The sequence below is a fragment of the Vibrio sp. YT-17 genome (genome assembly GCF_033337375.1).
GTDB classification, from domain to species: Bacteria; Pseudomonadota; Gammaproteobacteria; order Enterobacterales; family Vibrionaceae; genus Vibrio; species Vibrio alginolyticus.
This window is the reverse complement of record NZ_JAWOQP010000012.1, coordinates 1-57,671: the sequence shown is the minus strand read 5'-3', so window position 1 is coordinate 57,671 and position 57,671 is coordinate 1. Positions and strand designations below refer to the sequence as shown.

Sequence of the window (57,671 nt, the reverse complement as noted above, 5' to 3'; positions counted from 1 at the left end):
AATCCCTTGTGGCTTCTCTACTACAGGCGCGGCTTTAGCTTCCTGCAACTGACCATCAAGGTTTAAAAGGCGTCGCAAAATATCCGAGGCGCTTTCACCGATATGCTTAGTTTGACTAGCTATATAACGGTATAGATCCTCATCAACCTCAATTGTTTTCATTCGCTTTTCACATTCTCAATGTTTAAACTCTGGGGGATTATAACGAGATCCACGCGGATACTCCACGTTAAACCCATCACGAATAAGATAAAATGTCAGCATTACTCAACTATAAGCAGGAAGGCCAAGGCCAAACAGTTGTTTTGATTCACGGATTGTTTGGTAGTTTAAGTAATCTGGGTCTACTCGCCCGCGATCTTATTAAAGATCACACGGTGATCAGTATTGATCTGAGAAATCACGGCCTCTCTTTACACTCCGAAGTCCATAACTATACCGATATGGCAAAAGATGTGGCTCAGCTCCTTCAGCACTTAAACGTTGAGCCATCTATTGTTATTGGTCACTCCATGGGCGGAAAAGTCGCGATGGCTCTTGTGGACATTGCGCCAAATGTAGTCAAGCAGTTAGTCGTTCTCGACATGGCGCCTGTAGCCTACACTACGAACCGTCACGATAATGTTTTTAACGGCTTACATGCTGTTATTAATGAAAAACCAGCAAATCGACAGCAAGCCATGGATATCCTAGCTCAACATATTGAACTCGATGGTGTAAGACAATTTCTCTCTAAATCACTGTACAAAAATGGCGATAAGATGGATTGGCGGTTTAACGTACCGAGCCTTTTTGAGAATTATGACCAAATTATTGGCTGGCAAGAAATCACACCAACAGATATCCCAACTTTATTTATCAAAGGCGGCGACTCTGACTACTTAATGCCAGAACATCAGCCGGCAGTGAAGCGACAATTTAACCATGCTAAAGCACACATTATCGCTGGCACTGGTCACTGGTTACACGCCGAGAAACCGACAGAAGTAATGAGAGTCATTCGAAAATACATTTCGAGTTAACAAATTCGAAAAGCAACACTAGATTATTGAAATAACCCTTCTTGTAGTGCATTAACTTTACCGTTTAACAGTGGTATAGTGCGCCCAAGATTTTTCGGCATGAAGGGCTAAAATGCTTTACGACTATATGGATATGCTCGAGTCTATTGGGCTCGATCTTCTTTTTGCTGCTATCTTTTTTTTCATCGGGATGGCGATAAAAGATGTGCTAAAGCAAGGCAATGTACCTGTTTTTGGTCGTCGTATTGTGTGGTTAGTCCTTTTCCTAGGCTGTGCTGGCTTTATTGCAAAAGGTGTAATTCAGCTAACTTGGGAAGGCTCAGGGTTAGGTTAAACCCTTAGTAACATCGCCAATAACAAACAATGTAAAGGTATAGACTCTATGGCAAGTGTAGGTATCTTCTTCGGTAGCGACACAGGTAATACTGAAGCCGTTGCAAAGATGATTCAAAAGCAACTAGGTAAACATCTAGTTCACGTTCAAGACATCGCGAAAAGCAGCAAAGAAGACATTGATAACTTCGATCTTCTTCTTCTAGGTATCCCAACTTGGTACTACGGCGAAGCACAATGTGATTGGGATGACTTCTTCCCTGAGCTTGAGCAAATCGACTTCTCTACTAAGCTAGTGGCTATCTTTGGCTGTGGCGACCAAGAAGACTACGCAGAATACTTCTGTGACGCGATGGGCACAGTCCGTGATATCGTTGAATCTAAAGGCGGCACAATTCTTGGCCATACCTCGACAGAAGGCTACGAATTTGAAGCGTCTAAAGCACTTGTTGAAGGTGACGAAAGCCAATTCGTAGGTCTATGTATTGATGAAGACCGCCAACCAGAATTGACTGACGAGCGTGTTGAAAGCTGGGTTAAACAGATCTATGAAGAGATGTGTTTAGCTGAGCTAGAAGGCTAATCAAATTGAATGATGCAAAGACCTCCACTTGGAGGTCTTTTTGTATGTATTGTCACACAGCATCGGTAAGTACTTCCTCTTCGCGATACTGAGGTTTCTTTCTTACATAAAGCTTGCGTTGAACCTCTGAAACCACATTCCCCTGTTTATCTTTTACATGAGTAATAAACTCAGGAAAACACTTTTCTCCATTCCGTGTCATTTGATAAATGTTTTCCAGCATCCCTTCAGTGACCTCAAATTCTGCAAACAAATCACTTTGCCCCGGCTTAATAAAGTTAATGCTTGCCTCTTTATCCCACACATAATATTCCTCTCGTAGAATCCCCATCAGCATCAACGAGTAAATAGGATCAGTTAAAGAGAAAATACTGCCGCCATATTGGGTGCGATTGGCATTTTTATTCCACCAGCGAAGCTTTAAACGTACCTTTACAGTACGGAAGTCTTGAGAAATATGTAAGATTTTAATACCCGCCCCCCAAAAAGGAGGCCAAATATTGAGTGCGAACTTTACAATTCCTGGTTTGTATATCTTCGCTAGTCGCCTATTCATCGCTATCCCTGCCCTCTCCAAGCTTAATGTTACACAATTGTAACTGGTCAGAGCTGTAATATAATGGACCTGTTTCTAATTTACAAAAAGATTCTATTAACCCTTTGAAGTTCGTGGTTTAATGTTCCGAACGCTTATCCTATAATGGTAGGAAGATTGAATTCTGTTAAATCGCTGCAGATGATCCAACGGGAAAGTATATGTCAGATAATAATCAGGCGCTGAAGGATGCGGGTTTAAAAGTAACCCTTCCGAGGCTAAAAATTCTAGAAGTACTTCAGCAGCCAGACTGCCAGCACATCAGTGCTGAAGATTTGTACAAAAAGTTGATTGATCTAGGTGAAGAAATTGGCCTAGCAACTGTTTACCGAGTTCTAAACCAGTTCGACGATGCTGGTATTGTAACTCGTCACCACTTTGAAGGTGGAAAGTCAGTCTTCGAATTATCGACTCAACATCACCACGACCACCTAGTGTGCCTAGACTGTGGTGAGGTAATTGAATTTTCTGACGATCTTATTGAAGAACGTCAAAAAGAGATTGCAGCTAAGTACAATGTCACACTAACAAACCACAGCTTATACTTGTACGGCAAGTGTAGCGATGGTGGTTGTAAAGACAATCCAGATGCACACAAACCGAAAAAATAAGGGTTTGTTAATTTAAAAAGTAAACGTCAGCACATGCTGGCGTTTTTTGTTTCTAGAAGTCAGTACCTTAGACGTCAGTACTTTGGTTACAGAACAAAAGCTACTAAACACCCATCTTTTTTCTCCACAGTTTTGCACATCTATATAGCACTCTGTGGGATTAGGTATAAAAAATGCCAGCGTTTGCTGGCATTTTTTCATCGTTCTCAGCATTAATTGAAATTATTGATTCTCAATTTTTGCCCAGGTATCACGTAGACCAACCGTGCGGTTGAATACTAGATTATCTGCTGAAGAGTCTTTCGAGTCTGCACAGAAGTAACCCATACGTTCAAACTGGTAACCTTTTTCTGCTTCTGCAGAAGCTAGGCTAGGCTCGACGAAGCCATTGATCACAACTAATGATTCAGGATTGATAGTAGAAGCAAAATCTTCCGCTGCGCCTGGGTTTGGCACCGTAAATAAACGATCGTACAGGCGAATTTCCGCTGGAAGAGCTTTATCAGCTGACACCCAATGAATAACGCCTTTCACTTTACGACCATCTGCTGGGTTTTTACCTAGCGTATCTGCATCGTAAGAACAGAAGATCGTTGTGATGTTGCCTTCGGCATCTTTCTCAACGCGCTCAGCTTTGATCACGTAAGCACCACGTAAACGAACTTCTTTACCTAGCACTAAACGCTTGTACTTTTTGTTCGCTTCTTCACGGAAGTCTTCACGCTCAATCCACAATTCACGCGTGAATGGCACTTCACGCACGCCCATTTCTGGTTTATTTGGGTGGTTGGCAACTGTCAAGTTTTCTACTGCGCCTGCTTCAAAGTTTTCGATAACAACTTTAACAGGATCCAGTACAGCCATTGCACGCGGAGCGTTCTCGTTTAGGTCATCACGAATACAAGATTCTAATGAACTAAACTCGATCATATTTTCTTGCTTCGTTACACCAATACGCTTACAAAACTCACGAATAGATGCAGGTGTGAAGCCACGACGACGCAGACCTGAGACAGTCGGCATACGTGGATCATCCCAACCATTAACCAGTTTTTCAGTAACTAGCTGGTTAAGCTTACGCTTAGACATCACTGTATATTCAAGGTTTAAACGACTGAACTCGTATTGATGTGGACGGCTTTCGATCGTGATGTTGTCTAGAACCCAATCGTACAGACGACGGTTATCCATGAATTCAAGCGTACAAATAGAGTGCGTAATGCCTTCTAATGCATCAGAAATACAGTGCGTAAAGTCGTACATTGGGTAAATGCACCACTTATCACCAGTTTGGTGGTGCGTAGCAAAACGCACACGGTATAAAACTGGATCGCGCATGACCATGAATGAAGAACCCATGTCGATTTTAGCACGAAGACACGCTTTACCTTCTTCAAATTCACCAGCGCGCATTTTTTCAAACAACGCCAAGTTCTCTTCAACAGAACGGTCACGGTATGGACTTGGTTTACCTGGCGCCTTTAGTGTGCCGCGGTATTCACGAATTTGCTCTGGACTTAGCTCATCTACGTACGCTAAGCCTTTGTTAATCAATTCAATTGCATATTCGTAAAGCTTATCGAAGTAGTTTGATGAGTAACATACTTCACCACTCCACTCAAAGCCCAACCAGTTTACATCTTTCTTGATAGACTCAACGTATTCGATGTCTTCTTTTTCAGGGTTTGTATCGTCGAAACGCAGATTACATTGACCCTGGTAGTCCTGAGCAATACCGAAGTTCAAACAGATAGACTTAGCATGACCGATATGCAGGTAGCCATTTGGCTCCGGCGGGAATCGAGTATGCACGCTAGTGTGTTTACCATCCGCTAGATCTTTATCAATGATCTGGCGAATAAAGTTTGATGGACGAGCATCAGCTTCACTCATCTATAGCACCTCAAAAATATTAGTATTGTCAGAGAAAACGGAACCCTGTATCCAAGTATGGTTTCACAGAGTACATTGTTCCTAATGATCCACAATTCTAAGCAATTAGACAACAAGAACTCGCTCTAAAACGACAATATTTATCGAGTTAGCGTGAAAGCAAAGCAGATTCAAAGGGCCTAAACGAAAAAAGGCCTCCTGCGGAGGCCTTTTGCGATGTTGTAGTATCAATTGTTTGCAATACCAATAACAAACAATCACACCACTATTAAACAGTTAAGCTGGTAGCTGAACACCACTTAAGTCTTCATCTTTAGATACATTCTTCATCTCACCAGCAACAATCTCTGCTAGTGGACCAAGAATAACTTGTAGGTTGTTTGTACCTAGCTTCACAACTCCCATAGCTCCAAGATCTTTCAGAGTTTTCTCATTGATAACGCTCATATCTTTCACAGAAAGGCGCAAACGAGTAATACAGGCATCGATAGAACTTAGGTTGTCATGACCGCCAAGTGCTTTCAAGTACTGACGAGCAAGCTCTGAAGAATTGCTTGATCCAGCCACGTTAGATGAAGCTTCTTCATCATCTTCACGTCCCGGTGTTTTAAGGCCAAACTTAACAATCACGGTACGGAACACGAAGTAGTAAACCGCAAAGAAACCAAGACCTTGTACAATGAGCATGTACCAGTTTACCGCTAGCGGGTTACGAGTCGACAATACTAAGTCGACTAAACCAGCAGAGAAACCGAAACCTGCAATCCACTGCATTGATGCCGCGATATAAACTGATAGACCAGTCAGCGCTGCGTGAAGAACGTACAGTCCTGGAGCAAGGAACATGAATGCAAATTCAAGTGGTTCTGTTACACCTGTAAAGAATGAAGCAAACGCAGCTGCAATCATGATAGATGCCACTTTCTCTTTATTCTTTGATTTCGCAGTATGGTACATCGCTAGAGCAGCGCCTGGTAAACCAAACATCATGATTGGGAAGAAGCCCGCTTGGTACATCCCCGTAACACCTACCGTTGCCGTGCCTTCAGCTAATGATTTCGCACCGCCAAGGAAGTTTGGAATGTCATTAATACCAGCGACATCAAACCAGAACACTGAGTTTAGTGCATGGTGCAGACCAACAGGAATTAGAAGACGGTTGAAGAATGCGTAAACACCTGCACCTGCTTCACCCATACCTTGAATGCTTTCACCAAAACTTACCAGACCGCCGTAAACTGATGGCCAAACGTACATCAGGATGAACGCAATAACGATACCAGCAAAAGACGTTAGGATAGGTACAAGACGCTTGCCAGAGAAAAACGCCAGTGCTTTGTGCAGCTCTACGTGAGAAAAACGGTTGTACAACTCAGCAGAAACAATACCAACCAAGATACCGACGAACTGGTTATTGATTTTACCAAATGCAGCAGGTACTTCACTTGGGTCAATGCCTTGAATTTGTGATACTGCACCAGGGGCCAAAAGCGTTGTGACAACTAAGAAGCCCACGAAGCCTGAAAGTGCAGCGGCGCCATCTTTGTCTTTAGACATTCCATAAGCAACACCAACAGCGAACAATACTGACATGTTGTCAATGATCGCTGCACCAGCTTTAATAAGAAATGCAGCAAGTGCACTGTTTGCGCCCCAGCCATTTGGGTCGATCCAGTAGCCAATACCCATGAGTATTGCTGCTGCAGGAAGTGTGGCAACCGGCACCATAAGCGCCTTACCCACCTTCTGGAAGTATCCGAGAATGTTCACCTTAAGTTCCCCCTATAGGATTAGATGTTATGTTGAATGACTTATTTCAGCCGTCCAATTTAGTCATCCTAAGTTTATGATATTAATTTTGCTCCGCAAATTAAAAGCTCACCGTTTGTGATCATAATCACCACAATTTGCCCTTTCGGAAGGTTTTTGCTAGCGAGATCATAAAACTTATTTTATTATACGAAAAAATGGCGTTTTAAAGATAATATTCTCGCACTTTATGCAAGGCAGAATCAGTGTTATTTTGGTATCTAGGCGGGTAAATCACTGTAACTTTGCTCTGAAAAAGAATCATAAAAAACCATACAATTATTACTTTTCAGTTAGTTACTATGACAATAACATCGATAAAACGCGACTTGCTGTATGTGACTCGTTATCTAATTCAGTGATACAAACTAAGTACCCATATGACTGAAGCAGTCTCTACTTAGATAACGATATAGAAATTGAATTCTCATCTATAAGGACTAGCTGACTATGTACGCGCTAAGTAACTGTAAAATTTATACCGGTAGTGATGTTCTTACCGATCATGCGGTCATCATCGAAAACGATCTTATTCAATCTATTGTGCCGGTTTCTGAGCTACCTCAAAGCATCGAAGTAAAAGACCTTGCAGGCGCTAATCTAAGTCCAGGCTTTATCGATCTGCAGTTGAACGGTTGTGGCGGTGTAATGCTAAACGATGCAATTACCCCTGAAACCATGCAAATCATGCACCAGGCAAACCTCAAATCTGGCTGTACTAGCTTCCTGCCAACACTCATTACATCATCTGATGAAGATATGCGAACTGCAATTGCCGCAGCTCGTGAGTACCACAACAAATATCAAAATCAATCGCTTGGTTTACACCTCGAAGGTCCTTACCTTAACGTCGCGAAAAAAGGCATCCATAACGTCGATTTTATTCGCCCATCAGACGAAAGCATGATCGACCTTATCTGCGCAAACGCCGATATCGTAGCGAAAGTAACACTAGCACCTGAGCATAACGACCCAGAGCATATTGCGCGATTAAAGGCTGCTGGCATCGTGGTTTCAATTGGCCACACAAATGCAACCTACGCCGAAGCACGTAAAAGCTTTGAAGCAGGCATTACTTTTGCTACACACCTCTTTAATGCAATGACACCAATGGTTGGTCGTGAACCAGGAGTTGTTGGTGCAATTTACGATACTCCTGACGTTTATGCTGGCATTATTGCTGATGGTTTTCACGTCGACTACGCAAACATCCGAATTGCTCATAAAATCAAAGGTGAAAAGCTTGTTTTGGTGACGGATGCCACAGCTCCAGCAGGTGCTAACATTGATCACTTTATTTTTGTCGGTAAGAAAGTATATTACCGAGATGGTAAGTGTGTTGATGAAAATGGCACGCTAGGCGGCTCAGCTTTGACAATGATTGAAGCAGTTCAGAATTCAGTTGAGCACGCGGGGATCGCTTTAGACGAAGCTCTACGAATGGCCACGTTATACCCAGCAACAGCAATTGGTGTTGAGGATCGCCTTGGCCGAGTTCGAAAAGGGATGGTTGCAAACCTGACTATTTTCGATCGTGACTTTAAAGTAAAAGCGACGGTTGTTAACGGACAATACGAGCAAAATTAAGCATGAATGGCGGACAGATTGGTAATGTAGATTTAGTAAAACAGCTTAACAGCGCTGCGGTATATAGGCTGATTGATCAGCAAGGTCCTATCTCCCGTATTCAAGTCGCGGACGTGAGTCAGCTCGCGCCTGCTAGTGTTACCAAAATAACCCGCCAACTTTTAGAGCGCGGCCTTATTAAGGAGGTCGCCCAACAAGCTTCAACTGGTGGTCGTCGTGCGATCTCTTTGACTACTGAAGTCAAACCTTTTCATTCGATTGCCGTTCGCTTAGGTCGAGATTACGTACAGTTCAGTTTATACGATTTAGGTGGTACCGCGCTGGCAGAAGATCAGCATGAACTGCACTACACTAACCAAGCAGACTTAATCGCAGGACTTATCGATTTATTAAAAGATTTCGTAAGCCGATGCGAAGACAAAATTGATCAACTCATCGCTATCGGCATCACTTTACCGGGCCTTGTTAACCCAACAACTGGCGTGGTCGAATACATGCCTAATACCGATATCGATAATCTTGCTCTCGGTGAAATTGTTGGAGAGAAGTTTAATACAGCATGCTTTGTTGGCAACGACGTACGTGGCATGGCGTTGGCTGAGCACTACTTTGGAGCAAGCCAAGACTGCCAGGATTCTATTTTGGTTAGCGTCCACCGCGGTACTGGCGCAGGTATTATCGTTAACGGCCAGGTTTTTCTTGGTTTTAACCGCAACGTCGGTGAAATTGGTCATATCCAAATTGACCCGCTTGGTGAGCAATGCCAATGTGGAAACTTTGGCTGTTTAGAAACCGTAGCTGCAAACCCAGCGATTATTCAACGAGTGAAGCAACTGATTACTCAAGGATACGAATCAAGCTTAACCGACCTTGAAAACATCACAATTGAAGCGGTATGTCAGCACGCAATGAATGGTGATGAACTTGCGAAACAGAGTTTAGTGCGAGTGGGCAACCAGCTAGGTAAAGCGATTGCGATTACGGTTAACTTATTTAATCCACAGAAAATTGTAATTGCTGGCGATATTACTGCAGCACAAGATATTGTTTTCCCTGCAATTCAACGCAACGTAGAGAATCAATCTCTTAAAACTTTCCATAACGACCTCCCTATCGTGGCTTCTCACATTGATAAGCAGCCAACGATGGGCGCATTTGCGATGATTAAACGCGCTATGCTAAACGGAGTTTTGTTACAAAAGTTACTGGAAGACTAAGTTTATACAACCAATTGAGTTACAATCTCGGGCTGTGTTTTCACAGCCCGTTTTTGTATATCAGGAATACAGCTCAACAGTATGGAAATTATTCTAATTACAGCCGCTTTTTTAGCTGGTTTTATTGCGCTTAAATGCAGCCTCCCTCCCCTCGTTGGTTTTCTACTAGCTGGATTTGGCTTGCATGCATTTGGTTACCAAAGCAATGACGTTATTGTCACTCTCGCAGATCTTGGTGTTACTCTTCTTCTGTTTACTATTGGACTCAAACTCGATGTAAAAACCCTGCTGTCCAAAGAAATATGGGGAGGGGCAACCGCCCACAACATACTCTCTACCGCTTTTTTTGCCCTAGCGTTATCCGGCTTAAAACTACTGGGCTTGACTTCGCTAGCCAGTATGGACGGCAGCCAAATCCTGCTTTTAGCTTTTGCACTATCGTTCTCTAGTACCGTTTTTGCCGTAAAAGCATTGCAAGAAAAAGGCGAAATGAACGCGACCTACGGCACACTCGCGATCGGTATCTTGGTTATGCAAGATATTTTTGCCGTAGTATTCCTGACTGCTTCAACCGGAAAAGTCCCAGAATGGTATGCCATCGGTTTGTTCGCACTGCCTTTCCTTCGTCCCCTATTCTATAAGCTGCTCGATAAAGTTGGCCACGGCGAAATGCTGGTGCTATTCGGTATTTTCTTCGCGCTTGTTGTCGGTGCTGGGCTATTCGAGTTGGTCGGGATGAAACCAGACTTGGGCGCGCTAATTTTAGGCATGCTACTCGCAGGTCACCCAAAAGCCTCAGAACTATCCAAGTCATTATTCAATATGAAGGAGCTCTTTTTAGTCTGCTTCTTTTTGAACATTGGTTTATCCGCCTCATTGAGCGTGAATGGCGTCGTTCTCGCCCTGCTATTTATCTTACTGCTACCAATCAAAGGACTCTTGTACTTCGTCACTATTAATCATTTTAAGTTTCGAGTACGTACCTCTTTGCTCGCCTCTTTATCACTATTTAACTACAGTGAGTTTGGTCTTATTGTTGCTGGGTTGGCCTATAAAATGGGCTGGATGCCAAGTGATATGCTTGCTGCGATTGCGGTTGCGGTGTCGGTATCCTTTGTAATTTCCGCGCCACTTAACCGCCTTAGCCATAAAATTTATCAACATTCAGGTAAGTGGCTGCAAGAGACAGCGGTAGAAAAGCTCAATCAACGCGACCAACTCATCAACCCAGGTCATGCCCAAGTATTGATCTTAGGTATGGGGCGTATTGGAACGGGCGCTTATGATGAGCTACGTTCACGCTATGGCAAAATTTCATTGGGTATAGAAATTCGTGAAGACGCTGCACATCATCATCGTTCAGAAGGAAGAAATGTGATTTCTGGTGATGCCACCGACCCGGATTTCTGGGAGCGAATTTTAGATACAGGTCATGTAAAACTGGTTCTGCTTGCAATGCCACATCATCAAGGTAACCAAACAGCACTTGAGCAGCTTAAACGCAGAAAATATAAGGGGCAAATTGCCGCTATCGCCGAATACCCAGATCAATTGGAAGGCTTACTTGAAAATGGCGTTGACGCAGCATTCAATATTTATAGTGAAGCTGGTAGCGGTTTTGCTCGACACGTCTGTAAACAACTTCAACCTAAATTCACACCAATTAAATAAGCAACAGCACTGATATTTTTCGGAAGGCTTTCTATTGATAGAAAGCCTTTTTTGTATAGTTTTTATACCAAACCTTGATCTCATTCACCAAAACAACGGTTGAGTTAAATATTTTCCATACAACAAGGCCTTTTATCATTTTTTTAATCACAAAACGTTGCTTTTTTTATTAGTAATGGCAAATTTAAACCATACCGATTAGAAATTGTTTAGTTTAGTAAGGATGTAGTATGTGTTCAGTATTTGGCATTTTAGACATTAAAAGCGATGCAGCCGCATTGCGCCCTATCGCATTAGAGATGTCGAAAAAACTTCGTCACCGTGGCCCAGACTGGTCTGGGATTTACTCTTCAGAGCGTGCTATTTTAGCGCACGAGCGCTTGGCGATTGTTGGTCTAAATAGTGGTGCACAGCCGCTATACAGCCCTGATAAGAAGCTCATCCTTGCCGTCAATGGTGAAATCTACAACCATAAAGAAATTCGTGCTCGTTACGAAGGAAAGTACGAATTTCAAACCGATTCAGACTGTGAAGTCATTCTTGCACTTTACCAAGATATGGGTGCAGATCTCCTTGAAGAACTAAACGGTATTTTCGCTTTTGTGCTCTACGACGAAGAAAAAGATGAGTATTTAGTCGGCCGTGACCATATTGGTATTATCCCTCTTTATCAAGGTCACGATGAGCATGGTAACTACTATGTGGCATCAGAGATGAAGGCTCTTGTTCCAGTATGTAAAACAGTAAGTGAATTCCCTCCTGGTAGCTACTACAGCTCTAAAGATACTCAGCCAACACGTTACTATGTTCGTGACTGGAACGAGTACGCAGCAGTACAAGGTAACAGCACTAGCAAAGAAGAATTGACGGAAGCGCTAGAAGCGGCTGTTAAACGCCAACTAATGACTGACGTGCCTTACGGTGTACTTCTTTCAGGCGGTCTAGATTCTTCTATTACATCTGCGGTAGCAAAACGCTTTGCAGCGATGCGTATTGAAGATGATGAAAAGTCTGAAGCTTGGTGGCCTCAACTGCACTCTTTTGCTGTTGGCCTAGAAGGCGCGCCTGACCTGAAAGCCGCTCGCGAAGTTGCCGACCAAATTGGTACCGTTCACCACGAAATGACGTACACGATTCAAGAAGGTTTGGACGCGATTCGTGACGTGATTTACCACATTGAAACGTATGACGTGACGACTATCCGCGCATCAACACCTATGTTCTTAATGGGTCGTAAGATCAAAGCGATGGGTATCAAGATGGTATTGTCTGGTGAGGGCGCTGACGAAATCTTTGGTGGCTACCTTTACTTCCACAAAGCGCCAAACGCGAAAGAGTTCCACGAGGAGACAGTGCGTAAACTGCTTGCTCTGAACATGTTCGACTGTGCTCGTGCTAACAAGTCGCTGGCAGCATGGGGAGTTGAAGGACGCGTACCTTTCCTAGATAAAGAGTTCATTGATGTAGCAATGCGCTTGAACCCAGCAGACAAGATGTGTGGCAACGGTAAAATGGAGAAACACATCCTTCGTGAGTGCTTCGAGCACTACCTGCCAGAATCGATCGCATGGCGTCAAAAAGAGCAGTTCTCTGATGGCGTTGGCTACAGTTGGATCGATACGCTGAAAGAAGTAGCAGAACAGAAAGTGACAGACCAGCAGATGGAAACAGCTCAATATCGATTCCCATACAACACGCCAACGACAAAAGAAGGCTACGCGTACCGTGAAATCTTTGAAGAGTTATTCCCACTTCCATCAGCAGCAGAGTGTGTACCAGGAGGCCCTTCAGTAGCGTGTTCTTCAGCGAAGGCGATTGAATGGGATGAATCGTTCCAAAACTGTGTTGACCCATCAGGTCGTGCAGTACAGACCGTTCACAACGACTCATACTAATTCTCTACGATAAAGATAAGGGTCGGTTCGTCCAATCCTTTTAAAACAGACAGAAAATTAGATACGATCAAAAAGAGGTGCTTTTGCACCTCTTTTTATGTTTGATGGAATTAGGCTATTTTAAATCTAAATCACTATTGTCTATGCTGACAGGCACACGCTTGGTGATCATCTGAACTAGCATAATTGAGCGTTTCTCACCATCTTGTTCTTGGAAGATGGCATCTATGCCCGCAAATTGACCGCTTTTAACTCTAATTTGATCGCCTGGTTTTGGCATACATTCAGAAACGGTATTGTCATTACAACACTTTTCTAGCTGCATCAATTCGAAGACCAAGTCACCTTGAACTTCTTTCGGTTGAGCACCAAAACGCACAAAGTCAACAACACCTCGAGTAGAGCGGACTGAGGTGAAGTTTGGCCCTTGCTCATAATCAAAGTAAGCGAATACGTAACAAGGAAACAGCGGTTCCTCGACTTTTTGTCTTTTACCGCGCAAAATCTTCTCAACTTCTACAGTTGGATAAAAGCACTCTACACCTTGATTTTCAAGGTGTTGTTTCGCCCTAACCTGCTCCCCACGTTTACAATAAAGTAGATACCAACGTTTCATCTTTTTACTAGCCAATTCTATTTTGTTTTTATCCTAGCATTAAGCCAAAGTTGAGTCATTGATATTCAGTTTATCTATAAAAGTATGATTATACATCGCTCGCATTAACGACATTTTTCAGCAACTTACGATAAAGAAGTCCATAGGCAAAAATGGAAATTAAGTTTGTAACACAACCAATACACCATCATATAATCTGCAAATCCAATCAAAAACAGCCACTTAACAAACAAAAATAGTTGAATGGCAAAATTTTATTATTTGTCACTCGTTGAATTGCATTGTATACGTAGAAGTCGTTAAAAAATGTAATAACTATTATTAGAAGAGCTTATGTCAAACCAACATCAATATTTTGGTCATCCACGTGGCCTGTTCTTATTGTTCGGTACAGAACTGTGGGAACGCTTTTCTTACTACGCAATGCGTGCCATTCTCGTGCTTTACCTTACTGATACAACAATGAATGGCGGCCTTGGCTGGTCAACCAAAGACGCATTAGACCTATACGGCATATACACAGGGCTTGTGTATATCACGCCTCTTATCGGTGGTTACCTAGCAGATAACTATTTAGGTCAACGTCGCTCAATTTTGCTTGGTGGCGCGTTAATGGCCATCGGCCAGTTTACTCTTGCACTTCCTGCTGATGCTTTAGGTATTGGTTCGCTACACAGTTTCTATTTAGGTCTTGGCCTACTTATCACTGGTAACGGTCTCTTTAAGCCAAATATCTCAACCATGGTTGGCGACCTTTATCAAGAAGGTGACAACCGTCGTGACGGCGCATTCACTATCTTTTATATGGGTATCAACTTAGGTGCATTACTTGCCGGCGTCGTTTCTGGCTCTGTGACAACCTCTTACGGTTGGAAAGCAGGCTTTGTTGCCGCTGGTGTGGGTATGCTGGTTAGCCTAGTGATGCAAATGGTACTGGCTCAATCATGGCTTGGTGATATTGGTCGCGAACCAGCGGCGAAACGAGATCTAAACAACAAAAACGCCACCACGAAGCAGCCACTCACCAAAGAAGAAGTGAATCGACTAAAAGTAATTCTGGTCATGAGCTTATTCACTATTGTCTTCTGGGCAGGCTTTGAACAAGCTGGTGGTCTGATGAACATCTACACTCAACAATATACTGATCGCATGATTGGTGGTTTCGAAGTTCCTGCTGCGTGGTTCCAATCACTAAACCCATTTTTCATTATTACTCTAGCGCCAGTTCTGGCTGTCCTTTGGGTAAAATTGGGTAAACGTGAACCTACTTCGCCAGTGAAATTTGCGATGGCACTATTTTTCTTGGCGATTGGTTTCCTTTGTATGGTTGGCGCAGTGCTAGAACAAGGTGGAGATACAACAGTAAAAACATCGATGTTATGGTTGGTCGGCGCTTTCTTCTTCCACACATTAGGCGAGCTGTGTTTATCTCCAATTGGTCTTTCATTGGTGACTAAATTAGCACCGCTTCGCTTAGCTTCACTTATGATGGGTGCATGGTTTGGCTGTAATGCGATTGCTAACTATGTTGCGGGCTATGTGGGTTCTCACGTAGGCGAGTTAGGCGCTATGGCTATCTTTAGTGGTATTGCGGTCAGCGCAACCGTAAGTGGCGTAATTTTGCTCCTATTCTCTAATACACTCGTTCGCTGGATGCATGGCGCTGAAAATACGCACAGCACGGCAGAGCAAGTAGAAGAGCAGCAAGTACAAGTCGCTTGATCGCTCAACTAAACGTAGAAAGGGTCGCTATTGCGACCCTTTTTTGTATCTAAAGTTTAGATTGAACTAACTCAACCATCATCTCGATATGAAGTTCACTATCGTTCAAACAAGGGATGTAGGTAAAGTTTTCACCATCTGCTTCAAGGAAAATCTCTTTACACTCTTCCGAGATCTCTTCCAACGTCTCTAAACAATCTGACGAAAATGCAGGGGTCACAACATTAATATTTTTCACACCCTTTGCAGGAAGTGCCTCTAGGGTCTTATCGGTATAAGGTTGAAGCCACTCTTCTCTCCCAAATCGGGACTGATACGTCATGCCAATTTGTTGTTCGCTTAAACCTAACGCTTCCCCAAGCAAGCGAGTCGTCTCTTCACAATGCTGTGGGTAAACATCACCATTGTCAGCATAGCGTTTTGGAATACCATGATAAGAACACAGCAGGTAATCTCCCTGACCATTCTTTTGCCAATGTTCACGAACTGAATGCGCTAACGCTTCAATATATTTCGGGTGATTGTAATAATCACGAATAAAGCTAAAGCCTGGCATCACCGGCAGGTTTTTAAATGCTTTAGTGATTCCGTCAGAAACCGCTGCCGTTGTTGTGCCCGAGTATTGCGGATACAAAGGTAAAACAATGACTTCATCAACGCCTTGCGCCAATAGAGCTTCAAAGCCTGATTGCAAACTTGGGTTACCATACGTCATACCAAGCTCTACAGGTATATCAAGCTTTTGTGCTAACTTTTCCGTTTGGCGTTTAGAGTACACCATCAACGGCGAGCCCTCTTCCATCCATACTGATTGATAGAGTTTGGCAACTTTAGGAGCTCGGATAGGAAGGATAACGCCGTGCAATAGTGGACACCAAAGCCATCGAGTCATGTCTACCACTCGGTGATCATGAAGAAACTGACTTAAAAAGCGCTTTACGGCAGGAGCGGTTGGTGCGTCAGGAGTTCCCAGGTTAACTAGGAGTACACCCTGTTTATTATTCTCTTTCATAACATCCTATTCATGGTAAACGGCTTGGTTCATATATTTAAGTAACCTCGAAGTAACGAATAGCCGAGCTGAAGTTAATTAGATATATGTTTACGAGTAAACTAAAAAAGCGACCACTTGGGCCGCTTTCAATATATCAAAATATTAAATTTTTGACTTCAGCAAATTAAGATAGTGCTTTCTCGATATCCGCACTAACTTCAGCTACTTGCTTAGTACCATCAAACTTAAGGTACTTAGTCTTGCCTGCTTCAGCTTCTTTGCCGTAGTAGTTGATTAGCGGTGCAGTTTGCTCGTGGTAAACACCTAGACGAGCACGTACTGTTTCTTCTTTGTCGTCATCACGAACAACAAGATCTTCACCAGTTACATCATCTTTACCTTCCACTTTAGGCGGGTTGTAAACCACGTGGTAAGTACGACCAGAAGGAAGGTGAGCACGACGACCAGCCATACGCTCAACAATTACATCGTCTGCAACGTCAAATTCGATAACGTAGTCTACGTCTACGCCCATTTCTTTTAGGCCGTCAGCTTGAGGGATAGTACGTGGGAAACCATCTAGTAGGAAACCGTTTGCACAGTCTTCTTGAGCGATGCGCTCTTTGATAAGACCAAGGATGATTTCATCAGAAACTAGCTGACCAGCGTCAATAACAGCTTTGGCTTGTTTACCAAGCTCTGTACCTGCTTTGATAGCAGCACGAAGCATATCACCAGTAGAGATTTGTGGAATACCGTATTTTTCCATGATGAAGTTTGCTTGTGTGCCTTTACCTGCACCTGGAGCACCTAGAAGAATGATGCGCATGATTTATCCTCTTTAATATTTAAGATTTATACCGAAGCTCACAATAGCTGACCTCTTAGACATCAAACCTGAGAAGCACCTGCAACGATAAGTTTCGGTATAACGTATATAGGCGAGCAAAAATACACGCCTTATTACTCACATTCAAGTCGCAGATTCTATCACAGGTTCTCTGAGCAAAGAGTGTATTAAGACTAAAGAATGTTAACAGTACCCTCTTTCACGCCCTATTGATTATTAACTCAGCACTTGAGATGCAAAATTTTGCGACAACAAACAAAAAGCTCGCGAAATGCGAGCTTTTTGATTTGCAGAGGTTATTACACCTTAGTCAAAAGTTGATTAACGGCTCCTAAGAACTCTGTTGGATCCTCAATAGAGCCTCGCTCCGCTAGCATTGCTTGACCAAGCAGAACTTCAACCCAGCGACCAAACGCTTCTTCATCGGCTTCGTCAGCCATACGCTTAACCAATTCGTGCTCAGGGTTTAGCTCAAAGATGTATTTCACTTCCGGCACAGCTTGACCAGCTGCCGCAAGAAGCTTCGCCATTTGAGTGCCCATTTCGTAATCGTCCGTTACCACAACAGCAGGCGTAGATGCGAGTTTGAAGGTCGTACGAACTTCTTTCACACGATCGCCTAGGTAAGACTTCGTGCGCTCTACAACCGACTTAAACTCTTCTTCGGTTTCTTTTTGCTTCTCTTTTTCTGCTTCATCTTCAAACTGACTTAGATCAAGCCCAGCTTTAGTGATTGACTGGAACTGTTTACCATCAAACTCAGTTAAGTAGTTCATCAGCCACTCATCAATGCGGTCGTACATCAAGATAACTTCAATGCCTTTCGCTTTGAACTGTTCTAAGTGAGGGCTGTTTTTCGCAGCTGCATAGCTGTCTGCCGTCAAGTAGTAGATCTTATCTTGACCTTCTTTCATGCGCTCAACGTAAGACGCCAAGCCCACAGTTTGCTCAGAAGAGTCCACTTCAGTTGAAGCAAAGCGCAATAAACCTGCAACTTTCTCTTTGTTTGCAAAGTCCTCCGCAGGGCCCTCTTTCATCACAAGACCAAACTCTTTCCAGAATGATTGGTATTTCTCTTCGTCATTCTTGGCCATACGCTCGAGCATCGTTAGCACGCGCTTAGTACAAGCATTACGTAGAGACTGAGTCACTTTATTGTCTTGTAAGATCTCACGTGATACGTTTAGCGGTAAATCGTTTGAGTCTATTAAACCACGTACGAAGCGTAAGTATGACGGCATAAATTGCTCTGCATCGTCCATAATGAATACGCGCTGTACGTATAGTTTCAAGCCTGATTTGTGGTCGCGGTTCATCATATCCCAAGGTGCTTTCGATGGGATGTATAGTAAGCTCGTGTAGTCGTTTTTACCTTCTACACGGTTATGACTCCAGACCAAGGGATCGGCAAAGTCATGTGATACGTGTTTGTAGAACTCTTGATACTCTTCTTCTGAAATATCAGATTTGTTACGCGTCCACAGTGCTTGGGCTTTGTTGATTTGCTCCCACTTCTTCTCGTCTGTTTCCTTGCCTTCGTCATCACGAACGACAGTTTGGATTGAAACAGGAATGCCGATGTTATCAGAGTACTTACTGATAACGTCACGTAGACGCCACTCATTCAAAAACTCTTTACCCTCTTCACGCATATGAAGAATGATGTCGGTACCACGTGACTCTTTGGTAATGTTTTCGATGGTGTACTCACCTTCACCCGCTGAGTGCCATTGTACCGCTTCATCAGCGGCTAGACCCGCAGCGCGAGTGCGCACGGTAACGGAGTCAGCAACGATAAATGCCGAGTAGAAACCAACACCAAACTGACCAATAAGCTGAGAGTCTTTGCTCTGCTCTTCAGATAGCTTTGAGAAAAACTCAGCTGTACCAGATTTTGCGATTGTTCCTAAGTGCTCAATCACATCATCACGGCTCATACCGATACCGTTATCAGAAATGGTTAAGGTATTTGCGCTTTCATCAAACGACAGTTTCACGCAAAGGTCTGCATTACCTTCGTATAGATCTGGGTTAGATAACGCCTGAAAGCGCAGTTTGTCTGATGCATCTGATGCGTTAGAGATCAGCTCGCGCAAAAAGATCTCTTTATTTGAATAAAGAGAATGGATCATTAAATGCAGTAGTTGTTTTACTTCTGATTGAAAACCACGAGTTTCTTTATTTTGAGATACGGTTTCGCTCATGTGTGCTCCATAACATCTAAACTAATTGGCTTTTTCATAGGGACAAGTTTGTGACTTTCCCCTTGAAATCACCTTACCGAGATGTCATTTAACATGTGGCTGACAAATGTAAATTCAAGGTCAATATTGCTAAAAACGGTGTTTTTTTAGAAAATTTTAATTATCCTACCCGTCTAAAAGCATCTAAAATGTCGTGCGCACTCCAAGCGCCCCGGTAATTTTGTGACATAAATCACCATAATTACAACATCATCCATCTAAGAAGAACTAAATGACTAACATTGGCACCAAATTTCTACTTGCTCAAAGGTTCACCTTTGATCCAAATAGTAATTCGCTCGCTGACCAACAAAACGGCAACGACGTTGTACGATTAGGAAGCAACGAAAGCCGTATACTTCTGATGTTGGCAGAGAGACCAAACGAAGTTTTAACCCGTAACGAGCTTCACGAGTTTGTTTGGCGTGAGCAAGGTTTTGAGGTGGATGACTCAAGCCTGACTCAAGCGATTTCTACTCTGCGTAAGATGTTGAAGGATTCAACAAAATCTCCAGAGTTTGTTAAAACGGTACCTAAGCGTGGCTACCAACTCATTTGTTCAGTGGAACGCTTGAGCCCATTTTCTACTGACTCTAACACTGACGTTGAAGAAAGCGCTTCTGAACACGAAGCGCCAGCAGTGGAGTTAGAAGCGAGCGATACACCACCAACAGAGATAGTGACCGATACTACTGCTGATCTTGAGCCTCAAGTAGAGCCGACTAAAACTCAGCCGAAGCCAGCATCTAACACGATTAACTGGCTACCGCGTGTCATTATCTTTTTATCTCTGCTGCTTCCTGTTTGCGTATTGTTATTCACGAACCCAGCGGAATCCCAATTCCGTCAGATTGGTGAGTATCAAAATGTACCGGTGATGACACCTGTAAATCACCCTCAAATCAACAACTGGTTGCCCTCAATAGAGCAATGCATTGAGCGCTACGTGAAGCACCATGCAGAAGACTCGTTGCCAGTGGAAGTGATTGCCACTGGCGGACAAAATAACCAGCTGATTCTGAACTACATTCATGACAGTAACCACTCTTACGAGAACGTAACACTGCGTATTTTCGCAGGTCAAAACGATCCAACAGACATCTGCAAATAAAGGAGGCCAATATGAAGATTAAATTAGCATCTGCGGTTTTGGCCGTATCCGTTCTTTTCAGTAGTTGGTTGTATTGGGGAAGTGACCTAAAAGTGGAACAGCTCCTCACAGCAAACGAATGGCAGTCGACCATGGTGACAGTCATTACAGACAGCTTGCCTGACGATACTGTCGGCCCACTACGCCGAGTTAATGTTGAATCAAACGTGAAATATCTCCCTAATGGTGACTATATTCGCGTAGCAAATATAAAACTATTCGCTCAAGGTTCAACCGCAGAATCAACGATAAATATCTCGGAAAAAGGCCGCTGGGAAGTAAGTGACAACTATTTGTTGGTCTCGCCTTCGGAGTTTAAAGATATTTCATCTTCTCAATCAAAAGACTTTTCCGAAGCACAGCTACGTTTAATTACTCAAATTTTTAAGCTAGATGCAGAGCAAAGTCGTCGTATTGACGTCGTGAACGAAAAAACACTATTGCTCACTAGCTTGAACCACGGTTCTTCGGTACTGTTTAAAAACTAATTTTGATTGGATGATAAGGGGGCAAGACGCCCCCTTTGTTTTGCTTATGGATTGGCTAGATACCACTACTCTCTTTTTCGGTTCACTAATCGCCAACACGATGGCTTCACTTTCTGGTGGCGGAGCAGGCTTGCTTCAATTCCCTTTACTCATCTTTCTCGGCTTACCGTTCTCCGTTGCGCTAGGCACACATAAGGTGGCTTCGGTTGCTTTAGGCTTAGGCGCAGCAAGCACGCATTTAAGATCAGGCACTATTAAATGGAAAATCGCGCTCTACCTTATCTTGTCCGGTAGTATTGGCGTGATTTTAGGGGCTAACTTAATTGTACAGATCCCTGATGGTATCGCGGAAAAGATGCTCGGCACGATGATCCTAGCGCTAGGTATCTACTCGCGATTTAAGACATCGCTAGGCCAAGCTGAAGTAATACGTAACCGTCATCCTATCGGTTGGGTTATCGGTGGAATTGGCTTACTGTTTATCGGCATCATTAACGGATCTCTTACCGCAGGTTCTGGTTTGCTCGTGACACTATTTTTGGTGCGCTGGTTTGGTTACGACTACAAACAAGCCGTTGCTTACACCATGATTTGTGTCGGCCTGTTTTGGAATGGCATTGGAGGCATTGCCGTCGTACAGGCAGGGGCGCCTATTCACTGGGCTTGGTTACCTGTTTTATTGTTAAGCTCTTTTCTAGGCGGCAGTTTAGGCGCATGGGCCGCGACTCGATACAGCAACAGAGTGATTAAAGTTGCATTCGAAATTCTCACGTTTGCGGTGGGCATCAAGTTGCTGGTTTAAAAAGATTAAAAGGAAAGTTTCATGGATAAAGCAATCATTGATATTTATTACTGCCGCCAGTGCAACTGGATGTTACGTTCAACTTGGCTATCGCAAGAATTACTGCATACTTTTAGTGAAGAAATAGAAACAATCAGCTTACACCCAGACACAGGTGGTCGCTTCGAAATTTTCTGTAATGGTCAGCAAATTTGGGAACGGAAAAAAGACAGCGGCTTTCCTGAAGCCAAGGTGCTAAAACAGCGCGTAAGAGACATTATCGACCCAGAACGCGATTTAGGACATTCAGACACAAAATAGGGAGCAATTCGCTCCCTATTTTTTACTTAGTAAAACCGTTAAATCATGGTTTGTGCTAATACTTCGCCTTCTGGCGTTTTTACCGTTAGCTTATTGCCTTCTAGAGTACCAAAGCTTCTCGGTAAGCCATTACGTGGGAATGTCATCGAGCCTGGGTTGAATATAATGGCTCCATCTTGCATCTCTGCGACGGGAACATGTGTATGACCGTGGGCGATGATATCACCTTCGCGCAGTGGCGGCCGTTTTTCAGAGTTGTACAAGTGACCATGAGTCAAAAAGATTCTCTTGCCAGATTCAAGTAGCACCCATGAGTAATCCATCATCATTGGAAACTTCAATAGCATTTGGTCTACTTCACTATCACAGTTGCCACGTACAGAAATAATTTGATCACTGTATTGGTTCAATAAGTCTGCTACCTGTGGAGGGTTGTAGCCTTCCGGAATAGGGTTTCGCGGCCCATGGTTTAGCGTATCTCCTAGCAAAATCAGGTGGTGCGCACCAGAAGCCAAAAATAGATCAATGGTTTCTTTAGTTGCTGGCAAAGAGCCATGCAGGTCTGAGGCAAAAAATAGTTTCACGACATCGTCTCCTCAAAAAGTATGAGGTCATTCTACGGCATTTTTTTAGCAGCTCAACCTACGACGGTTTGAATACTACTGATAGCGCAATGATTCAATGACCATAGGCAAAACATAGAACCATGCTGCATACGCTGTTCCAACCAACACCAGTATCCAAAACACCATCGACATAAATTTTGATTTGGCTAGATGGTGCAGCGGATCGGGCTCTCCGCATCCTGGACATGCATGAGCGCGTTTTGAGATTTGTTTCTCACACACGGGGCAAGAGACTAAAGGCATGATACAGATTCCTCGACATTAGGCTTAGGGCGCAAAGAATAATGGTGAATCAACACATATGCAACCTAACATATATTAAATATTTTAGTTCTTTGTAACAGTCGCTGACTTGAGAAAAAATCGTTGATTTTTCATTTATATCAACCTATTACACTTCTTCTCGCACCATACCATTGATGACAATATTGTTATAACTCACCATCCCAATGACCTCGCCACTTTCAATGACCGGCGCTCTGCTTATGCCAAATCGCTCAAACAAACGGGCACAATATTTTACGTTCATATCTGGTTCGACACACAAAGCGGGCTTGGTCATGATTTCATAAATATTTGTGCGCTGAGGAGAACGATTATTCGCCAGCACCTTTTTGGCGATATCATTCATCAACACGATGCCATATTCATCATTATCATCTCGCTTTTTCACCACCAGCGCTTTGACTTGGTATTTTTTCGCTAGCGTTATGCCTTCGTATACGGTCATCAGTCCATCAACCATCACATACGTTGCCGCCATAACATCTCGAACTCTAATTATCGTTTGATCACTCATAATTCATCCTCAACCACTTTGGTCAACGTTTCTACTTGATGCGCGACACCGACTGCATCTTCAATATCGATCTGAATAGCAATGCCCTGCCCCGACTCTCTGTCGAATTCACCAACCTCATTAATGGTTTCTAATATGTGTCGAGAGAGATGTTCCTCGACCACAAACAGCAGCACATCTTTTTGCACTTCTAGCGTTAAACCAAAAAACGTTCGCTTTTGATTTAAACCTTGCCCGCGAGCATTGTTAATCACTGTTGCACCGGTCGCACCAGCATCGCGTGCAGCGTCCAGCACCTTGTCTGTTTTGCTGTCTTCAACAAACGCAAGTATCAATTTAAAGCGCATTTTCTTCTTCCTCCGAGACGTTTTTATTCAGCCACTGGGTTATTTGCGCATAGCCCATCACAGAGATCATAGGAAATAGACTGGCAAACGCGATCAAGCCAAAGCCATCAATCATTGGGTTTCTTCCAGGGACGGTCGAAGCAAGCCCTAACCCTAATGCAGTTACAAGTGGGACAGTGACGGTAGAAGTTGTTACGCCTCCAGAATCGTAGGCGAGTGGAACAATAAGCTTAGGAGCGTAAAACGTTTGAATCACAACGACGATGTAACCCGCGATGATGTAATAATGAATGGGATCGCCCACGACAATCCGGTAACTCCCTAATGCAATACCAATTGCCACCCCAAACGCAACGGCTACGCGCAAGCCGTTAATACTGATACTGCCTCCAGAGACTTGGTTTGCTTTTATCGCTACAGCGATTAAAGAAGGCTCTGCAATCGTGGTACTAAAGCCTATAAAAAAGGCGAAGGTGTAAACCCAATAATAGTCGACCCACATTAAGGCTTTCCCTACCGATACTTTGAACTCTTGTAAAAACTCCGGCGCCGTTAATTGCACAGCCATCGTCTCCCCAAGTGGAAACAACGCCATTTCTAATCCAAGTAAAAAAAGAGCTAACCCGAAAATCACATAAACGAACCCAAGCAAAACTTTCTTAAGGTTGCTAACAGGACGCCTTAACACGGCTAACTGAAAACCAAAAATAATGCTGGCGATGGGAACGACGTCTCTAACGGTCGATAATAAAGTGTCTAGGAAATGATCAATTGAAATCATGTTACGACCATTCCGTAAACCATCACAAACATCATCGGTAACAGCGAGGCAAAAGCGATTAAACCAAAGCCATCCACCATAGGGTTGCGCCCTTTAATAGAAGACGCTAAACCGACGCCCAGTGCAGTGACCAAAGGTACTGTTATGGTGGACGTTGTTACACCTCCTGAATCGTAAGCGACGCCAATAATGGCTTCAGGTGCAAACCACGTCAGTATTACAACGCCTACATAGCCACCAATGATCATGTAATGAATCGGCCACCCTTTTAAGATACGCAAAACGCCGATAACGATGGCTATCCCCACAGAGAGAGCTACTGTTACTCGAAGTCCTTCTCCGTAATCCTGCATGGACTGCTCTGAGTTAGCGATCATTCCGCCCTCTGCCGCAACTTCTGAGGCTTCTTCCGCTACCGCGGTCAATGCAGGTTCAGCTATCGTGGTGCCAAACCCCAAACAAAACGCAAAGACTAATAACCAAAACACGCTGCCTTTTTTTGCAAAGGCTTGAGCCATACTCTCTCCGATAGGAAAAAGACCAAGTTCTAGGCCAAAGATAAAAAAGGTTAATCCTAAAACGACAAGCAACAAGCCAAAAAGAATGGAGACCAGGTTGGGCAGCGGCTCTTGCAAAACGACTAATTGGAAAAAAGTGATAACAATGATGATGGGTAATAAGTCACGAGCACTATTGAGGAGCGCTCGAAAAAGCGCAACAAATGCTTCCATGCCTATCCTCCTTGATTGTGCAAACTGATTACGCCATTCCAATGAGCGATAACTTCTAGTCTGGCATAGATTTCACTCTTCTACCGTGAATGCACTAGCGCCATCTATAACATTTAGTTACATATTTTCTAATATGTGAAGTTAATAGTATCTCTGCCAGCTTGTCACTATCCCAGAAATAATGGTGTTGAGATGATCAAGCTAAGCACAAAACGACTATAATGTTCTAATACGTGTACATTCAAAGAGATAACATGAAGATATTACTCACAGGTGGCACTGGGTTTATTGGCTCGGAGTTGCTCAAGCTGCTATCAACTCACCAGGTTATGCTACTTACACGCTCTCCAGAGCGAGCAAAACAATGCCTACAGCATGCTGATCTGGGTAATATCGAATACCTTGACTCGCTCGAGTCGTTCGCCGATCTCAATCACGTTGATGCCGTCATTAATCTTGCAGGTGAGCCTATTGCGGATAAAAGGTGGACCAGCGAGCAAAAAGAAAAAATCTGCAAAAGTCGTTGGAAAATTACCGAGCAAATTGTTGAGCTGATCCACGCAAGTACCGAACCTCCCTCTGTTTTTATTAGTGGCTCGGCAGTTGGCTACTATGGTGATCAACAAGATCATCCGTTTGATGAGTGCTTACATGTTAATAGCGACGGCTTTCCTCACGAGGTATGTGCAAAGTGGGAGCAAATAGCCAAGCGCGCAGAGTCGGAACAAACTCGGGTTTGTCTAATGAGAACTGGCGTGGTACTCGGCCTTAATGGTGGTGCGTTGGCAAAGATGCTATTACCTTACAAGCTTGGCGTAGGCGGCCCACTTGGGAACGGTAATCAGTACATGCCTTGGATTCACATCCTAGATATGGTCCGCGCCATCATGTACTTGCTTGAAACACCACATGCCCACGGTGCATTCAATATGTGCGCCCCCCACCCTGTGACTAATCGTATATTCAGCGGCACACTAGCTAAAACGCTAAAACGTCCGCATATCTTGTTCACGCCTAAATGGGCGATGGAGCTCCTAATGGGAGAATCTTCCTGCTTGTTGTTTGATAGCATGAGAGCCAAACCCAAAAAACTCACCGAACTGGGCTTTAAATTTAGCTACTCCAGAATAGAGCCAGCACTCAAGCACTTGCTTCATGAACGGAGCTGATGAATGATGGCTCTAATCAATGTTTCTGAGTCTTAAATTAAATTATGAAAAAATCGATTCTCATTACGGGTTGTTCAACCGGCATCGGTTACGTGTGCGCTCACGCCCTACAAAACAAGGGATTTAATGTCATTGCATCTTGTAGGAAAGAACAAGATGTCCAGCGCCTAATTAATGAAGGGCTAACCTGCATCAATCTAGACCTAAATAGCCCAGAAAGCATTTCTTCGGGCGTGAAGCAAGCGCTAGAGTTAGCAGAAGGTAAGCTTTACGCAGTGTTCAATAATGGTGCCTATGGTCAGCCCGGAGCACTGGAAGACTTACCCACCGAGGCTCTTCAAGATCAATTTCAGACCAACTTTTTTGGTTGGCACCAGTTGGTCAGAGAAGTGCTTCCCCATATGCGCCAGCAAGGCGAAGGACGCATCATACAAAACAGCTCTGTTCTTGGTTTTGCCGCAATGAAATACCGTGGTGCCTATAATGCATCAAAATTTGCCTTAGAAGGCTGGACAGATACGCTCAGGCTAGAGCTTGCGGATACGAATATCAAAGTAGCATTGATAGAACCAGGACCGATCGAAACTCAATTTAGAAACAATGCATTACGAGCCTTTGAGAAGTGGGTTGATATTGAATCTAGCCCCCATCGTGATGCTTATGAAGGACAAAGAGAGCGACTCAACAACGACAAGTCTAATAATCGATTTGTTTTGCCTGCAGAGTCTTGCATCGCACCAGTTCTTCATGCATTAACTAGCGTTTCACCGAAAATTCGTTATCGAATTACTACACCGACTAAATTATTCGCAGTCTTGAAAAGACTATTACCAACCCGTGCACTTGATAAAATTTTGCGACAGGCTGCATAAAAAAGTTTTGTCGAAATGTAATTTCACCGTAACAATGTGATGTCATTATGAACATGTAGGTTAAAAAAACCTCAACTAAACGAATCAATTTCTACGCAATTCAGCGGGGATTCTTTCGCCCAAAGTGATTGAGTTGCTTAGATTTGGTATCGCCACCCATTACGTTTTGTAGCAATGTTTATACTACTGCGAGGCAACAATGACATTAAATCAGCTTAACTGGCTTAGTGTGGGTGTAGTGTTGACCATGTTCATCCTATTTTGATACCGCACTAACAAATAGCATTAGAATTGCGCTGCTTCGGCAGCGTTTTCTTTTTATCTAACACCTGAGCAGCAATAACCTCACTCTATTACCTCACGTTTTCTCAAAATAGAATGATTCATTATTGATGGTGAATGTCGCTTGAATTTCACCTAAATCAACTCCATATCTAATATCAACGACAAGACACAAGGCAAGGATACTCTGATGCAATCCCCATTTATCGTTGAGATAACAGAACAGAACTTTCGCGAAACGCTTGAAGGATCAATGAACACGCCCGTTTTGATCCACTTTTGGGCCAACGCTCAGCCAGAAAGCGCACAGATACTCCCTGAGTTGCAATCTCTTGCTCAACAGTACAACGGTGCATTTACGCTTGCTCTACTAAATTGTGAAGATCAGCCCGCTTTAGCGTCTCAATTTGGCGTGCAAGTATTGCCAACTATCGCGCTGTTTATAAATGGTCAAGCCGTCGATGGTCTGGGAGGCCCCCAGCCAATTGATGCCATTGCTACCATGCTACAAAAGCATTTGCCAAGCCCAGATGAGCAACTATTAAAACAAGTCAGTGAACTTCTTCAGCAAGGTGAGCATGCTCAGGCTTTGAGCATCATCCACACTTTGCCGCCAGAGCTGCAAGAGCGTGGTGATGTGAAACTCGCGATGGCTGATTGTTTGCTAGAAACCAAACAATTTGATATTGCCCAAGAACTACTGAACGCTATCCCTCTCGAGTATCAAGATAACTACTACAAGAGCCTAATAGCCAAGCTCGAGCTGCATTTGCAGGCTGCAGATAGCCCTGAGTTACAGCGACTAGAACAAGCATACGCAGCAGACATGGCAAACTTCGAACTCGCTTGTGAATTGGCGGTACAATACAACCAAGTTGGTCGGGATGAAGAAGCGTTGGAACTGCTGTGGAATATTCTTAAAAAAGACTTGGGCGCCCAAGACGGTGACGTGAAGAAGACTTTTATGGATATTCTCAGTGCACTAGGTCAAGGTAACGCATTAGCAAGCAAATATCGTCGCCAGCTTTACTCAATTTTGTACTAAGCGCCGCATTCTTCTAAGAATAAGACAACAAAGGCCGGGATTTCCGGCCTTTGTTTTTTGTTAGAAGTCGCTATACAACGTTGGTGCTGCTGGCGGATACTCTATTGGTTGCCAACGATCATTAAAGGTGTACTTGGCATAAAGCATGAAATGGTTTGGTGTATAAAACTCAGAACGTTGTACATCGACTAACGCACCAAGATACCAACGTTTGCTGACTCGCTTTTCCACCGCCGCTTGCAACGACGTACCAAAACCACCACCTTTGTCTGACTCCGCTACTGTCGATAAGTATGGCGCGTCTTCCTTAGTCCAAGAGTTAGAGACGGATGCACTCAATTGATATGACCAAGAACTGTTGTATCGGCCATAAAAGTTGATAGGTAAAGACACCGAGAAGTAACTTTGCGGGCTGTAGTAGCCACCGTGACCTAGCGTGTACTCACCCAGATTTTTGTCGTAATCAAGGTACATTAAGTTCGTACCTATACTTAAACGCTGGTCATCCGTTGCAATTAACTTGTAGTACGCTCCACCTAGCACGCCTAAACGAGTGTTGTCCTCAACCTTTTCACCAGTCAAAACATGATACTGCAAGCTACTCCAAAAACCGTAAGGGCCACCAATGTCCCAACTTGAGCTCAACTTCACACCAGTACGAGCAACTCCGCCCCATTTAGTCCCTTGAGGGTCAGTCGTGCCGCTAGGGACAGACATTCCAGCATAAGAAAGCGCGCTACTGGTCTCTGGGCGACGCGAAGCTTCTGCCGTCCAACCGAACTCACCCAGGTCCCCATTGATGCGCACACCACCAACCCATGTGGTATGGTCGAAACCAATTGGTGTCGTGCCGATATCGACCAACCAATCTTCAGCCTGCCAGCCCACTCCAAATGCCATACCTGATGCGTCATTTTGGAACGAAGTGCTGTCAGAATCGGTGGTTTTTTCATAATAGTCCAACTGACCTGAATCGATAGAAACATAATCGGCTTTTAGCAATAGGTGCCCATCCCAGCTCTCTATCGGGATTCGGGCTTCTATGGGCACTTGATTCGAAGTATTACGGCCATCTCGTGCACTGTAATCCCAGCCAATCATGACATGCCCATCACTCCGATCATGCAGTTTATCGATGTCCGATTTGACGTTACGAGTCAACCAGTAGTCGTCAGCAGTATCATATAGCTCGCGTAAGCTTAGGGGTTCTTTTTTCGCCTCTTCAGGTTCACGATTTTTATCCATTCGGTCACGATTTAAGGCTTGATAGGCGCGTGTTTCAGCTAACGCCCACTGTTGATTTTCCATTGCTATAGACATGCTATTGCGAAATGCTAATGCGTCAGCATCAGGCATCGCATCCAACAACTGATTTAGCGCATTAGCGTCATTTCGATAGCCTTGTTGATTAAACACCGCGGCCACTGTCATCAACTGTGCCGCAGTTAAGCTATCGCGCTTTTTATTCAAAATGAGGTGCATGTCGTGATACGTCGCTTCATATCCAGTCAAAGCACTAGCTTGCAACATGCCAATTTCTGCTTGAGTTTTAAATGGCTCAGGCTTTAAAGAAACTTGTTCATACAAATCCAACGCAAGCTTAGGCTGTTGATTAACCAGCATCAGATCCGCTTGACTCAACAGTCGACGGGTTTTGAGTTCATCAAGCTGTAATGCTTCCGAAGCACTTAAATCTTGTGTTGCGGAATTTAATGCTAAGTCCGCGTACCAACGATCAAAATCTTCAAAGTGATTCAAGCTTACCATCATGCTGCCGTAAGCCAGTTTGTCATCGGTTGACCAATCTTCTGAAAGCGAAATGTTTTGGAAAATCCTCTCAGCTTCCTTAACTTCATCAATGTCTAACCACGCACTCACTAGACGAGCGAGCGGTTGAATTTGACCTTGATAATCCGACTCTAGCGCACGTAATGTCGCCATTACTGATTCGGGAGAAGCTAAGTAACGCGTTTGAATGTCTCTCAACTGAGCATCAAGCTTCAAGCGGGTTAAATTGCGCTGCATTGCGTCTGTCATATCATGTTGTGCGATACTCTCTAGCTCAGCGATGGCCTCATTCACGTTGAAGTCCTGCGCGAGATAAAGCGCGTAAGCAAATTTCATTTCAGGGTCATTACTAGATGTAGCCCAATCGGACATCAGCGTATCCGCGCGTACTTTGTCGCCCATTGAATGAACCACGTCAGCAATATCAAGCCTTAACCATGGGGAGGTTGGCTGTAGCGCAATCAATTCCTCTACGGACGCTTTCATCGTTGCCTGATCATTTTGAGCGATTGCGATCCGCAGACGAGTCAAAATAACTTCCGACTTGATGCTCGCTATTTTTTCAGCGACCACTTTCTGCTGTGGGGCTGAGTAACTGCGCGCGAGTGCTTCCGCGCCAGACCAATCTTGCTGCTGAATACGAACATCTAAGCGACCACGCAATGCAGAGCTATTGCTGCTATCCAGTTGCAAAGCTTGTTTGAAAACCTTCTCTGCCGCGGCATAATTTTCTTGTACCAGATACAAAGAGCCTAATGATGAATAAGCATAAGGTTGGGATTTATCTACTTGAATCGCTTTTTGATAAGCGCTTTCTGCTTGCTTAAACTGGCCTTTTTCGACCAAGGCATCACCTTGATCAAGATACGCCCAATATTGAGAAGTCTCGATTAGCGCTGCCCATTTTGAGGCCGAGTCAGGATTATGATCTAAGTGCTGAGCCTGTTTAAAGTATCCGAGCGCTTTTTGTTGCTGCCCTCTACGTAGATAAACCTTACCCATAGCACCAAGCAATTCAGGATCTTGCGGACGAGTCGTCAACGCATAACGCAGCTGAGCTTCTGCTTGGCCGGTTTTATCTTCCTCGAGCAACGCTAACCCTTTGAGCTTGGCGAGATAGGTGGGGTCTTTGCGTAGTTCCTTTTCCTTTTTCCAGCGATCTTTCGCGCTTTGATTCGCTCTTTGTATCTCCATGTCAGACGGGTAGTAGCTAGCTAAGATGGCATATTGCTGAACAACTTGATCTGAAATAGGCAATTGATCCAATGCACGCAACCACGACGTTGCCGCATTTGTTCCAACCGAAGGAGCAAGCGCTAACTTTTTATAGGTATCGAGAATCCATGGATCAGCAGGATTCTCTTTGCGAATATGGTTGGCTAACGCGAGTTGAAAAGACGGAACACTAGGATAATTTGCATTTAAACGTTCCAGTCCCTGTTTTACCGAGCTCCAACTGCCAGGCAAATTACTTTGCAACTGTAGGAATTCAAGTTGTAACGCTGGTGATGGCATTCCATTTGGAAAAAGAGCTTTGTAAGCTTGAATCGCTTCATCGTAACGACCAGATTTTGCAAGCAACTGAGCGCGCTGATAATCCGCTCTTTTCTCTCCCTGAATGGCCATAATCGATGACAAGTTTTTCGCTTGAGGCGAATGAGGCGCCTGTCTGATTAAGCGCTCAAATACCGGTTTTGCTAATTCTGGCTGCTTACGTTTCAGATACATATTCGCTTGATAGAAAAGCCCCGTTGGATTGCTTTCTTCAATCGCGAACAGCCTCTCCAGAGTACTCTCGACAATATCATCTCGGCCAATCGCGTCCGCCAGTTTTAGCTGCTCAACCAACCACTCAACCGAGTCAACTCGTGCTAATGATGTGGAAAATTGAACCAGCTCGATAGGCTTGTAGACCTGTGCGAGCTGCGACTTTGTCAGAGGTTTTGAACTAAAGCTTTCTGCATGCACAGTGCCGACGCCACCAGTCGCCAAAGCAACCAGTGGAATCCACCATAACGCGCGTCCTGTTACTGACATCTCTCGCTCCATGCAGGAAGCAATTCACCTTGCACACCAAAACGGTAACGTTCTTCATGCCAACCAAGCCCAAATAGACTTAATACGTTGTCGTAATAATGATCGTTTTTGTCTGCCACAAGTTCATTTTGAGCACGACGAAACTGCGTCTCCAACAGCGTAGGTTCACCAGAAGCCGCGAGTAACGGAAGAGCCGCAGCAGAAAAACCTGCGCTTCCTGCTTGGGTATATTTACCCGTTTCAGTATTTACTTCTCTCGCTGGCGCACCAACGGCTTTGGTTGCCGCGACAAACGGCTGCATTTTTTGCACTAATACTGCTTTTTCTGAAACTTGGTCATTTAGCATACCCGCCCAAAGATAAGTGCGGATCGCGTTGTAACTGCCCATCGGCCCTGTAACCACATCTGAGCTATAACGACCATTTCTCAATGTTGCCCAGTCTGGGCTAAAGCCTGCTGGCATCGTTTTCTCTAGCATGTGAACACTTGCCTTATACATTGAGTCCCAGTTGTATTGCGGGTACAGCGACTGCATACGAGCAATCAGTTGTAACGGAACATAACTCGGATTCACACGGTACTGGCCGTCGGCATCAAAGCCCGTTGGAGCTGGCAACAATACCGTTCCAACTCCCGCTATGTTGACGGTTTCTTCACGTAAAATACGACTCGCGATCAGATGTCCAAGGGTCTGATAGTAGTAGTTATTCCATAATCTCCCCGCCTCAACAAGGGAGTAAGCTATCCACAAATCAGAATCTGACGCTGGGTTAGAATCCAAGACTCCGAACTGACCATTTTCTTTTCTTCCCCACAACCAAGCAGGAAGCCTTGCCGTCAAATCCCCACCAGCCAAATGTGATTGAGTCCATTTTAAAACCTGATCGAAGGTTTTAGGGTCATTGGCAACCAAGGCAAAGAACAATGCGTAAGATTGGCCTTCCGAGGTTGTAATCATACGCTCGTCACTGCCATCAACGACTCGGCCTTGCTCCATGTATACCGACTTAAATGTTTCCCATTGTGGCCACTCGCAGGTGTTAGCCCACAAGTAAGGAGACACGAACAACATAAGGAACGAGATGAGTTTTTTCATTATTCCTCTTCCTCAGTTTTTTCTAAACGTCTAGACGCGACTTGACGTAATACGCGCCAAAGCACAATGGTTACGATCACCACTAGCAAGGCGGCAAAGCACGCAACGATGACTGGGTGATTAGAGAAGTGATACCAAACGAGCTGCCACACAGGAAGCTTACCGACATAGTAGTGCGAACCCACGTTGTAGCTTGCTACTTCGTTATTTCTCAACGTCACCACCGAGCCAAACATGTGCTCCACTTTACCGGAGTCAGCCAACGCGCGATCAACCGACGAAAAATCTGACGGGTGAGCCGCCATAATAGAAATGACGCTGCGTTTTTTCGTAAATGGCGATTCTGCACCATAAATAGCAGCAAAAGAGCCTTCTGCCTCGACAGAAACATAATCTGCGGCGGCTTGACGAGCATCACTTGGACTCATCCAGTTCATTCCGAGCTGCTTTTCATTTTTGCTTGGTAGGCGAATTTGTCTCTGACCCTCTTTAACCACTAAGTTAACTTGGTCAGGATTATTAGCGGCTTCTTCTAATGCATCCACAACACCAATCGTCAGGATATCTTTATTTTTTAGTTGCTCAGCATTCCATTTATCTGTCAAAAGCACCTGAATACCTGGGTACCCAGAGTCACGTCCCAATGACCCCATGACGTTTAAGAAGGTTTGCAACACTTCTTTTGGAGCACTCTCTGGAACAACAATAGCAGTTTCTGACAAATCAGCCATGCGAGTGTAAGGAAAACCGGATGTAGCAAAAGCGCGCATATTTGGCATTTCGATGTAGTGGGGGAAACCACTAAAATCAATAGTAGAATCACCATCAATAACCGCGTATTGCTTACTTGGCTGCGTTACCTGGCACTGCCCATCGGTCACCGAAGCAAAGCCAAATTCGAACTCGATTCGGTTTTGACTACCCACCTTAAAAGCCGGAATGCGAACAAACGTATCACCACTTAGAATGCCATCATCTAACAAAGGAACACGTATACGGTTAGATTCTCCACCTTGACCTTTTGTGGTTAGGTTGAACGCCTCAATGAATTGGTCATTAATACTCAAAGTCAGACGAGAGCCGGAATGATCCGCAGCAGGCGGTGAATAACGATAGTTAAGATCCATCGGTATACCACGGCTTTGCCAAGTAAAGAGATCGGGTGGTAAACGCAAACTTACGTTGATTGGTGGAGGCGTTCGGCCTTCCACTTGCAGCATGCTTTTTTGTTCGACTAACTCAGACAATGCAACAGGACGAGCCGTACTCACCCAGTTTGGCGCATCGTACGGGACTCGTGGTTTGATTTGTTTGACTTCATTAATCTTCGCGATTGGTCCAGTAAGAAGTTGGTTTCCCAACGCCAAACCTTGCACCGCAATGTTAAGATCCTTACTGTCACGGCCTGTCACCAGAAGAAACTTCACGTACGGGTCTGTTGGATGAGTGATGACTTGAAGACGAGGGCCATCCGTGTCTGGAAAATCTCTCAGAAACTCAGGTTTGTTGTCATTGGTAACAAAGACAATGGCGTTGCGCTTAGGTAACGTGTCGACACTAAAAGGGAATTGAGCACCACGCCAACCCGCAAGAGCACCAAAGTAAGAGCTCAAGACACCGGCAGCCTTGACATCATCTAAATCGTATTTGCTACCCATCACGACAGGCAGATTTAACTGGCTGAAATCACGGACATCAAAAAAAGGAGCCGGTAACAAACTCAAGTCACTTTCCAGCACTGTCTTTTGAGCAAGCATCTCAATTCGACTACTTTGGCTAATCTCAGCCCAAATGCTCGAGTCATTTGGATTGGCACACTCTTTCTGAGTATTCCCTATTAACTCAAAGCGAATTTGGTTGTAGTTACTGAAGTAACGAGTATCCAGCGGCATCGATAAGCTCAATTTTTTGCCTTGCTGACCATCGACGATTGACGCCACTCCCATAAGCTCGTTGTTCAAATACACTTTGACGTGAGAAACCAAAGAGAGCAACGCTGGTGAGGGTGTGATGTCAAAGTACAACGTTGCTTTAGACACCACCTCATCGAGTCGCGAACCGAAACCAATATAAGCACTGGCCTCACTACCTTGGATAGCAATTGAACCACTGTAACCTAATTGACTAAATGGGATGACGCGCTTAAACACGGTCGAATCTTCAGCATCTTGCTGTGCCAAAGGCGTTGCTTGTTGCTGACTTACTTCTTGTGCCGCGAGACTGCACGACATACACATGAGAGTGATAGCCGTTGTCAACGCTGTTAGTTTTTTATTATTTAGCATGACTTGAGGTCCTGATTGGGACATAACGAGGTCTTAGTGACCAAATAAATTCGATACAAAATAAAAGTGCATCCACACTGACCTGAACAAACTTAGGACAATGTTGCAGCAAGCGTTTGTATCCATTAAAGCCGACTTGCAGTACAGCCTGCATACTCGATAGAGGTTTATCTGATTGATAACCTTGTTGCCATTTCGCCCATGTATCTGCACGTGCAAATGTACATTGGACGTATTGGATTCGTTGTTGATGAGACAATTCGTTGAGTTGTAAACCAAATATCCCCTTATGAGCATAGGCAACCGTCATAGGGAACACGAATTCTTGGCCACCTCGATTGAGGATCACTTCTAAGGTTTGACCGAGTAAGTAAGCACAGGTTGGTTCATCGACCCCGTCAATTTCTATGCGCACGCCCCCCAAAGAGAAATCCTTCATCTGCGCTTGTATTAAATGCCCAGAATTAAGCCTAACCGCGACAGGAATCGCCACCTCTACTCGGTGATCTTTTCGCACTTGTTTAGCTTCTACTGCAACCGCAACGGCAGCACCTAAAATCAACAGGTTGTACATCGTCCATACGAGATTCACGATAACTGTACCGATTTCATTTTGAGGCCCCCACCCCATTCGGTAAATCCCTACAGCGAAGCCCAAAATGTTGAGTGCAACCAAAACCAAATATGGTCGAGAGATCACCCAATCGTAGTGAGACTTTTCAACCAAACCGCCTTTTGCCGTTACGTTGAATGTCCCTTTATGGGGCGCAAACAAAGCCACCGTTGTTGGCCTTGCGATATACCAAGCAAGCACGGTTTCGTATACCTCACCCCAAAACGAATAACGGTAGTCACCCTGCATACGAGAGTTGGTCATGCTGGCGTGAATCATGTGGGGTAATACGTACAAAATGATCGCCAGCGCTGGTGCATAAATCACGTAGGAATGCAGCAACAAATAAGCCAAGGGTGCGATCAGGAATACAATCCTCGGGATACCAGATAGAAAGTGCAGCATGGCATTGACGTAACAAAGCCGTTGAGAGAGCTTAAGCCCCTTTCCAGTCAATGGATTATCTACCCTAAATATCTGCGCCATCCCGCGAGCCCAACGAATGCGTTGCCCAACATGTGCAGACAATGTTTCTGTCGCCAAACCAGCAGAAATCGGCTGCTTAAGATATGCAGAACGATAGCCTAAACGGTGCATGCGCAGAGACGTGTGCGCATCTTCCGTCACGGTTTCGACTGCAATACCACCGACTTCCTCTAAAGGCTCTCGACGTAAAATAGCGCACGAGCCACAGAAGAAAGTCGCATCCCATAAGTCGTTACCATCTTGAATCAGGCCGTAAAACAAGTTGCCTTCGTTTGGCACGTTACGAAAGTTCGATAAGTTACGCTCAAAAGGATCCGGTGAGAAAAAATGGTGCGGTGTCTGAATAAGCGCCAACTTTGGATCTTTCAGGAACATCCCCATTGTGAGCTGAAAAAATGCTCGTGTAGGAATATGGTCACAGTCAAAAATCGCAACAAACTCACCGCTGGTCTGCTTCAACGCATAGTTAATGTTACCGGCTTTCGCATGTTCATTCGTTGGGCGGCGGATGTAGTTCACCCCTACACTTTTGGCGAAATCTCGGAAGCTACCACGCTTGCCGTCATCCAGAATGTGGATGTTAAGTTTGTCTTTCGGCCAATCGACACCTAACGAGGCATAAACCGTCGCTTTCACAACATCGAGATCTTCGTTGTAAGTAGGGATCATCAAGTCAATGGTTGGCCAAGTTGACTGATCCGGTGGCATCGATACTGGTTTGCGATTCAATGGCCAGATATTTTGGAAGTAGCCAAGCATCAGCACAATCCAAGAATACGTCTCAGCTAGAAGTAAAACGCCCCCTAGAAACAAAGCAACAGGATCGTCCCAGTTCAGGGTAGACGAATAACGCCACCACAAGTATCGACATGAGGCCGTAACCGACAAGATGATCAAAAGCATGGTAGGAAAACGACCCGGCATGCGACGGACCATCATCGCTAATGCCCAGAGTAACAGTACAAAGACAGTCTGAGCCTGATAACCAAATGGCACCGTAAAACAAAGCAAAGCGATTAACACCACGAAAAACAACAAGGTGTAGTTCAACGCCATCGCTGACTTACTTGCTTTAATACGCTCTCGAACTTGTGGATCTTTGATGTTGTTCGCTGTCTGTTCTAACCAGCGGACGCCTTTTGCAACCAATTCAAATGGCAAGTAGAACGCATTGCGAATTTGCTCGGCTAAAGTCATCGCTAAGCTGCTGGTTTTTTTGGACCATGCTGTATTTACGTTTTGCCTGAAGCAAAGCAACCACACGCTTTGGATAATAAAACGTACAGGATCAAACCATCTTGGCGCAGCAAAATTAACGTTTGGATAGTAAACCAAAGGCAGTTTCCATGAGGGAACACCCGAAATAACCGGCTTTAAAAATACAAAACTCAATGAAAACCAAAAAGACAAAGCACACTCACCAACCCAGTTTGTTTTACAATTCCAGGCTTGCTCGTAAGCGTTCTTCTGCAGTCTGAATTGGTCCACTACCCAACGTTGGAAAATCAGATTAAGACTTCGCATAAATTAGCTTTGGTCCTGAGCGCTTGATAACGCTGATACACACCAAAAAGCAAAAGACTGAAAATCTTTTGCGGCTTGGCTCGATGGCGAATAGTGTTGAACGGTCGTCAGGTTTGCCACACATTCAAGCAATGCCGTATCTCGATGAATCGAAACAGGAATCAAGGATTCGCTAAGTTCCTTTTTCAGCACCAACATGAAATCACGACCAATTTCGGTTTCTGGCTGATATTTATTCACCAAAAAACGTAATTTATCAGAGCGAAGCAATCTCGATAGCTCTTCATGTTGTAGCCAAGATTGAAGAGTGAGATAACTCAAGGCGTCTGCCGTTACCACCACCACAATCATATCCATTGAGTCGACAAAAGATCGCACTTCAGGATCAGTAAGCTCTGCTAAGTCGGCGTGAAAAAGCAGCCACTGTTCACCACGGTTTTCGCTCACTTGCAACGTCGTTTCACCTAACATTGATAGATAGTGAGAACGCTCATTAAAAAACGCTTTTAACTGCTCAGAATTCAGATGGCCAAACGGTAAAAAAAGTGCACCTTGTGGGCTTTCATAACCAGCCTGGGTCCAAGGCTTATCTAAAAGAAGTTGTTTCGCCCAGCCTCCTTGCTCTTCCCTCGGCAAGCCAAGATGAGCTTGCAGTAAACTATTAGGCACCACCTCAATGGCCAGTACCTGTTTATTTATCTTAACTAACGCTTGTGCCAAATTCGCAGCGACGGTCGTTGAGCCACAGCCGCCTTTTAAACTAACAAATAGAAGGCGCTTCATATTGCTTCCGTTTCTGAATTTTTCTGCGTATTACGTACCAAAGATAGAACATTACGAGCACCGTTGGCTTTGAAGACTTGCCACTTATTTTTAACTTGTACGTAAGACTCGTTTTCTGTTGTTTCAATATACGTGTATTGAGTTAAGTTATAAGAAGAGTAGATCGAATTAATATCTTTTGCAGACTCAGTCATAGAATTTTTCACAATGTAACGGAGCTTAAACTGAGATAACAGCAATCCCGCCACTATCATTTTCAGTATAAATTCCATTGTTAAAAAATTGACGCATCGACCTATGCGTCTCATATTTATAGAACGATGATGAATGTGAATAAGTTTATTTATAGCCCATATAAATAACAAAGGCCTAAATCATATTTAACTTCAGAAAAAGGATTACAATAATGAATTGTTACCATCCATTTAATACATATAAGAAATTTAAATATTTTAAATGATAATCATAGACTTAGAGACTATTGATTTTAAACTCATAAACATCATGTGAAGCACATGCTATAACTATTTTAATTTCTGATCAATTTCGTTTAATATCTTAGCGTCATTTTCTTGTCACTAAGAAAATCAAAATTGTAACGATTAGCATACAACGGATTGTGAGCTTCACAAAACACATTAAGTTATTGATTTAAGGCTCTTTATGTCATCACTCTCTGAATCATCTGCTATTAAAAACGAACGAGAGATAAACTCTGTTTATGTAAACTTATTTACTCATAAACAGATGCTTATTGATTATTTGTTCAGTACACTACCGGAAAATGACAACACTTCACTTACAAGCTTTACAGACAAAGAAACTTTTTTGTCCACATTGAATGATGAAGCCTTAATGAAATTCAATGACTTATCTAAAACCTACCTTGAACAGTGTTTTTTTCTTAGTCATAAATTCACAAAAAAAACGCCCAAAGCTATAAATCTTGCTAAAGACATTCACCAAACGAACATAAAGAAGTTTTCTACATGTCTATTAGTTGTTCCAGACTCGCTACTATCATCAACTAATGATGATTTTATAAGTGTCTTTCTACAAAGCTTAAATGAGCTGGCAAATAATAAAAAAATCACTATTAGTGTTTGTATATATGGGCATCTGACGACTTCACTATTAAAGCCCATTCTTATTTCTCACAATAGACACATTGCAGGTTTGGCGACCATGACATCATTAGATGACGCTCGCTACTGCTATCTTGTGGATTTTTGGTCCAATAAACACGGTGTAATTACCCAACACGAATACATTCTCACTAAAACTAAAGATAAAACACTAAAAGCAACGTCTTATGAAACGCATCAATCTCATGTCATGCCAGAAGACAAATCGGATAGCGATAGAATCTATGTCAGCAGAAGAGCTTTCAGAGAAAGCGTGAAAGCCCCAAAAGGGATGCGTGTGGCAGAGAGCAATCAAGGACTCATAGCGATGCTAGACAACCTTCGCTCTTCAACGATTATTTTCAGCTGCGATAACCAAAGCGAAGTTCAACAGATCGCGTTAGATTGCTACCGTTTAAGGTCCGCATATGGCCGTCGACTAAAGATTATTGTCAGGGAGACCCAACAATGTCTGAGATATGCAGATGAAAAGTTCTTGCTTCGCGCGGGGGCAAACTTCATTTCTCACGCGCAAATCCCCCACATGCGCTTTATGACTCAGGTTGAAGCAATTCAAGGCCAAATGCTTACACGCCCAATTCCTGAAAGTTTAGAGGCGCTCTTAAAATATGACTTTGAGTTTGGTAGCAAAGGCTACTTACAAAATCAGGACTTTAGTCAATACTGTATTGACGTCATTTCCCACTCAACACACTCAAGTGTGAACTTTGCACTTATAAAGCTGAACTTATTGCCAGGTATGACTGCAGAGGAATGTTTACGTCTTTGTCATATTCGAAGAGATGGCGACGTTGTGACAGCCTGCAACAAAGCTCTATATGTCGTGTTCAGTGCTATTCGACAAAGCGATATTGATATTGCGCTAAACAATATATTTGAGTTCCCAGTGAGAGACCTATTTCACTCGACCCACACGTTTGATACCCAACTAGATATCGAAACAGAGTTAAAATTCATCGTTCAAGATGCCGCTGTCATATCCGACGACGTTTCAGCTCTGGCGACAGAGAGGAAAATATTCCATACCGCCACTAACTCCATTACTGATGTTCCTCCTTTGTTTGCTGTGAAAAAAACCATTGATCTCAAGGAACGTTCATGAATATTAACGATTTTTTACTGACCGTGTGTATCAGTTCAGGTATTGGCCTACTCCTAGGATACTTTCTACGTGACCTAGTAAACGCTACCCGACGCTTTTACCACAAACACTTAAAACGCTCGCGCTATTTTGAGCTAGATACATCAGCCACTAACACCAAGAAGCTTAAGTAATGACATCGCATTCTCATGACTCTACCCCCCTCACTATAGGATTGGGCTGGTGGAACATTTACTTTATCGCAAAAACAGCGCTCTATTTTCAAGGAATCATCGATTTCCATCCAATGGAAAACTTTGCGCTGTTGATCTTCATCCTGCTTCCTATCTCGATGAAAAGCCTAAATGCGGTGCGCCATATCGTTTCATTTGTCGCCGCAGCGTGGCTCTTGCATTACGATTCTTACCTACCTCCTCTAAACCGTCTTTGGGCTCAAGCGGGACAGTTAATGCAGTTTGAATCGAGTTATCTGGTCGAGCTTTTGGGACGATTTTTATCATTCCAAGCAATACTCGGATTGCTCGCTTTGTGTGGTGCGTACTTTATTTTGAGCAAGTTTGTTAGGGTTTCAGTCTTTGTGGTTATTGCGATGATCTATATAAGTATTCCTATGACGACTGAACCTCAGACAACAGTGGCTGCAGAAGTAGCCCAACAACAGCCAACAACCGAGGTTACTGCTAGCAAACAACCTCAAATAACGGAAATTAATGATGCCAGTCTCAACACGTTAACTGCAGATTTCTTTTCTAAAGAAGCTTCCCGACATGTAACATTCGATACCAACAGCGCAATGGATGCTCCTTTTGATTTGCTGTTCTTGAGTATTTGTTCGGTCGCGTGGGATGACATCGAAATTGCAGGACTGGCTGATCATCCTCTGTTCAAAGAGTTTGACATCATGTTCGACAATTTTAGCTCCGCTACGTCATACAGTGGGCCTGCTGTCATTCGTCTGCTACGAGCCAATTGTGGTCAACAAGAACACAGTCAACTGTTCCAGCCAGCACCATCAAAGCAGTGCTACTTGTTCGAAAGTTTGAAAGAACTAGGCTTCACAGAAAATTTACTGATGAACCACAATGGTGTCTTTGATAGCTTCCTTGAATTGATCAAAAAAGACGGCGACTTACAAGCGGCTCTTATGTCTCAAGAAGACTTAACTCCTTACCAAAAATCTTTTGATGGCTCTTCGATCTTCCGCGATAAGCAAGTATTGGATAACTGGTGGCAGCAAAGACTTAACAGTAGTGATGACAAAGTCGTGGCACTCTACAACTCAATTTCACTACATGATGGCAACAGGATCATCAATGCGAACTCAAGCACATCTATTGCTAGCTACAAAATGCGCCTTAAGAATTTGCTTGATGACCTCCACGCGTTCTTTAAAACCTTAAAGTCCTCAAAACGCAACATCGTTGTCGCTTTGGTACCAGAACATGGTGGTGGTATGCGAGGAGACCGCATGCAAATTTCAGGTATGCGAGAAATTCCTGCACCGACAATCATTCATACACCGGTAGGAATTAAAATCTTCGGAGAAGGAATTCAGCGTCAGGGCGACACCGAACACGTAAGCGAGCCATCTAGCTATCTGGCATTGTCGCAGCTCGTTTCGAATATCCTGGATAAAAACATTTATCAAAGTAAGACGTTTAGCCCTTCAATATTGACAGAGAACCTACCAGAAACACGAGTTGTCGCGCAGAACTCAGGCTCTACTGTGATTGAAGTACAAGGGAAGTATTATGTTTCTCTTGATGGTTCAAGTTGGATTGAATACCCCGCAAAATAGCGAGAGTAAAACCATGCCATGACAAAGGCCGGTGTTTCCGGCCTTTGTCATATAAAAAACCAATAACCTCTCAAAGGTCTCAGAACTTCAATTGTCTATTGTCTATAAATAGGTAAAAATGGATCGAACATTATGCACTTAAGGGAATAACTCATGCCAATTGATTCACTGATCACCATCGGTATTTTCGTCGTTCTTGCTGTCGTTATCTTATCTTCAGCCATTAAAACGGTTCCGCAAGGAAACAACTGGACAGTTGAACGCTTCGGACGCTACACCCACACATTAAAGCCGGGTTTAAACTTGATCATTCCATTCGTTGATAAAGTTGGTCAAAAAGTAAATATGATGGAGCGCGTTCTCGATATTCCTGCGCAAGAGGTCATTTCAAAAGATAACGCTAACGTGGTTATTGACGCTGTCGGATTTGTTCAAGTGATCGATGCTGCCAAAGCGGCTTATGAAGTCAACGATTTAGAACACGCTATTAGAAACTTGACCCTTACCAACATTCGTACCGTTTTAGGTTCAATGGAACTGGACGAAATGCTGAGCCAACGCGACATGATCAACTCTAAGCTGTTGGCGATTGTTGACCAAGCAACAAACCCTTGGGGCGTAAAAGTCACACGAATTGAGATTAAAGATGTCCAGCCACCAGCCGATCTGACCGCTGCAATGAATGCGCAAATGAAAGCCGAGCGTAATAAGCGTGCGGAAATTCTTGAAGCAGAAGGGGTTCGCCAAGCTGAGATATTAAAGGCCGAAGGTCATAAACAATCAGAGATATTAAAAGCTGAAGGCGAAAAGCAGTCTGCTATTCTCCATGCAGAAGCACGTGAGCGTGCCGCGCAAGCAGAAGCAAAAGCGACTTACATGGTTTCCGAAGCCATTGCAAAAGGTGACATGCAAGCCGTCAATTACTTCATTGCACAGGGTTATACCGAAGCGATCAAAAGCATTGGTCAAGCCGAAAATGGTAAAATCATTATGCTTCCATTAGAAGCAACCGGACTAATGGGCTCGGTTGCAGGGATAGCAGAAATGTTTAAACAGCAAGATAAAGAATAATTTATGGACTTTTTTAGTTTGTTGGAAGGTATCTCTTTCTGGCATTGGCTAGCGTTTGGCTTTGCTCTTTTAGCAGTTGAGCTACTTGGTACCGCAGGGTATTTTCTCTGGCTCGGGATGTCTGCACTTATCGTTGGAGCACTCATGACCGTTTTGCCAATGAGCTGGCAATTGCAATGGCTTTGCTTTGCAAGCTTCAGCTTAATCACCACCTGGCTTTGGTGGCGACGACAATGGTCTAAAGACAAGCAAGAAGACCAAGAAAGAGATCTGAACCAAAAGTACAAGCAGTTAATTGGGCGTACTCTTATCCTTGAAGAAGACTTTTCCGTCGGGCTCAATCGCATCAAGGTAGCCGATACCACATGGTCCGCACAATCGGATCAAGCACTTCCAGCCGGTACCCGCGTAAGAATCACCGATGTTGAAGGTATTATTTTAATCATTGAGCCTGATTCTAATTAATTTATGCCAAAGTAATGGGGCAAATCATGCTCCATTACTTTAATCTAAACAACTGCTTTCATTTCATTACCTTAATTAAAATCGAGAAAAAAATAAGTATTAGTAATATTATTAATACCCTACCTACCATTTCCTATTATTTAATTATTCAACACACGACAATCAATAAGATAGAAATATATTTAGGTAAATTATCGATCTAAATTTATTTTAAAAAATAAAACTTTATTGAATTATTTTTTGATCTTTTTATCCTCGGATACATACTTAACGCATAAGCATTTAAGTTGAGTGCTTTTTATTTGGTAAGTAAGAGGATGTACTATGAATAAGCTTCTCTTTTTAATGTTGTGCGGTATTTTTTCTTTTTCTTCCTTTGCCTACAACAACGGAAACGGCGGTACAACTAATTTGGGACCTATAGTCGAATGTAAGATGCCAAGTGGCGACGTTACGAATATTCCAAGTGAAATGTGTCGATTTAGAGGTGGGGAATGGGAATAGTAAAGAAGTAAGAGCTTAGTTTGATATAAGAGCCCTATTAAACCTTGCCTTTCTGCGTAGTCACGGTTTACACAAGTACGTAGATTTTTAAAGTTTATATTAAGGTGATGATTATGAGATTTTTATCTGGTCTATTAGTAATATCTTTTGCCATAATTCCGTTAACCACTCATGCTAATGGTGCATCCGGTGGTCGTACGTTAGGCCCAGCGATAAAGTGTGAGTTGCCAAACGGTAATGTACATATGTTGCCACCGTTATATTGCAAAATATACGACGGCCGAGAAGTGAAATAGAAAAGGAGCCTAGCGGCTCCTTTTATTATCTAATTAAGTATTAGTGGAAGCTGTAAGGGATAAGAACTTGTAGACGTAAGTCTGTTTCATCCGCATCGCCAGCACCTGCGTACTCATCACGTTCTAGGATTGTACCGTGTAAACGAATGGTAGAACCTTTAAGCGCGCCACTTTGTAGTGAGTAAGATACTGTTGCGTTAACTGCGTATTCGCTTTCGTAATCCCAGTCACCTGATGCTCCGCTTGCTGCAGAGTCAGCGCCAGTACCGTAACCAAAGCCTAGGTAGTAGTTCCAGCCGTTACCTTGGTTGTAAGATAGACGGTTGTACCATGCTAGCTCACCCGCTTTGTTCCAGTCAGACAGCGCGTCCCACCACTGAGACCAAGTACCATTGTTCATACCATATGTATGAATAGTACGAGGAACGAAGTCCGCACGGTTATCTGTGTCTGTGTAGCGCAACTCAGACATCCAAGCTAGCTTGCCGAAAGATTGATTCAAAGATAGACCAGTGTGGAAACCTAGACCATCGTATTTCACATCATCGTCAACACCGTAGAAATCAAATGCTAGAGTTGTACGGTCACTAACAGTGTACTTCAAGTAAGCCTTGTAAGAAGTGTTGTCAGTTTCGTTGTGGTAGCTAGTTACTTGACCTGCACCCCAGTCAACACCATTTGCATATTGAACGCCAGTAGCTTGACCCAAACCAAGTTGCATAAACAAGCTGTCAGTTAGGTTACCGTTTAGGCCTAGAGAGTGTAGGTAGCTCCATGAAGTGTCAGACCAAAGCGCTGGTGCGTAATCATCTTCGTGAAGCAGCCAAGGTGCTGTAAATTGGTCTGCGCCAAAGTAGCTTAGGTTGAAATCACCAAGTTTAGCGTTTAGTTCGAAACCACGGTAAGTACCAGGTACAAAGCTCCAAACGTTACCGATTGTACCGTTACCACCAGCCTGTAACATACCGAAACGAGCATTAAAGTTTTCGTTTGCTTTGAATTTCAGCGCTGCTTTGTAAACTTTAAGCTGCTGACCATCACCTGCACCCCAGTCTAGGTTGTTACAAGTTGAGATTTCGTTACATAGGTAGCCTTCGTTTGAATTGTAAAGACTATCGTTGTAAAGATCGCCAGAGTAGTAAGCCGCAACATCAGCGCCCACCCAACCATCGTGGTAGCCAGAAGTGAAGTCTAAAATTGCGTTGTAAGAAGAGTAGTTTAGACGACTCCAACGGTCACCATTTTCACCGCCGGGCTTACCTGTTGTACGAGTTCGTGAACGAGTATCAACTATGAATAATGCATTCAGACTTGAGTCTTGCATAAATTCGTTCACTTTCTCTACGTACTCGCCACCTGCTGCACTTTCAGTAGACGCTGTAGCTGGAGCGACAGCAACAACACCAAACATTGCTGCGGTTAACGCTGAAACCTTAAAAAATTTGTCCATGGAAAAACTCCTAAAAATGGATATAGCTGTATTTTTCTATCTCACCTTTAGTTGGCCGCCGAAGGAGAGAAGTAAATTCCTGATCAAACCTAATTATTTCTAATTTGGCTTTTTTTAGTTCCTGCATACACACCGTGTATCCACGTGATTAAGACTAACTTCGCAGCTAAAAACATCCAAATGGAACTTATTTTTTTTCTAAAAAAATATGAGCCACTCCAAAGTTCCATATAACTTATTGATCCAGATCTTATTTTTAACAACACCAACACAACTCAACAAAATATCATTTAAAATCAAACATTTAAATTTAGCCTGAAAGTATCAACTTGAAGTCACTCGCAGACTAAAAAAGCCAAAAAAACCAATACCCCAAGGTTCGATCTTGATCACTGAAAAGAACAAAGGCATCAATTACTCAATAAAAAAACACTTAATTATGAACAAGAAAAAGCCCCGCATGCTTACCATACGGGGCTTTTAGTTATTTTTTAGCTTTTTTGAGAAGACTTAATTCATCAATTCGAGTAAGTCTTGTTCTGTTTTAATTTCGATACCCAGTTCTTGTGCCTTTGCGAGCTTCGAACCTGCATTTTCACCAGCAAACAAAATATCGGTTTTCTTAGAAACACTACCCGTCACTTTAGCCCCCAGTGCTTGGAGGGCTTCTTTGGCTTCTGTACGCCCCAGTTGAGAAAGTGTTCCCGTTAATACTACTGTTTTACCTTCTAATGGTAATTCCCCCACCTGCTCAGTAGTATTAATCTCTGGCCAATGAATTCCTTGTTCAAGCAAATCTTTAACCACCGCTTGGTTCTGTTCTTCACTAAAGAAAGTCGTAATATGTTGAGCAACCACAGCACCGATGTCTTGCACTTCAATCAACTGCTCTTCGGTAGCATTTTGGATCGCTCCCAACGTTTTAAAGTGCATTGCTAAGTTTGCTGCGGTTGCCTCGCCAACTTCACGGATCCCCAGTGAATACAAAAACCGAGGTAAAGTTGTTTCTTTGGATTTTTCTAACGCATTCACAATATTCTGCGCAGACTTTGGTCCCATGCGATCTAGTACGGTTAAAATCCCCGCTGATAACTTAAATAAGTCAGCAGGAGTTTTCACCATCTCACGATCAACAAGCTGCTCGATCACTTTATCGCCTAAACCGTCAACGTCTAACGCTTTACGAGAAACAAAGTGTTTTAGCGCTTGTTTGCGTTGGGCTTGGCAAACTAAGCCCCCCATACAACGTGTTACCGCTTCTCCTTCGATCCGCTCAACATGCGAACCACAAACAGGACACTGAGTTGGGAAAACAATATCTCGAGCTGTTTCTGGTCGACGCTCTTTGATGACAGAAACGACTTGCGGAATAACATCGCCAGCACGGCGGATCACAACGTGATCACCAATCTTGACTTGCAGACGTTCTATCTCATCTGCGTTATGAAGCGTCGCATTACTTACCGTTACCCCACCAACAAATACAGGCTCTAGTTTAGCAACAGGTGTAATCGCACCAGTGCGACCGACTTGGAACTCCACTTCATTCAGTGTCGTCATTTCTTCCTGAGCTGGAAATTTGTAGGCAATCGCCCAACGTGGAGCGCGAGCAACAAAACCCAGACGCTCTTGCACGGCAATATCGTCAATTTTAATAACGACACCATCGATCTCATAAGGGAGGGCATCACGACGCTGCAATATATCTTGGTAGTAAGCTTTTACATCCGCCAAGCTTTCAACTCGCTTAGTTTCCGGACACATTGGCAGTCCCCAAGATTTGATTTGCAAAAAGCGTTCGTAATGACTTGCTGCCAATTCTGCACCTTGCACCACGCCTACACTGTATGCATAGAAGCTAAGCGGACGAGAAGCCGTAATACGTGAATCCAATTGTCGTAAGCTACCTGCCGCAGCGTTACGTGGATTAACAAAGATTTTCTCGCCTTTCTTCCTTGCTAATTCATTGAGCTTTTCAAACCCAGCTTTCGGCATAAAGACTTCACCACGAACTTCAAGACGATTTGGCCAGTCATTACCTCTGAGTTTTAAAGGAATAGCTTTAATCGTACGCACATTCTCTGTGATGTTTTCACCCGTAGTACCATCGCCTCGAGTGGCCGCCTGAACTAAAACGCCATTCTCATATAACAAACTTACGGCGAGTCCATCCAATTTAGGCTCACAACAGTATTCTTTCACACTCTGGCTGCCCACGCGCTCTTGTGCGCGCTTGTGGAAACTATCGAGTTCACTATCATCAAACGCGTTATCAAGCGAAAGCATCGGTACTTCATGTGTCACTTGGCTAAACGCAGAGAGAGGTTGCCCACCGACACGTTGGCTTGGCGAGTCTACGGTTATTAAGTCAGGGTTCTCAGCTTCAATATCCAGTAACTCTCGCATTAAACGGTCGTACTCGGCATCAGGGATCTCTGGGTTATCTTCCACGTAGTAACGCACAGCGTGGTAATGCAACGACTCTTTTAGTTCTTCTAGTCGCTGAAGTACTGATTCAGACATAGTAAAGCCCCGTGTATTTTCAATCGGTGAGGTTGGGAAATCCAAGAAAAAGGGCTCCATCCGGAGCCCTATTATTATTTGCTGTTAAGATTATGCGTTAGCGGCATTAAACTCAACTATTTGACGTCGATAAGATGCTAAACGATCTGGCGTCATTAAGTTGCGCTGGTCATCAAGTACGTTACCACCTAAGTCATCAGCAATTTGCTGCGCAGTTCGGAGCATTAAGTTGAAGTTCTGTTCAGCCTCGCCATAACAAGGCAATGTCATGAAGAATGAAATACCCTTCGTTGTAAACTCAGCAGGATCAGCATGTTCAAACGTACCAGGGTGCATCATATTAGCGACGCTAAACAGCACTTTGCCGTTACCGGACAAGTCGACATGACGATGGAAAATATCCATCTCGCCATAAATTAGACCGTTTTGTTGCATACTTTCAAATAAAGCAGTACCAACAAATGGCTCTTCACCAGCACAGTGCACATTCAATACAATCACTTGCATTTCAGGTTCTGGCTTTGGCTCTTCCTTAGGCTCTGCAACGACAGGCTCACTAACCGTTTCGACTTGCTGTTCTTTCTCCGTAATATCAAACGCGGCGGGAATAACTTCTTCTTCCACAGCAGGCTGGAATGGCTCTTCAGCTACTGTTGCTTGAACAACAGGCTCAACGTCCTCTTCTTTATCTTTTTCTGCAACAAATGAAGGGATGTCATCCGGCTCCTGCTGCGTCTGTTTGACTTCAGATGGACCACCGAATAACGGGTCAGATTCAAACTTGTTGTCGAAAGAACTCGCCATCCCAAAATCTGGTTCTTTGCGATCTTTGCGAATGATCTCAAAGTCATCTTCAGGAGCGGGAGCGAAGTCTCGTTCTTTCTCAACAAGATCATTTTTGTCTTCTTGGTCAACATCCAGCTTACCAAGTGGCTTGTTACCAAACTTTGCTTTGCCTTCTTTTTTACTGCTCCATAAACCATGAAACAGTAATGCCGCGATGGCTAATGCGCCAACAACAATGAGTACGAATCGCAATTCCTGCATTATTTACTCTCAATATACTTGTTTTTACTACTCGCAGTTCCTTGAGCAGCAACCCAAGTGCAATAAATCTGAATGATACGTTTACTTTACCAAAACTATATGTAGATTTAGAACAACTTAATGCAAGAAGTTCCGTTTTTTGTTGTGATTCTTGCCACGATTCCACTTAACAAGACGTCATTTGTCAGGGCTTTGAAAGAAAAGTCCTCACAGGTACAATGAGTTTTCATTTACACGAAGCCAAAATAGACATGAAGAAAAACAATCAGCAGAGAACCGGGTTCGGTTATTTTCTATACGGGATACAATTGGCACTAGCCCCTAAAATCAGGCGCTTTGTCATCTTACCTCTACTTGCAAATATCTTGCTTGTAGGTGGTGCCATCTTCTATCTATTTTCAAACCTTAATATATGGATAGAAGGCTGGATTGGGCAGCTGCCTGAGTTTTTATCCTGGTTAACTTACATTCTTTGGCCTTTACTCGCTCTAACGATACTCGCTACCTTCTCCTATTTTTTCAGCACGCTCGCGAACTTTATCGCCGCGCCATTCAATGGCCTCTTGGCTGAAAAAGTGGAAGAGTACTTAACGGGACAAAAAGTAAATGATGATGGTTTCACTGCCGTCCTGAAAGATGTTCCTCGCGTTTTAGCTCGTGAGTGGAGAAAGCTCCTTTACATTTTACCTAAAGCAATAGGCCTATTCCTGTTATTGCTCATCCCTGCCCTTGGACAAACAGTAGGCCCATTTTTATGGTTTATCTTTACCGCCTGGATGCTCGCGATTCAATATTGTGACTACCCGTTTGATAACCACAAAATCCCATTTAACAACATGCGTTACAAATTGAAACAAAAGCAAGGTAAGGCCTATGGCTTTGGGGTATTGGTGTCTGTATTTACGACGATCCCAATTTTGAACCTCATTGTCATGCCTGTAGCAATATGTGGTGCAACCGCTATGTGGGTCGCGGAGTTTAAGCACCAACGATAGTCGATTAGAGATTAAGGAAAGGGATCAGCGCCAGCTTTTCCCTTTTCTTTTATCAAGTTCTGGGCCAACCTAATAAGATATAACTTTTTAATCCTTTTCCCTTTTTTTCATACCGCATATTCTTCTATCCATATTCACACAACGTGTAATGAAGGAACATCACTATGAGCAAAATCTACGAAGATAACTCTCTTACTATTGGTAATACACCTCTCGTTCGTCTAAACAAAGTAAGTAAAGGCAAAGTTCTCGCGAAAATTGAAGCGCGTAACCCTAGCTTCAGTGTTAAGTGCCGTATCGGTGCAAACATGATTTGGGAAGCAGAGAAAGCGGGCCTTCTTAAGCCAGGTGTAGAGCTTGTAGAACCTACCAGTGGTAACACAGGTGTTGCTCTAGCATTCGTAGCGGCTGCTCGCGGTTACAAGCTAACATTGACCATGCCTGAATCAATGAGCCTAGAACGCCGTAAGCTACTAAAAGCACTAGGCGCGAACCTTGAGCTGACTGAAGCGGCGAAAGGCATGAAAGGGGCGATTGCTAAAGCAGAAGAAATCGTAGCAAGCAACCCTGAGAAGTACCTACTTCTTCAACAATTTGACAACCCAGCGAACCCAGAAATCCACGAAAAGACTACGGGCCCTGAGATTTGGGAAGCGACAGACGGTGAAATCGACGTATTCGTTGCTGGTGTTGGTACGGGCGGTACTATCACAGGTACAAGCCGTTACATCAAAGGTGAAAAAGGCAAAGCCATCACTTCTGTTGCAGTTGAGCCAGCAGAGTCTCCGGTTATTGCACAAGCACTTGCTGGCGAAGAAATCCAACCTGCCCCACACAAAATTCAAGGTATCGGTGCTGGTTTCATCCCTGGTAACCTCGATTTAGACATTATTGACCGTGTTGAGCAAGTTACCTCAGAAGAAGCGATTGAGATGGCTCGTCGCCTAATGGAAGAGGAAGGTATCCTAGCTGGTATCTCATCTGGCGCAGCGGTTGTTGCAGCGAACCGACTTGCAGAACTACCTGAATTTGAAGGAAAAACAATTGTAACTGTCTTGCCAAGTTCCGGTGAGCGTTACCTAAGTACAGCACTCTTTGCAGGTATCTTTACCGAAAAAGAGAACCAACAATAATATGTGTTCAAATCAATTTTTAGTTTAAAAAAGCCCCGTTTAGGGGCTTTTTTGTTGATCCCTGCCCTACCTTTGGTAATATCAGGGTGTTTTATTTCTAGCTTCAAAATAAAGAAGCAGAACACAAAAAGGTTTCAAAGTGATTACGCACGCAAACAGTTGCGTAGTTACCAAACTTTTGACTAGTATCAGAACTGACGCGCTTTGAACTCTTCCCGTGCTAGCGCACAAGATGTAAAGCAGTTAAGCTAAAATCTGGTCACAAACTAACAAAAAAATACATTTATTGGGGTATATCACATGTACGAGAAGCAAGTAGAAATCACAGCAGAAAACGGCCTTCACACTCGTCCAGCTGCACAGTTTGTTAAAGAAGCAAAAGCATTCGACGCAGACATCACTGTGACTTCTAACGGTAAAAGCGCTAGCGCTAAGAGCCTGTTCAAACTACAAACACTAGGCCTAGTAAAAGGTACTCAAGTTACTATTTCTGCTGAAGGCCCACAAGCTCAGCAAGCAGTTGACCACCTAGTTGCTCTAATGGACCAACTACACTAATCCGGTCTCCTACTCCAGAAGCCATTTTGTGAAAGCAAAATGGCTTCGTTGGAAATAGGCTCAAAACTAAGCTAAAACTATTCGTTAGCGCACCCATTATTCTCCCGTTTTATAAAGTTGACCAAACTTAAGGTAAGGCTATGATTTCAGGCATCCTAGCATCTCCTGGTATTGCAATCGGTAAAGCACTACTACTTCAAGAAGATGAAATTGTCCTAAACACAAACACTATTTCTGACGATCAAGTAGAAGCTGAAGTTCAGCGTTTCTTTGACGCTCGTAACAAATCTGCAGCTCAGCTAGAAACTATCAAGCAAAAAGCGCTTGAAACGTTTGGCGAAGAAAAAGAAGCGATCTTTGAAGGTCACATCATGCTTCTTGAAGACGAAGAGCTAGAAGAGGAAATCCTAGCACTTATCAAAAACGACAAGATGACTGCTGATCACGCTATCCACTCAGTGATCGAAGAGCAAGCATGTGCTCTTGAGTCTCTAGACGACGAATACTTAAAAGAGCGTGCAACTGACATCCGCGATATCGGTTCTCGTTTTGTTAAGAACGCACTAGGCATCAACATTGTTTCGCTTAGCGATATCAACGAAGAAGTAATTCTTGTTGCTTACGACCTAACGCCATCTGAAACTGCACAAATCAACCTAGACTACGTGCTTGGTTTTGCTTGTGATATCGGCGGTCGTACATCTCACACTTCAATCATGGCTCGCTCACTTGAGCTTCCAGCTATCGTTGGTACTAACGACATCACGAAGAAAGTTAAGAATGGCGACATGCTGATTCTTGACGCAATGAACAACAAGATTGTTGTTAACCCATCAGAAGCTGAGCTAGAAGAAGCGAAAGCGGTTAAAGCAGCATTCCTAGCTGAAAAAGAAGAGCTAGCGAAACTGAAAGACCTACACGCAGAAACGACTGACGGTCACCGTGTAGAAGTTTGCGGTAACATCGGTACAGTGAAAGACTGTGACGGTATCCTTCGTAACGGCGGTGAAGGTGTTGGTCTGTACCGTACTGAATTCCTATTTATGGACCGTACTGCGCTACCAACTGAAGAAGAACAGTACCAAGCGTACAAAGAAGTTGCGGAAGCAATGAACGGTCAAGCTGTGATCATCCGTACTATGGATATCGGCGGCGATAAAGATCTCCCATACATGGATCTTCCAAAAGAGATGAACCCATTCCTAGGTTGGCGTGCTGTACGTATCAGTCTAGATCGTCGTGAAATCCTTCGTGATCAGCTACGTGGCATCCTACGTGCTTCTGCACACGGCAAACTGCGTATCATGTTCCCAATGATCATCTCTGTCGAAGAAATCCGTGAGCTTAAGAAAGCGATCGAAGAGTACAAAGAAGAGCTACGCGCTGAAGGCCACGCGTTCGACGAAAACATCGAAATCGGTGTTATGGTTGAAACTCCTGCTGCTGCTGCGATCGCACACCACTTAGCGAAGGAAGTGTCTTTCTTCTCTATCGGTACAAACGACCTAACTCAGTACACGCTAGCGGTTGACCGTGGTAACGAGATGATTTCTCACCTATACAACCCACTATCACCAGCTGTACTTACAGTGATCAAGCAAGTTATCGACGCTTCTCACGCAGAAGGTAAATGGACTGGTATGTGTGGTGAACTTGCAGGTGACGAGCGTGCAACACTTCTACTTCTAGGTATGGGTCTGGACGAGTTCTCAATGAGCGGCATTTCAATCCCTAAAGTGAAGAAAGTTGTTCGTAACTCTAACTTCGCAGAAGTGAAAGCAATGGCTGAAGAAGCCCTTTCTCTACCGACAGCAGAAGAAATCGAAGCCGTGGTAGAAAAGTTTATTGCTGAGAAAGCTCAGTAATCGGTAGTACCAAGTAATTCAATACTTAATGGCCATTAGACGGCGAAAAAAGTCGTCTAATGAGCTATATTGGTATACTATAATTCGACAGAATAAAACCAAACCTTAGGAGCATGACACAATGGGTCTGTTTGACAAACTTAAGAAGCTTGTATCTGATGACAGCGCTGACGCTGGTGCTATCGAAATCATCGCGCCACTTTCTGGTGAGATTGTAAACATCGAAGACGTGCCAGATGTTGTTTTCGCTGAGAAAATCGTTGGTGACGGTATTGCTATCAAGCCAGCAGGCAACAAAATGGTAGCTCCTGTAAACGGTACTATCGGTAAGATCTTCGAAACTAATCACGCGTTCTCTATCGAGTCTGACGACGGTGTTGAGCTTTTCGTTCACTTCGGTATCGACACAGTTGAACTAAAAGGCGAAGGCTTCACGCGTATCGCTGAAGAAGGTCAAACTGTTAAAGCTGGCGACACTGTAATTGAATTCGATCTAGCTCTTCTAGAAGAGAAAGCGAAGTCAACGCTAACTCCAGTTGTTATCTCTAACATGGACGAAATCAAAGAGCTAAACAAGCTTTCTGGTTCTGTAACTGTTGGTGAAACTCCAGTTCTACGTGTAACTAAGTAATTTTTACTTAATCGAACACGAAAAAACGCTGCCATTGGCAGCGTTTTTTATTACCTGAAATTTTGTTTCTGATCGACTTACATCAATGAAATCCGCTCAGCTAAGTAATCCAAGTGCCGAACTCTGCCTTTGCTTCGCTTGAGCGAGTAATGCAGTTGTCGCATCTTGGAGCACTTGAGAACGCACCATTTCCGTAGATTCTCTTGCGAAGTCTGTATCTCTTATTCGACTCTTGGATTCTGTAACACTCCGATTCACAGTATTTAAGTTATCCATCGAGCCGTTTACACGGTTCTGAAAGCTGCCAATTTCACTCCGGTGCGAATCAACATACTTAATTGCTGCATCAATCACCCCAATTGAAAGCTGCGCCTTACCTGCCGTCGACATATCGATGTCATCCATTGTGACTAATTGACCAGCGCTCACATCAAGCTCATCCGCTAAACTCCCTTCGAGAACCACACCCTCTGGCGCCTTCATCGTAGAAGCGAAGAATTGCAGTTCGTTGTTTTCCGTTACTGAAGCATTCACTATCGATTGTTGAGCATTGATGTAAGTGGCGACCTGTTCTATGCGGTCACCCAATTTGAGTCCAATGGATTCCGTTTGGGTTTGCCCTTTACTGTCTTGGTATTCGACTTTTAGGGTTTGGTTATCTTTAGTGACTCGCCAATCTTTATCGACCGCATCACCAACATAATGCTGCCCTCCCATCTCTGGGATATGGCTACGCATGTTACGTAACGTCAAAGAGATTGAATTAGCGTTCGCGCCAATATGGAAACTTTGTGAACCGTAAGATCCATCAAACAGGTTTTTATCCGCAAATGTTGTCGTGATCGCGACACGATCAAGCTCATCTTGCAGCGCTACGACCTCATATTGAATACTTTGCCGATCACTTGAGTCATAACTGCCGTTTGCTGCTTGAAGCCCCAGAGAGCGTAAGCGTTGCAATATGTCACTGCTTTCGTGCAATGCTCCCTCCGCTGTTTGAGCAACAGAAAAAGCGTCGTGCGCATTTCTTAAGGCGACATCAAGCCCTCTCGTTTGTACATGGAGAGTATTCGATATCTGTAAACCTGCCGCATCATCGCTCGCCGAGTTGATTCGAAACCCCGAAGTTAGGTTGCGTTGTGACTCAACATTTTGCGCAGCTGCTTGACTCAGGTGTCTCTGCGCCACCATCGCAGAAACATTGGAATTTAAAGAGATCATCTAATCGATATGAATGCCTTATCGAACATACTGTCAGGACACATCTGAATCGTTATAGCCAATAAGCAAAAAGCCAGGGATGAGCCTGGCTTTGGTTTCTTGCTTTGTTAAATTGATTAACCTAGCAGACTTAGCGCTGAGTTAGGCGCTTGTTTCGCTTGCGCAAGGATTGAGCTTGACGCTTGCGATAGAATTTGTGATTTGGTCATTGCCGTCGTTTC

Annotated in this window: 51 protein-coding genes (1 of these 51 running past the window's edge); 26 read left to right on the top strand and 25 right to left on the bottom strand. The window is 43.7% G+C overall.

All coding sequences use genetic code 11. From position 1 onward, the window contains the following. A protein-coding gene (seqA, locus tag R7F67_RS13150) for a replication initiation negative regulator SeqA (RefSeq protein ID WP_005382149.1) crosses the window boundary here: on the bottom strand, positions 1-162 show its 5' end (the start). Its footprint begins 381 nt before the window's first position; the window shows 162 of its 543 coding nt (coding positions 1-162); it begins with the start codon at positions 160-162; its stop codon lies beyond the left edge, outside the window. Positions 163-254: 92 nt separating this feature from the next. Here seqA and R7F67_RS13145 point away from each other — a divergent pair, with 92 nt between their 5' ends. From R7F67_RS13145 to fldA, 3 genes are all read left to right on the top strand, one after another. Beyond that, the gene (locus R7F67_RS13145) at positions 255-1,022 is read left to right on the top strand and encodes an alpha/beta fold hydrolase (protein ID WP_318057210.1); all 768 of its coding nucleotides are present in this window, start codon (positions 255-257) and stop codon (positions 1,020-1,022) included. A 112-nt stretch (positions 1,023-1,134) separates the two neighbouring features. Then, entirely contained in the window at positions 1,135-1,356 is a 222-nt protein-coding gene (locus tag R7F67_RS13140; RefSeq protein WP_005393038.1) for a DUF2788 domain-containing protein, read from the top strand. Between the two features lie 48 nt (positions 1,357-1,404). Then, entirely contained in the window at positions 1,405-1,938 is a 534-nt protein-coding gene (gene fldA / locus R7F67_RS13135; protein ID WP_005382146.1) for a flavodoxin FldA, read from the top strand. Between the two features lie 52 nt (positions 1,939-1,990). Here fldA and R7F67_RS13130 read toward each other — a convergent pair whose 3' ends face one another. Continuing rightward, positions 1,991-2,494 carry a DUF4442 domain-containing protein gene (locus R7F67_RS13130; protein ID WP_005382144.1) on the bottom strand — a complete coding sequence of 168 codons (504 nt, stop codon included), beginning with the start codon at positions 2,492-2,494 and terminating at the stop codon, positions 1,991-1,993. 200 nt (positions 2,495-2,694) lie between these two features. Between R7F67_RS13130 and fcrX the strand changes: the two genes are divergently transcribed. Then, on the top strand, positions 2,695-3,144 hold the full coding sequence (gene fcrX, locus R7F67_RS13125; RefSeq protein ID WP_005382141.1) for a ferric iron uptake transcriptional regulator FcrX: 450 nt from the start codon (positions 2,695-2,697) through the stop codon (positions 3,142-3,144). 222 nt (positions 3,145-3,366) lie between these two features. Here fcrX and glnS read toward each other — a convergent pair whose 3' ends face one another. After that, positions 3,367-5,037 (bottom strand): glutamine--tRNA ligase, encoded by a 1,671-nt coding sequence (glnS, locus tag R7F67_RS13120; RefSeq protein ID WP_005382124.1) that lies wholly within the window; start codon positions 5,035-5,037, stop codon positions 3,367-3,369. A gap of 276 nt (positions 5,038-5,313) precedes the next feature. After that, the gene (gene nagE / locus R7F67_RS13115; RefSeq protein WP_005384985.1) at positions 5,314-6,807 is read right to left on the bottom strand and encodes an N-acetylglucosamine-specific PTS transporter subunit IIBC; all 1,494 of its coding nucleotides are present in this window, start codon (positions 6,805-6,807) and stop codon (positions 5,314-5,316) included. A gap of 489 nt (positions 6,808-7,296) precedes the next feature. On the opposite strand from nagE, the gene nagA reads away from it, so the two are divergent. From nagA to asnB, 4 genes are all read left to right on the top strand, one after another. After that, positions 7,297-8,433 (top strand): N-acetylglucosamine-6-phosphate deacetylase, encoded by a 1,137-nt coding sequence (gene nagA / locus R7F67_RS13110; RefSeq protein ID WP_005384983.1) that lies wholly within the window; start codon positions 7,297-7,299, stop codon positions 8,431-8,433. A gap of 2 nt (positions 8,434-8,435) precedes the next feature. Next, a complete protein-coding gene (gene nagC / locus R7F67_RS13105) occupies positions 8,436-9,650 on the top strand; it encodes a DNA-binding transcriptional regulator NagC (RefSeq protein ID WP_005382105.1) in 1,215 nt (404 codons plus the stop codon). 81 nt (positions 9,651-9,731) lie between these two features. Next, positions 9,732-11,321 carry a cation:proton antiporter family protein gene (locus tag R7F67_RS13100; RefSeq protein ID WP_005384981.1) on the top strand — a complete coding sequence of 530 codons (1,590 nt, stop codon included), beginning with the start codon at positions 9,732-9,734 and terminating at the stop codon, positions 11,319-11,321. A 230-nt stretch (positions 11,322-11,551) separates the two neighbouring features. After that, the gene (asnB, locus tag R7F67_RS13095) at positions 11,552-13,216 is read left to right on the top strand and encodes an asparagine synthase B (protein ID WP_258476127.1); all 1,665 of its coding nucleotides are present in this window, start codon (positions 11,552-11,554) and stop codon (positions 13,214-13,216) included. A gap of 115 nt (positions 13,217-13,331) precedes the next feature. Here the strand turns inward: asnB and rfaH are convergent, their stop codons facing one another. Then, positions 13,332-13,832: a transcription/translation regulatory transformer protein RfaH gene (gene rfaH, locus R7F67_RS13090; protein ID WP_005382098.1), complete on the bottom strand. Its 501-nt coding sequence runs from the start codon at positions 13,830-13,832 to the stop codon at positions 13,332-13,334. Between the two features lie 333 nt (positions 13,833-14,165). Here rfaH and R7F67_RS13085 point away from each other — a divergent pair, with 333 nt between their 5' ends. After that, positions 14,166-15,554, top strand: a complete 1,389-nt coding sequence (locus R7F67_RS13085; protein WP_005382097.1) for a peptide MFS transporter — start codon at positions 14,166-14,168, stop codon at positions 15,552-15,554. A 49-nt stretch (positions 15,555-15,603) separates the two neighbouring features. Here R7F67_RS13085 and hemH read toward each other — a convergent pair whose 3' ends face one another. The 3 genes from hemH to htpG form a co-directional block, all read right to left on the bottom strand. Next, positions 15,604-16,566 carry a ferrochelatase gene (gene hemH, locus R7F67_RS13080; RefSeq protein ID WP_054701863.1) on the bottom strand — a complete coding sequence of 321 codons (963 nt, stop codon included), beginning with the start codon at positions 16,564-16,566 and terminating at the stop codon, positions 15,604-15,606. Positions 16,567-16,732: 166 nt separating this feature from the next. Then, complete coding sequence (adk, locus tag R7F67_RS13075; protein WP_005382094.1) at positions 16,733-17,377, bottom strand: adenylate kinase; 645 nt, start codon at positions 17,375-17,377, stop codon at positions 16,733-16,735. A 320-nt stretch (positions 17,378-17,697) separates the two neighbouring features. Then, complete coding sequence (gene htpG / locus R7F67_RS13070; protein WP_318057209.1) at positions 17,698-19,602, bottom strand: molecular chaperone HtpG; 1,905 nt, start codon at positions 19,600-19,602, stop codon at positions 17,698-17,700. Positions 19,603-19,873: 271 nt separating this feature from the next. Between htpG and R7F67_RS13065 the strand changes: the two genes are divergently transcribed. The 4 genes from R7F67_RS13065 to R7F67_RS13050 are packed head-to-tail and all read left to right on the top strand — an operon-like array spanning position 19,874 to position 22,381. After that, complete coding sequence (locus tag R7F67_RS13065) at positions 19,874-20,752, top strand: transcriptional regulator (protein WP_017634819.1); 879 nt, start codon at positions 19,874-19,876, stop codon at positions 20,750-20,752. A gap of 11 nt (positions 20,753-20,763) precedes the next feature. Continuing rightward, a complete protein-coding gene (gene toxS, locus R7F67_RS13060; protein WP_005382091.1) occupies positions 20,764-21,279 on the top strand; it encodes a transmembrane regulator ToxS in 516 nt (171 codons plus the stop codon). 46 nt (positions 21,280-21,325) lie between these two features. Further along, positions 21,326-22,081 (top strand): sulfite exporter TauE/SafE family protein, encoded by a 756-nt coding sequence (locus tag R7F67_RS13055; RefSeq protein ID WP_017634821.1) that lies wholly within the window; start codon positions 21,326-21,328, stop codon positions 22,079-22,081. Between the two features lie 21 nt (positions 22,082-22,102). After that, entirely contained in the window at positions 22,103-22,381 is a 279-nt protein-coding gene (locus R7F67_RS13050) for a SelT/SelW/SelH family protein (protein WP_005382088.1), read from the top strand. A 38-nt stretch (positions 22,382-22,419) separates the two neighbouring features. Here R7F67_RS13050 and yfcE read toward each other — a convergent pair whose 3' ends face one another. The 6 genes from yfcE to R7F67_RS13020 all read right to left on the bottom strand — a co-directional run bounded on the left by yfcE (position 22,420) and on the right by R7F67_RS13020 (position 25,665). Continuing rightward, a complete protein-coding gene (yfcE, locus tag R7F67_RS13045; protein ID WP_047102892.1) occupies positions 22,420-22,965 on the bottom strand; it encodes a phosphodiesterase in 546 nt (181 codons plus the stop codon). A 75-nt stretch (positions 22,966-23,040) separates the two neighbouring features. After that, a complete protein-coding gene (locus R7F67_RS13040) occupies positions 23,041-23,250 on the bottom strand; it encodes a hypothetical protein (RefSeq protein ID WP_005382086.1) in 210 nt (69 codons plus the stop codon). A gap of 148 nt (positions 23,251-23,398) precedes the next feature. After that, positions 23,399-23,806, bottom strand: coding sequence for a CBS domain-containing protein (locus R7F67_RS13035; protein ID WP_005382085.1), 408 nt, complete (start codon positions 23,804-23,806; stop codon positions 23,399-23,401). After that, entirely contained in the window at positions 23,803-24,153 is a 351-nt protein-coding gene (locus tag R7F67_RS13030; protein WP_005382084.1) for a P-II family nitrogen regulator, read from the bottom strand. The genes R7F67_RS13035 and R7F67_RS13030 overlap by 4 nt, the downstream gene beginning before the upstream one ends. Then, positions 24,143-24,934, bottom strand: a complete 792-nt coding sequence (locus R7F67_RS13025) for a DUF1538 domain-containing protein (protein ID WP_005382078.1) — start codon at positions 24,932-24,934, stop codon at positions 24,143-24,145. Before R7F67_RS13025 ends, R7F67_RS13030 begins: the two co-directional genes overlap by 11 nt. Then, positions 24,931-25,665 (bottom strand): DUF1538 domain-containing protein, encoded by a 735-nt coding sequence (locus R7F67_RS13020; protein ID WP_005382077.1) that lies wholly within the window; start codon positions 25,663-25,665, stop codon positions 24,931-24,933. The genes R7F67_RS13025 and R7F67_RS13020 overlap by 4 nt, the downstream gene beginning before the upstream one ends. A 254-nt stretch (positions 25,666-25,919) precedes the next feature. Between R7F67_RS13020 and R7F67_RS13015 the strand changes: the two genes are divergently transcribed. From R7F67_RS13015 to R7F67_RS13005, 3 genes are all read left to right on the top strand, one after another. Then, the gene (locus tag R7F67_RS13015) at positions 25,920-26,834 is read left to right on the top strand and encodes a TIGR01777 family oxidoreductase (RefSeq protein ID WP_318057208.1); all 915 of its coding nucleotides are present in this window, start codon (positions 25,920-25,922) and stop codon (positions 26,832-26,834) included. A 44-nt stretch (positions 26,835-26,878) separates the two neighbouring features. Beyond that, positions 26,879-27,706, top strand: a complete 828-nt coding sequence (locus R7F67_RS13010; RefSeq protein ID WP_017819960.1) for an SDR family oxidoreductase — start codon at positions 26,879-26,881, stop codon at positions 27,704-27,706. Between the two features lie 472 nt (positions 27,707-28,178). Further along, entirely contained in the window at positions 28,179-29,033 is an 855-nt protein-coding gene (locus R7F67_RS13005) for a co-chaperone YbbN (RefSeq protein ID WP_005388628.1), read from the top strand. A gap of 60 nt (positions 29,034-29,093) precedes the next feature. Here R7F67_RS13005 and R7F67_RS13000 read toward each other — a convergent pair whose 3' ends face one another. The 6 genes from R7F67_RS13000 to R7F67_RS12975 are packed head-to-tail and all read right to left on the bottom strand — an operon-like array spanning position 29,094 to position 39,840. Then, positions 29,094-32,858 carry a cellulose synthase subunit BcsC-related outer membrane protein gene (locus R7F67_RS13000; RefSeq protein WP_318057207.1) on the bottom strand — a complete coding sequence of 1,255 codons (3,765 nt, stop codon included), beginning with the start codon at positions 32,856-32,858 and terminating at the stop codon, positions 29,094-29,096. Continuing rightward, the gene (bcsZ, locus tag R7F67_RS12995; protein WP_138939149.1) at positions 32,849-33,955 is read right to left on the bottom strand and encodes a cellulose synthase complex periplasmic endoglucanase BcsZ; all 1,107 of its coding nucleotides are present in this window, start codon (positions 33,953-33,955) and stop codon (positions 32,849-32,851) included. The genes R7F67_RS13000 and bcsZ overlap by 10 nt, the downstream gene beginning before the upstream one ends. Then, positions 33,955-36,240 (bottom strand): cellulose biosynthesis cyclic di-GMP-binding regulatory protein BcsB, encoded by a 2,286-nt coding sequence (gene bcsB / locus R7F67_RS12990; protein ID WP_318057206.1) that lies wholly within the window; start codon positions 36,238-36,240, stop codon positions 33,955-33,957. Before bcsB ends, bcsZ begins: the two co-directional genes overlap by 1 nt. Continuing rightward, positions 36,230-38,863, bottom strand: coding sequence for a UDP-forming cellulose synthase catalytic subunit (gene bcsA, locus R7F67_RS12985; RefSeq protein ID WP_085569968.1), 2,634 nt, complete (start codon positions 38,861-38,863; stop codon positions 36,230-36,232). Before bcsA ends, bcsB begins: the two co-directional genes overlap by 11 nt. A gap of 3 nt (positions 38,864-38,866) precedes the next feature. Continuing rightward, positions 38,867-39,646 (bottom strand): cellulose biosynthesis protein BcsQ, encoded by a 780-nt coding sequence (bcsQ, locus tag R7F67_RS12980; RefSeq protein WP_025767000.1) that lies wholly within the window; start codon positions 39,644-39,646, stop codon positions 38,867-38,869. Then, entirely contained in the window at positions 39,643-39,840 is a 198-nt protein-coding gene (locus R7F67_RS12975; RefSeq protein WP_021034149.1) for a hypothetical protein, read from the bottom strand. Before R7F67_RS12975 ends, bcsQ begins: the two co-directional genes overlap by 4 nt. A 469-nt stretch (positions 39,841-40,309) precedes the next feature. Between R7F67_RS12975 and bcsE the strand changes: the two genes are divergently transcribed. The 5 genes from bcsE to R7F67_RS12950 all read left to right on the top strand — a co-directional run bounded on the left by bcsE (position 40,310) and on the right by R7F67_RS12950 (position 45,227). Continuing rightward, entirely contained in the window at positions 40,310-41,893 is a 1,584-nt protein-coding gene (gene bcsE / locus R7F67_RS12970) for a cellulose biosynthesis protein BcsE (RefSeq protein ID WP_054576691.1), read from the top strand. Then, positions 41,890-42,066, top strand: a complete 177-nt coding sequence (locus R7F67_RS12965; RefSeq protein WP_172797322.1) for a hypothetical protein — start codon at positions 41,890-41,892, stop codon at positions 42,064-42,066. Before bcsE ends, R7F67_RS12965 begins: the two co-directional genes overlap by 4 nt. Continuing rightward, entirely contained in the window at positions 42,066-43,691 is a 1,626-nt protein-coding gene (gene bcsG, locus R7F67_RS12960) for a cellulose biosynthesis protein BcsG (protein ID WP_054576690.1), read from the top strand. The genes R7F67_RS12965 and bcsG overlap by 1 nt, the downstream gene beginning before the upstream one ends. Positions 43,692-43,844: 153 nt before the next feature. Further along, positions 43,845-44,762, top strand: a complete 918-nt coding sequence (locus tag R7F67_RS12955; RefSeq protein ID WP_005382060.1) for an SPFH domain-containing protein — start codon at positions 43,845-43,847, stop codon at positions 44,760-44,762. 3 nt (positions 44,763-44,765) lie between these two features. Further along, positions 44,766-45,227: an NfeD family protein gene (locus tag R7F67_RS12950; protein WP_017634826.1), complete on the top strand. Its 462-nt coding sequence runs from the start codon at positions 44,766-44,768 to the stop codon at positions 45,225-45,227. Between the two features lie 840 nt (positions 45,228-46,067). Here the strand turns inward: R7F67_RS12950 and R7F67_RS12945 are convergent. The 3 genes from R7F67_RS12945 to zipA form a co-directional block, all read right to left on the bottom strand. After that, on the bottom strand, positions 46,068-47,477 hold the full coding sequence (locus R7F67_RS12945; protein ID WP_005382055.1) for a hypothetical protein: 1,410 nt from the start codon (positions 47,475-47,477) through the stop codon (positions 46,068-46,070). Between the two features lie 510 nt (positions 47,478-47,987). Then, on the bottom strand, positions 47,988-50,000 hold the full coding sequence (ligA, locus tag R7F67_RS12940) for an NAD-dependent DNA ligase LigA (RefSeq protein WP_017819968.1): 2,013 nt from the start codon (positions 49,998-50,000) through the stop codon (positions 47,988-47,990). Between the two features lie 90 nt (positions 50,001-50,090). After that, positions 50,091-51,047 carry a cell division protein ZipA gene (gene zipA, locus R7F67_RS12935; protein WP_017819969.1) on the bottom strand — a complete coding sequence of 319 codons (957 nt, stop codon included), beginning with the start codon at positions 51,045-51,047 and terminating at the stop codon, positions 50,091-50,093. A gap of 251 nt (positions 51,048-51,298) precedes the next feature. Between zipA and cysZ the strand changes: the two genes are divergently transcribed. The 5 genes from cysZ (at position 51,299) to crr (ending at position 56,229) form a co-directional block, all read left to right on the top strand. Further along, positions 51,299-52,042 carry a sulfate transporter CysZ gene (cysZ, locus tag R7F67_RS12930; RefSeq protein ID WP_031777216.1) on the top strand — a complete coding sequence of 248 codons (744 nt, stop codon included), beginning with the start codon at positions 51,299-51,301 and terminating at the stop codon, positions 52,040-52,042. Between the two features lie 164 nt (positions 52,043-52,206). Then, positions 52,207-53,175, top strand: a complete 969-nt coding sequence (cysK, locus tag R7F67_RS12925) for a cysteine synthase A (protein ID WP_005382045.1) — start codon at positions 52,207-52,209, stop codon at positions 53,173-53,175. Between the two features lie 300 nt (positions 53,176-53,475). Then, a complete protein-coding gene (locus tag R7F67_RS12920) occupies positions 53,476-53,733 on the top strand; it encodes an HPr family phosphocarrier protein (protein ID WP_005382043.1) in 258 nt (85 codons plus the stop codon). Between the two features lie 140 nt (positions 53,734-53,873). Next, entirely contained in the window at positions 53,874-55,598 is a 1,725-nt protein-coding gene (gene ptsI, locus R7F67_RS12915) for a phosphoenolpyruvate-protein phosphotransferase PtsI (protein WP_005389298.1), read from the top strand. Between the two features lie 121 nt (positions 55,599-55,719). Beyond that, a complete protein-coding gene (gene crr, locus R7F67_RS12910) occupies positions 55,720-56,229 on the top strand; it encodes a PTS glucose transporter subunit IIA (protein ID WP_005382041.1) in 510 nt (169 codons plus the stop codon). A gap of 96 nt (positions 56,230-56,325) precedes the next feature. Here crr and R7F67_RS12905 read toward each other — a convergent pair whose 3' ends face one another. Both R7F67_RS12905 and R7F67_RS12900 read right to left on the bottom strand, forming a co-directional pair. Further along, entirely contained in the window at positions 56,326-57,450 is a 1,125-nt protein-coding gene (locus R7F67_RS12905) for a flagellin (RefSeq protein WP_017819971.1), read from the bottom strand. Positions 57,451-57,566: 116 nt separating this feature from the next. Then, positions 57,567-57,671, bottom strand: a 105-nt coding sequence (locus R7F67_RS12900; RefSeq protein ID WP_254661342.1) for a flagellin, incomplete at its 5' end; no start/stop codon positions are given.

What these genes read in the sequence shown, in the direction of transcription:
- R7F67_RS13035 (WP_005382085.1), bottom strand. Translation starts at nt 23,806, where the DNA reads ATGAGTGATCAAACGATAATTAGAGTTCGAGATGTTATGGCGGCAACG.
- bcsE (WP_054576691.1), top strand. Translation starts at nt 40,310, where the DNA reads ATGTCATCACTCTCTGAATCATCTGCTATTAAAAACGAACGAGAGATA.
- R7F67_RS12975 (WP_021034149.1), bottom strand. Translation starts at nt 39,840, where the DNA reads ATGACTGAGTCTGCAAAAGATATTAATTCGATCTACTCTTCTTATAAC.
- R7F67_RS12905 (WP_017819971.1), bottom strand. Translation starts at nt 57,450, where the DNA reads ATGATCTCTTTAAATTCCAATGTTTCTGCGATGGTGGCGCAGAGACAC.
- zipA (WP_017819969.1), bottom strand. Translation starts at nt 51,047, where the DNA reads ATGCAGGAATTGCGATTCGTACTCATTGTTGTTGGCGCATTAGCCATC.
- bcsQ (WP_025767000.1), bottom strand. Translation starts at nt 39,646, where the DNA reads ATGAAGCGCCTTCTATTTGTTAGTTTAAAAGGCGGCTGTGGCTCAACG.
- R7F67_RS13085 (WP_005382097.1), top strand. Translation starts at nt 14,166, where the DNA reads ATGTCAAACCAACATCAATATTTTGGTCATCCACGTGGCCTGTTCTTA.
- R7F67_RS13015 (WP_318057208.1), top strand. Translation starts at nt 25,920, where the DNA reads ATGAAGATATTACTCACAGGTGGCACTGGGTTTATTGGCTCGGAGTTG.
- R7F67_RS13025 (WP_005382078.1), bottom strand. Translation starts at nt 24,934, where the DNA reads ATGATTTCAATTGATCATTTCCTAGACACTTTATTATCGACCGTTAGA.
- fcrX (WP_005382141.1), top strand. Translation starts at nt 2,695, where the DNA reads ATGTCAGATAATAATCAGGCGCTGAAGGATGCGGGTTTAAAAGTAACC.
- R7F67_RS12945 (WP_005382055.1), bottom strand. Translation starts at nt 47,477, where the DNA reads ATGGACAAATTTTTTAAGGTTTCAGCGTTAACCGCAGCAATGTTTGGT.
- cysZ (WP_031777216.1), top strand. Translation starts at nt 51,299, where the DNA reads ATGAAGAAAAACAATCAGCAGAGAACCGGGTTCGGTTATTTTCTATAC.
- R7F67_RS13000 (WP_318057207.1), bottom strand. Translation starts at nt 32,858, where the DNA reads ATGTCAGTAACAGGACGCGCGTTATGGTGGATTCCACTGGTTGCTTTG.
- R7F67_RS13050 (WP_005382088.1), top strand. Translation starts at nt 22,103, where the DNA reads ATGGATAAAGCAATCATTGATATTTATTACTGCCGCCAGTGCAACTGG.
- ligA (WP_017819968.1), bottom strand. Translation starts at nt 50,000, where the DNA reads ATGTCTGAATCAGTACTTCAGCGACTAGAAGAACTAAAAGAGTCGTTG.
- htpG (WP_318057209.1), bottom strand. Translation starts at nt 19,602, where the DNA reads ATGAGCGAAACCGTATCTCAAAATAAAGAAACTCGTGGTTTTCAATCA.
- R7F67_RS12920 (WP_005382043.1), top strand. Translation starts at nt 53,476, where the DNA reads ATGTACGAGAAGCAAGTAGAAATCACAGCAGAAAACGGCCTTCACACT.
- nagA (WP_005384983.1), top strand. Translation starts at nt 7,297, where the DNA reads ATGTACGCGCTAAGTAACTGTAAAATTTATACCGGTAGTGATGTTCTT.
- rfaH (WP_005382098.1), bottom strand. Translation starts at nt 13,832, where the DNA reads ATGAAACGTTGGTATCTACTTTATTGTAAACGTGGGGAGCAGGTTAGG.
- bcsZ (WP_138939149.1), bottom strand. Translation starts at nt 33,955, where the DNA reads ATGAAAAAACTCATCTCGTTCCTTATGTTGTTCGTGTCTCCTTACTTG.
- R7F67_RS13055 (WP_017634821.1), top strand. Translation starts at nt 21,326, where the DNA reads ATGGATTGGCTAGATACCACTACTCTCTTTTTCGGTTCACTAATCGCC.
- R7F67_RS12965 (WP_172797322.1), top strand. Translation starts at nt 41,890, where the DNA reads ATGAATATTAACGATTTTTTACTGACCGTGTGTATCAGTTCAGGTATT.
- asnB (WP_258476127.1), top strand. Translation starts at nt 11,552, where the DNA reads ATGTGTTCAGTATTTGGCATTTTAGACATTAAAAGCGATGCAGCCGCA.
- R7F67_RS13005 (WP_005388628.1), top strand. Translation starts at nt 28,179, where the DNA reads ATGCAATCCCCATTTATCGTTGAGATAACAGAACAGAACTTTCGCGAA.
- bcsA (WP_085569968.1), bottom strand. Translation starts at nt 38,863, where the DNA reads ATGCGAAGTCTTAATCTGATTTTCCAACGTTGGGTAGTGGACCAATTC.
- R7F67_RS12950 (WP_017634826.1), top strand. Translation starts at nt 44,766, where the DNA reads ATGGACTTTTTTAGTTTGTTGGAAGGTATCTCTTTCTGGCATTGGCTA.
- R7F67_RS13040 (WP_005382086.1), bottom strand. Translation starts at nt 23,250, where the DNA reads ATGCCTTTAGTCTCTTGCCCCGTGTGTGAGAAACAAATCTCAAAACGC.
- R7F67_RS13145 (WP_318057210.1), top strand. Translation starts at nt 255, where the DNA reads ATGTCAGCATTACTCAACTATAAGCAGGAAGGCCAAGGCCAAACAGTT.
- R7F67_RS13140 (WP_005393038.1), top strand. Translation starts at nt 1,135, where the DNA reads ATGCTTTACGACTATATGGATATGCTCGAGTCTATTGGGCTCGATCTT.
- ptsI (WP_005389298.1), top strand. Translation starts at nt 53,874, where the DNA reads ATGATTTCAGGCATCCTAGCATCTCCTGGTATTGCAATCGGTAAAGCA.
- adk (WP_005382094.1), bottom strand. Translation starts at nt 17,377, where the DNA reads ATGCGCATCATTCTTCTAGGTGCTCCAGGTGCAGGTAAAGGCACACAA.
- toxS (WP_005382091.1), top strand. Translation starts at nt 20,764, where the DNA reads ATGAAGATTAAATTAGCATCTGCGGTTTTGGCCGTATCCGTTCTTTTC.
- bcsG (WP_054576690.1), top strand. Translation starts at nt 42,066, where the DNA reads ATGACATCGCATTCTCATGACTCTACCCCCCTCACTATAGGATTGGGC.
- R7F67_RS13020 (WP_005382077.1), bottom strand. Translation starts at nt 25,665, where the DNA reads ATGGAAGCATTTGTTGCGCTTTTTCGAGCGCTCCTCAATAGTGCTCGT.
- hemH (WP_054701863.1), bottom strand. Translation starts at nt 16,566, where the DNA reads ATGAAAGAGAATAATAAACAGGGTGTACTCCTAGTTAACCTGGGAACT.
- R7F67_RS13130 (WP_005382144.1), bottom strand. Translation starts at nt 2,494, where the DNA reads ATGAATAGGCGACTAGCGAAGATATACAAACCAGGAATTGTAAAGTTC.
- R7F67_RS13030 (WP_005382084.1), bottom strand. Translation starts at nt 24,153, where the DNA reads ATGCGCTTTAAATTGATACTTGCGTTTGTTGAAGACAGCAAAACAGAC.
- cysK (WP_005382045.1), top strand. Translation starts at nt 52,207, where the DNA reads ATGAGCAAAATCTACGAAGATAACTCTCTTACTATTGGTAATACACCT.
- nagC (WP_005382105.1), top strand. Translation starts at nt 8,436, where the DNA reads ATGAATGGCGGACAGATTGGTAATGTAGATTTAGTAAAACAGCTTAAC.
- R7F67_RS13100 (WP_005384981.1), top strand. Translation starts at nt 9,732, where the DNA reads ATGGAAATTATTCTAATTACAGCCGCTTTTTTAGCTGGTTTTATTGCG.
- fldA (WP_005382146.1), top strand. Translation starts at nt 1,405, where the DNA reads ATGGCAAGTGTAGGTATCTTCTTCGGTAGCGACACAGGTAATACTGAA.
- R7F67_RS13010 (WP_017819960.1), top strand. Translation starts at nt 26,879, where the DNA reads ATGAAAAAATCGATTCTCATTACGGGTTGTTCAACCGGCATCGGTTAC.
- bcsB (WP_318057206.1), bottom strand. Translation starts at nt 36,240, where the DNA reads ATGCTAAATAATAAAAAACTAACAGCGTTGACAACGGCTATCACTCTC.
- glnS (WP_005382124.1), bottom strand. Translation starts at nt 5,037, where the DNA reads ATGAGTGAAGCTGATGCTCGTCCATCAAACTTTATTCGCCAGATCATT.
- R7F67_RS13065 (WP_017634819.1), top strand. Translation starts at nt 19,874, where the DNA reads ATGACTAACATTGGCACCAAATTTCTACTTGCTCAAAGGTTCACCTTT.
- crr (WP_005382041.1), top strand. Translation starts at nt 55,720, where the DNA reads ATGGGTCTGTTTGACAAACTTAAGAAGCTTGTATCTGATGACAGCGCT.
- R7F67_RS12955 (WP_005382060.1), top strand. Translation starts at nt 43,845, where the DNA reads ATGCCAATTGATTCACTGATCACCATCGGTATTTTCGTCGTTCTTGCT.